The following is a 55,177-nucleotide window of genomic DNA, read 5'->3' on the forward strand; positions in this document are numbered from 1 at the left end:
CGGGATCAGGGGGCGGCGGGACTTGGGGCTGGGGAGAGCCGTGGAGGTCGGGTCAGCGCCCGGCGGTGATGGAGTCGACGTACGGAGTCAGCAGTAGTGCAAAATCATCTGCTGCGGAGGCGATATCGGGTGGCGGCTCGGGGATGTAGCTCAATGCCAGACGCACGATTGCCCGACTGATGACGTCTGCCTGACGCGGGCTCGCGCCCACCCACCCGCGTTGGAACGTCTCGGCCAGACGGTCTCCCGCACGCTCGATGAGTACGGCACTGTCGGTGGTGATCAGCCGGAGCAGATCTTCGGGTGCGTCGCCACCGTGCAGCGATCGCACCAGGGGATCGAGCGCACTCAACTGGAAGAACGACGAGAAGCCTTGGCGCAGAGCAGCCGATGCGTCGTTCTCGTGTTGATACAGCGCCGTTTCGCACATCGCGACGAAGAGGTCGGTCAATCTGATGGCGTACCCCTGCGCGACGCCGCGTCGTGAACCGAACTCGTTGTACAGGCTCTGTCTGCTCAGCCCTGCTGCCTTGGCGATGTGGCTCATCGTGACGTTGCGCCAGTTGCGCTCGTTCAACAACTCACGCAACGCATCGAGCGCGGTATCGCGCGCAAGACTGGACGCGGCTTCACGGTATCGACCGGGGGTCGACGTCTGTTCGGCTGCGGGCATGAACACGACTCTATCGAACGACCGCATGTGGTCGATCCAGCCAATCCGCTCCGAGGCGATCCCGATCGATGGGATCTCCGCTGGCGATGAAGGATCTGATCTGCCTGATGTCCTTCGGGAACCCCACACCGATGGCCCCGACGAGCCGGCCGTCACGCAGCGCGCATGCGGTGAAGCGGCGGTCGGCAACAGAGCCGCGAGCCATCACGTACTCGTCGGTCGCACCGGTCCACCCCGCGAACTGAAGGTTGACGCCGTGTTGGGTGGACCAGCCCCACGGGACGTCGAGACTGCCGGGATCCACGCCGATCATCGAGCGGGCAGCCCGGGTGGCCTGATCCAGTGCGCCGTTCCAGTGCTCACTCCGATACGTCCCGCCGAGGATCGTGTTGGGTACCTCTGCCACATCGCCCGCGGCGTAGATGTTCGGTATCGAGGTCCGCATCCCGGCGTCGACCAGAATCCCCGATCCGATCTCGAGGCCCATATCTGCTCCGAGTTCGACGTTGGGCACCGAGCCGACGGAGACCAGCACGGTACCGGCGGACCACGAACGACCGTCCGCTGCGGTCACGAGAAGTGTTCCGTCACGTTGCTCGGCGAGGTCGGTGACGGCGACGTCGGTGTGGAACGCGATGCCGTTGTCTGCGTGCAGGTCGACGTACATCTGCGAGATCGCGGCCGGAGCGATCCGGTTGAGCGGTGCCGCTGCGGCCTCGAGCACCGTCACCTCGGCTCCCAGGGACCGAGCAGCCGCGGCCGCCTCGCATCCGATCAGTCCGCCGCCGATCACCAACAGTGATCGGGTGCGCAGAATGTCGGCGTGCAAGGGCTCGACATCGGCGACACCTCGGAGGGTGAACACGTGGCCCGGAAGATCGAGTTGCCGGGCCCGAGAGCCGGTTGCCAGGAGCAGCGCGTCGTACGGAACCGGGTCGCCGTCGTCGAGCAGCACAGTCGAATCGGTGAGGCCGACAGCCGTGACACCCGAGCGCACGTCGACACCGTCGATCGCCGAGCCGAGCTGCACTTGCTCGATCGACTTGCTTCCGGTCAGCAACTCCTTGGACACCGTCGGTCGGCGGTACGGCGCAGCCCGTTCACTCCCGACCATCGTGATGGACCCGGTGAAACCCTCGGCGCGTAGGGCTTTGGCCGCGGTGTACCCGGTTGCACCCGAACCGATGATCGCGATCGCGTGCGGAACGGACGCACTCACCCGCGCTCGACCTCGACCATCTCGAAATCGACCTTGGCAGCGCCACAATCGGGGCACGACCAGTCGTCGGGAATGTCGTCCCAGCGAGTGCCGGGTTCGATCCCGTCCTCGGGCCACCCCAGTTCCTCGTCGTACTCGAATCCACACTGAACGCAGCGGTAGAGCTTCATGCCTTACTCCTGAAGTCGATTTTCTCGCGGACACCGCAATCGGGGCAGGGCCAGTCGTCGGGTACGTCGGACCATGCTGTGCCGGCCGGAAAGCCCTCGCGCGGAGCGCCGTTGGTCTCGTCGTAGACGAACTCGCACACCGGGCACTCGAAGGCGGCCATCACTTGGCTCCGTGCGCGGCGAGGATCTTCTCCCGCTTGGACGGCTGGATGTTGACCTTCGTGATGTCGCCGTCGTAGTGGTCGAGAACGCGGTGGTCCATCACCTTGCGCCACACGGGCGGGAAGTACGCCAGCGAGATCATGCTCGCGTATCCGCTCGGCAGGTTCGGGGCCCCGTCCATGCTGCGCAGAGTCTGGTAGCGGCGGGTGGGGTTGGCATGGTGATCACTGTGTCGCTGAAGGTGATACAAAAAGATGTTGGTCACGATGTGATCGGAGTTCCAGCTGTGCTCGGGGGTGCATCGCTCGTAGCGGCCGTTCTCCTTCTTCTGCCGCTGCAGGCCGTAGTGCTCGAGGTAGTTGACCGTTTCCAGCAACGAAAAGCCGTAGATCGCCTGAATCACCAGGAACGGCAGCACGATCGGACCGAACACCGCGACGAGCACCGCGTAGAGAACAACGGACATCAGCCACGCGTTCAGTACGTCGTTCCGAATGCTCCACGTGCTCTTGCCCAATCGCTCCATGCGCGTCTTCTCGAGCTCCCAGGACGACTTCAGGCTGCCCCAGACGCTACGAGGGAGGAAGGCCCAGAAGCTCTCACCGAACTTCGAGCTCGCCGGATCCTCGGGAGTGGCGACGCGAACATGGTGGCCGCGGTTGTGTTCGATGTAGAAGTGGCCGTAGAACGTCTGTGCCAGCGTGATTTTCGACAGCCAGCGCTCCAGACTGTCCTTCTTGTGGCCGAGCTCGTGCGCAGTGTTGATACCGACGCCGCCCATCACACCGATGCTGATGGCCAGACCGATCTTCGAGGCCAGTCCCAGTCCACCGTCGATTCCGAGCCAGGACAGGTTGTCGGCCGACCAGAGGTAGCAGGCGAACACCAAGCTCGCCAACTGGAACGGAATGTAGGCGTACGTGCAGTAGCGGTAGTACTTGTCTTCTTCGAGCGCCTTCATCACCTCGTCGGGTGGGTTGTCGCCGTCGGGACCGAAGAACCGGTCGAGGATCGGGAGCAACCCGTAGACGAGCAGCGCGCCGATCCACCACCAGACCGGGGACACGGCGTTCCAGCCGAGCTGGTTGAAGGCCCAGACCAGGCCGGTGGCCACGAACACCGCTGTGGGCGGGATCAACCCCATCAGCCAGAGGTAACGCTTTCGGTCGTGCCATTCGGCAACCGGCGTCTGCGCCTGGTTGTCGACATTCGATGCGGTCATCGTCACTCCTCGTGTAAGGCCGATCACTATGGATTGGACAATACACCGAATTTGTCATTCCGGTAGACAAATTTCGAGATTTGTACAAATGTTCCGGCTCTGTGGCCGCGACCACAGAGCCACCGTTCGGACAGATTCAGCTGCTACCTTCCGATTCGTTGTGGCCGGTAACAAACGGTCGCAGCGCACGCAGGTCCGTCTGTATCCCGTCGGGGGTACTTCACAACAGGAGTAGCTATGGACGCATTCATCGCCAAGATCATCGTCGACGTCATCCTCGGGCTCATCGGCAGCGGAAGCGCCGAGAGCGGCAGCACCGCAGTGAGCGCAATTCTGGGTTCCTGACCTCGAACGGCTGCGCCGGTGCGATATCGGCGCAGCCGACCCGAGCGTCGTGTCGCGGTGGGAGGACGTCGTTTGTAGTCTTAGCCGCGACGAAAGGGCACCCATCCAGCCATGAGCTACGACAACGACTACCCGTACGGCGACCATCGCAGCTCTCGTAGTCGCCGCAGGCGTCGTCGTTCCAAGAAGAGGACCGGCCGACGCATCCTGCTCGGTTTCGGGGTCTTCGTCGTCGTTGCGCTCGGACTCGGTGCCTGGCTCGCCTACACGGCCAATACCGCTTATACGTACCTCGATCAGGCTCGGGGCTACGCTCAGGCAGCGAAAACTGCTCTGCTGGCAGGGGATACGCAGAAGGCCGAGACCTCCGTGGACGACGCGGTGCGCACCTCGACCCAGGCGAAGGACGCCACCGATTCGGTGATCTGGCAGGCGGCTGCCGCGATTCCGTACGTGGGTCAACCGCTGGACGTCGTCTCGCAGATCACGGACGTCGTCAACGGGCTGACCGTGGATGTGCTGACGCCGTCGGTCGAGGTGGGGGCCACACTCGATCCGAGTCAGCTGCGCGGGCCCGACGGTGCCATCGACATCGCTGCTCTGCGCGCCGCCTCGCCCGCGCTGTCACAGGCCGCGGCCGCAGCGGACGTACTGAACTCGCAGTCCCAGGCCATCGCGGAACCGGAGTTCGTCGCTCAGGTCGGCGACGCTCGAACTCAGCTGCAGGATCAGACGCACGAACTGACGACCCTGTTGACCAACACCGACATCGCCGCCAAGGTGCTCCCCGCGATGCTCGGTGCCGACGGTCCACGCAACTACTTCATGGCCTTTCAGACTCTCTCGGAATCTCGTGGAACCGGTGGACTGATAGGCGGATTCGGCATCGTGCGTGCCGTCGACGGCAAAGTCGCGGTCGACTCGCTCGCCAGCAACGCCGAGCTCCGAATTCCGTACGACCCCATCGATCTCGGTCCGGACTTCTTCAACACCTACGAGAGTCGGTTCCAGCCCACGCAGAATTGGCAGAACAGCAACGTCAGCCCGCACTTCCCGTATGCCGGGCAGATCTGGCAGTCGATGTGGGAGCAGGAAACCGGCGAACGTGTCGACGGCGCTCTGGCCACCGACCCTGTTGCCCTCGGCTACATCCTCGATGTCGTCGGTCCCATCACGATGGGTGACGGTGAGGTGATCGACGGATCGAACGTCGTTCGGATCACGCAGTCCGACGCATACTTCCGCTTCGAGGACGACAACACCGCGCGCAAGGCCTATCTCCAGGACATCGCCGCCCGAGTGGTCGCGAAGATGCAGGGCAACATCGGATCTCCCAGCGCGCTACTCGAGGCACTCGGCAAGGCCACCAGTGAAGGCCACATCGCCGTGTGGAGCGCGGACCCGGCACTGCAAGCGATCCTGGGACCGACCAGGATCGGTCACGAAGTTCCCGACAGCCCCGACCCGTACGCCGCGGTGGTGGTGAACAACGGTGCAGGCGGCAAGCTCGACTACTACCTGCAGCGCAAGGTCACCTACTCCGCACAGTCCTGCGACGGCCCGACGCGGACCACCCGCGTGGTCGCCGAGATCACCAACAACGCTGCGCTGCAGGACTACACCACGTACATCGCCGGCAGACAGAACGACTCCACCCGATACGACGGACCCCCGGGAACGAACCGATCGGTGGTGGCGCTGTACGCAACTCAGGGCGCGACCTTGACGAACGCCACCATCAACGGAACTCCCCTGTTTCTGCTGACCGCTGCCGAGCGCGGCCACCCCGTGTTCTACGTGCCGGTCGTCATCGAGCCGGGGCAGACCAAGACCATCGAGTACAACCTCGTCGAACCGACCGTCGCCGGCGAGGCCCAGGCACCGGTTCAGCCGCAATCGGTCCCGGCACCCACCGAAGTGGACTTCCCCGACTGCAACTGATTCCCCGCGTCACCCCTAGGGCAGAATCCCCGGCGTGCGAAGAACTCGACTGTGGATCGCCGGCGCACTCGGGTTGGCGCTCGCCGCCGCGCTCGTGGCAGGACCACTGAGGACGCCGGCGCTGACGATCCACAACGCGCACTGCTTCGGGTGGAGCGTCAACGACACCGGACCACGGTTGGTGACGCTGGGAGACTCGATGGCCCAGGGCAATTCACGTGTCGACTGGGGAATTCACGGCAACACGTCGTGGTATTCGTACCTCGTGTGCGGAGACGATGCTCCCGCCGCCGACGGTGCCAACTTGGGAATCAACGGCGCGACCACGACGCAGATCCTTGCCCGAACCGACGAAGCGCTGGCCGCGAACCCGGACATCCTCGTCGTCAACGGCGGCACCAACGACCTCGCCCGATCGGTACCGCTGCCCATGATCATCGAGAACCTACGCGCCATCCTGGACCGGGCACACGACATCGACACGGCTGTGATCGCCACGGTGCCGTCGTCGCGGAAGGTCAGCGCAGACGACCTGAACGACGATATTCGCGCACTGGCCGCCGAGCGCGGCATACCCGTCGCAGAATTCGCGCCACTGCTCGACCGACCCGGAGCCACGTTCGACGGCGTCCACCCCACTGCGAGGACGGCTGCCCGGATGGCAGCGGAGGTAGCCGCGGTGGTCGGAGTTCGGGCGACGTAACAGTCGTCGTGCCGGATGTCGGATGAGCTGCTAAATTCGCCCGATATGCACCGAATGTCGGGGAGGTATTCGGTGGAATCGTAGAAAGCTGGCAGTGGATGATCACACGTCGTCAAGACGCGTGCATCGAAATCTCGTCGACGATGGCCGTTGCGGATCTCGCCCGAACGGTCGTCGACACCGCCGAACGTAGCTTCGGCCGATGGGGTATCGAGTATCTGGGACCGGACGGCACCCGCCTCTGGTTCGGAGTGCACCGTCTCGGGTTGGGGAGAAAACGCGAAACGGTGATGCGGTTCATCGTCACCGTCGACGCCGATTTCGATGGTGCACAAGCCCGTTCGCAGATCGAGCAATTCGTCTGCAACCCGGCATCGGGCACATTCGTGCCCATCGGCCCGCGACAACTGCGGGGGTACCCGACCTATCTCGCGTATCTGCGCGCGATACGGACCGCGGTACTCGATGCGGATCCGGGCGCGCACGTGACGATGGTGCCCGAAGTACGGACCTGACCGTTCGTGAAGCGGCGACCGACGCGGAATGCCGCGAAATCCAGTCGACGATGAACGCCGAGGTGCGTGATCAGAGGCGGCCCTGTTGGATCGCAACGACGACGAGAGCGATCATCGCAATCGTGAGGATTGCTAAGAGCGCCATATGAATTGGATCGGTCGAACCCGGCGGTCGAACCTCGTTCGGACCCCTTTTCTGGAGCATGTCACAGACTGTAGGTCACATTCTCGGATTGTGCACAGGATGACTGGTACAAAGCGAGGTCCGGTCGCAATTGGTTCGCACATGTGTTCGACAAAGAGTAGAGTCCAGATCGGCGGAGCCGGGAGGGAAGCCCGGCTCCGCCGCCCGAATGTGGACGGTCCGTAGAAGGCCCAGTGAAGTGGACGGTGATCCGATGGACGACGTACTGCGCAAGGTCGAGGAACTGAAGGCGTTGGTCGTCGAGCTCGAGGCCCTGGATCGACAACGCGTCGGGCTGGGGGATCGACTGGTGGATCTGGAGCACTTCTTTCGCCGAGCCGGATGCCCCGAACTGTCTCAGCAGGCCCTCGATGCGTTCGTGGTGACCTACGCAGGTCGCGTGTTCGAATTGGCCGACGGCATGCGCGGATAAGGCCGTGTGAGCAAGTTCCCGACTTCTCGGACCGGGTGGTTTCGTCTGTGGTTGACTTGTTCATCCTCGTCGGGACACTAGGAAAGCTGCTCGATCTGTGAACAGTCTTCGCCAATGGTGGTCGCTTCCGGTCGACTACGGGTGGAACGTTGCGTACGCACGGTCCCAACAAGCACTGCACGTCACCAGAATTCTCATCGGAATCTTCTGCTGGTTCTACGCGGCCGCTGCGGCGATCGCCCTGACCATCCCGGGTCTCGGAGACAGCGGTGCTGCGCGATGGGCACTGTGGTTCACCGTCGCGACGACGCTGCCCCTCGGGTTGGCCTGGCTGATCGGAGGCTGGCCGTCCTGGCCGATGTCGGTCACCTTCGTGCTCTACGCCGACATCGTGCTCGCCGCAGTTCTTCTGACCGTCGACAAGCCGTCCGAGATGTTGCCGATGGCTGCGCTGTTCACCGTGATGGGCAGCTACGTCGTTGGCTTTCACGGCCCCAAGCTGTTCACCGCTCACCATCTCTTCGCGTTTGTCACCGTCGCCGCGCTCTACACCTCGGCCATGGTGAACGACCCCGAACGTCGCTTGCAGACCAATCTCTATCTCGTGATGCTGATCCTGGTGATGTTCTCGGCACCGCTGATCTGCCATTCCTTCCTGATGCTGCTGCGCCGCGATGCCACCGGCGCGTTCTACGACCCGCTCACCGGAATGCAGAACCGACGGGGCTTCGACGCGGCGATCGGCAACCTCGACCTTCGCTCCGGTGCGGATGCGGAACTGGCCGCCGTGGTGATCGACATCGACAACTTCAAAGCAGTGAACGATCGATTCGGTCACGAGCACGGAGACACCGTCATTCGTCTGGCCGCGAGCCGAATCCTCGAACTCTTCCCGACACCGGCAGTGACGGTGCGACTCGGCGGCGAAGAATTCGCGATCGTGTGCCTCGCCGAAGTCGACACGGTGATCGACAGATCCGAGGAATTGCGCAGCCGTTTGAGCGAGTCGACCGACCGTTCCCCGCTCACGGCGTCGATAGGCGTCGCGCATGCGGTTGTCGACGCGCGGGGTGTCGCGGAGGACGTCGATGTGTTGCTCAGCCGGGCCGATCGAGCCATGTACCGGGCCAAACGGATCGGCGGCAACCGCGTCGCGGTGTACGACGACGGGGAGCCGTCCGTCCATCCGGTCGACGAACGGCACTGAACGACGGCGTCGACCGCGTTCCGCGATGGAACCGGTCGACGCCGCCGATCGAGGTGTGAACCGCTACGCCACCTCTGCCGCAATCGCGGACCGGGTGCCGACATCGAAGACCGGATCGGTCAGATGCACGTCGAGAGTGTTGCCGGGACCGGCGATGATCGCATTCAGCACCGACGTGAACGCGCCACAGTTCTGGAACTGCGGAATCGTGTACGTCCCCTTGACGTGTGCATCGGCCTGGTTGTTCTGGATCAGATCGATAGCATCGAGCGAACCGGACAGGTTGGCGGTGGTCTCGGCGGTGACGCAGTTGCTACCCGCCGGGATCAGGTCGACCGCGGCAGATCCGGCCGACCCGGTGTCGATGCCCAACGGCTTCACCGAATCGATGCGAATCTTGAAGCTCTGCGCGACGTCGAGATCCAACGTCGGTGCCTCGTCCGGTCCGCCGCGGACGATGGTGCCGGACACCGGGGTCGCATCGACGATCGAGATCGTGAAGTTCGCCAGCGTCGCGGGACCGAGTTTCAGATCGGCCGATGCCTGCGGCAATTCGAGCGACCCGGTCACCGTGCCACCGACCAGATCGACGTCCGTGGCGAGATCGGTGGTGGGAAACACCACCGGTTGGCCGGTCTTGGCGATGACCGTCGTCGTATCTGCCTGAAACGTGATGGGAAGGGTGTCGGCGGCATTGGCCGGGGCGGCGACGAGCGTGCCCAGGGCGATGCTCGATGCCAATGCCGTCATGGTGACGACAGTCTTGTTGCGGATCTTCACGTGTTCTCCTTCTCGGGAACGGTCGATGTGGAACGAGGTAGGACGGGAATCAGGACAGGGTGAAGGCCGGGTCGGGCTGGACCGACAGGCTGTTGACGGTGCAGTTGCCGGACATCGGCTGGTTCGTCGCGGTGAGCGTGTTCGTCATGTTGTCGAAGGACCCGGCCAACGTGGCGGGCCCGCAGTTGTATCCGACCAGCGAGAAGGCCACGTTGGACACCTCCCCGGTGGTGGCGCTGGTGGGAGTGAGGGTCCAGGGCAGGTTCTTCAGCTGGGGTAGGCCGCACAGTCGGTTGGAGCCGCTGATCTGGGCATCGGTGATCGTCGCCGACGAGCCGTCTGCGCTGGTGGTGCCGCTCAGGTTGATGGAGCAGCTCACCGGCAGACCGAACGACGCCGGAGTGCTCACGACGATCGTGCCGGGTGCCGTGAACGCGGTACCAGCAGGGGAAATGGTGGCGGCGCCGGCGCTGGCGGCACCGACTGTCGCACCGGTGATGGCAAGAGCGGCGACTGCGGTGACGAGTGTGCGAGAGCGGGTCGGCGGGTTGAGCGTCATCGATCGATCCTCCAGTCCAAGACGGATCCGGACCCGGTCGTGGCATCCGGTGGCACCGTTGGTTCGGCAGCCGGGAGGGACGTTAGGTTGACGAAACATATGTCGGAAATGGTTTGTTTCAACTCTGTGAGAAGTCACAATCCGGTCGGTATGTTTGTTGTACGCAGTAGTAACTGAATCCGGCTGCTACCCGGAAAGTTCAGCGCAACAGCGGCATTCGTCCCCTTTTCGCGCCTCGGTCGGGCCTGGCGTTCCTTCGATCTTCACCCCGTGCGTCGTTATCTTTCCGTTATACAAAGTTATCAAAACGAGACAGTCGTGACCGTCTCGGTGACATCTCCGTCGTCGAGCATGGTCGAAGCGAAAGAAAACACCTCGACCAGGTTTGGAATTACAGTTCACCCCCGCGTGACGGGGGTCGTTTTTTCGTGTCAAACTGAGGTGTGACGTTCGCGCTGGCCGAAGCAGGATCTGCAGTCGACACGGACACGGGAGAGTTGACGGTGCAGCCGTATTTCGCCCCGGTCTGTCGGCTGGACAACGGTGCGCTCGCAGCCATCGAAGTGCAGCTGCGCGGCCCGGAGAACGGTCCCCTCGCATCGGCAGATGCGCTCAAGCGCGCAGCCAGGGCCATGGACGCCAAGCGCGAGCTCGACGCGCTCGCGTGGGGTGTGGCCCGGCTCAACCAATCGGTGCGACTGCCGATGCTCGTGTCCATGGACGTCGACTCGCTCGCTGCCCTGGATGCAGCCACCGAAGAACAGTTGCGCCGCGACATCGTGGTCGTCACCGAGGCTGCTCTCGTCGACAGCCCGGCGCGCACTCTCGCCGCAATCGACAAAGCTCGACGCGAAGGCAAAGTGGTGGCCGTCGACGACGTCGGTCGCCGGCCGCAGTCGATGACCCTTCTCCCTCTCATCGAGCCGGACGTGATCATCCTCGCCGAATCGATGGTCTCCCGCCGCCCGGATCTGTCGACTGCGCGTACCGCTCACGCCGTCTCGGCTCAGGTCGAACGAACCGGAGCCGTGGTCGTGGCGAGCGGGGTCGACAGTGCGCTGCATCGGACCCGCGCACTCGGACTCGGTGCCACCTACGGGGTGGGAGAGCTGTATCCGGCCGCGCAATCGACGGAAGAGCTACCTTCCGACGCGGCCGAGGTCATGCCTCCGTTCCCGACCTGGAGCACGCCGACCGTCGCCGCCGAATCGCCGTACGCCATTGCCTCCGCAGGCAAGACGGCAACGCGCAGCACCAAGCGACTGCTGGTGGCTATGAGCACTTCGCTCGAGATGCAGGCCGCGGCTGCTGGGCCGGAGACATTGGTACTCGGTACTTTTCAGCGCGCCGAACACTTCACCCCGACCACCCGCAGCCGCTGGGTGTCGATGACCGAGCAGATCTCCTACGCCGGCGTCTACGGCGTAGGCATGGGATACGTGCAAGAGGGCGGCATCGTGCATGCGCCCCTCGACCCGATGGATCCGCTCGTCGAGGAGTGGAACGTCGTGGTTCTCGGCCCGCACTTCTGCGGTGTGCTGGCAGCAATCGACCTACATCGCGGTGAGGTGGACGCCGACCGTGAGTTCGATTACGTGATGTCCTACGACCGCGCGACCGTAGTTCGTTGTGCCCGAGCAATTCTGGCGCGCTTCTGAGTCCTTCTGTCGAGCTCCCGACCGGCTATGTTTCGGGTGGCCGCGTCAGGGCATACGGCACACAAGCGATTGTGTAGTCCGGACTACTCCATCGCCCAGGCCTCGCACGTTGAAAACACAGCGTGCGAGGCCATCTTCTTTCTTCACCGGGCTGTGGCCCACCGAATATGGTCGAGTGCTACTTCGCGCAGCTTGCGATTGGAGCGCTGAGACTGCTCGATGAGCATGTCGAACGCAGCCTCCGGGCCGATGCGATGCATGGCCATCAGGATGCCCTTGGCCTGTTCGATGGGTGCGCGCTTGTCGAGAGCCTTCTGCACACCACTCGGCTCGCCGACGTGAGAAGACTCCCCTGCATCCATGCGCACTATTGTCACCCGAGTTGGAACGCCGCAGGTCAGACACTGGGTGACGCGCCGAAAACGCGTCGAAGAGAGTTGTCGCCGTGACCTGGTTCGTAGCGTTCCGTTACCGCGCCGTGATCAGGCTGCAGGGTTGGAAAGTGGCCGCCCGATGAGGAATTCGAGCGTCCGGTACGCGTCGGTACGACGACCGTTGCTCGCGTTGTCGTGATACGCGGCACCGGCGACGACCACTCCCACCGGAATGCGACCCGACTCGATGTCGCGAGCCGTCTGCTCGGCGCACTCACGCAGCACCGGGCAGTCGGCGCACAGACGCCACGCCCGCTCTGCTCGCTTACGTCCGTGGCGGGGAAGTTGCTGCGAGTCGTATGCATCCATGTCGTCGATGCACGCACCCTTGAGGCGCCAGACCTGGTCATCCGTCATCGTCGTGATCCGTTTCGCGTCGTGCCGATCGTTCCACGACCTTTGTTCCCCGTCCTGATCAACTCGAAACACCCAAATGCCTTGCGCCGCCGCAGGCCCGCCGGGGTCAGGCCGGACGACGAGCGGCGACCCGCGATGCGGCGGCCGCCGCCGCGATGGTCATCAGTGCACCGAGCACGATGGCAGGGCCCTCCCCGGGAGCCAGCACGCCGCTCTGCGTGCCGAGTGTCACGGCCGAGACCGGAACTCCCATCTGGGCTGCCGCGAGTATCCCGAGCCCGGCGGGCTGGCCCGTCAGACGCATCGCACCGTGCGCGGCGATGGCTCCCAATCCCAACACGAGCCCCAGCGCGATCATGTTCGGGTGACTGCCGAGGGCGCGCAGATCGAGGGATGCACCGAGCCAGACGAAATACAGTGGCCCCAGAAAACCTTCGGTGATGGCAAACAGTTGTTTCGCAAGTCGTCGCGGTTCTCCGATGGCAGCGACGGCCAGCTCGAAGCCGAAGCCGGCCAGCATCACCGATGCGTGGGTGTGGACCGCGAGGGCCGCGAGGCCGAACAGCAGAATCAGGTTGAGGCGCAGTTCGAGCGCGAGTTTGCGTTGGGCAGACACATGATGCACGCGACGGCGCAGTCCCGAGGCGTCGAAGTGGCGCAGGACGACAAAGATCACGGCGGCGGCGATCAGGACCGTCGCCGATCCGAGTGCGGCGGGACCGGCCTGCCGTGGATCGATCACGAGAGGCAGCGCGACGATACAGACCGCGTCCGCCAGCGCGATCTGCGGCAGGAGGGCCATCAGACCGGGTGCGGTCATCGTGGTGGACTCGACGATCGGCATGATGACAGCGGCCGAGGACGATGCCATCAACACCGCGTACAGGCCGAGGTGAGGTGGATCGAACGCGGCGGAGACGGCCCAGCCGAGCACGGTTGCCAGCAGCCCGACGTCACCGCCCGCGCAGTACCGACCCCGAGACCGATGCGCAGTCGCGGGTCGCGAATCGGTATCTGACTGCCGGCCACGAACATGACGAGCGCAAACCCCACCTGTGCCAGGAAGCTCAGCGTCTGCTCGCTGGGGTCGACGATGCCGAAGCCTGTGTGGCCGAGAGCAATTCCGGCGACGAGTTCGCCGACGACGACGGGTATCCGAAGCCCGCGCGGAAGCGCCAGCAGTGGGCCGAGCAATCCCACTGCGGCACACAGGGCGAGCGTCTCGAAGGTCATACGCCCGCTCCGACCTCAAGCAGAGTTCAGAAGGGGTCGTCGACTCGACGGCAGCGCCGACGCCACGAGGTCGCGAGGGTGCAGCGCGCCCTGCTCGTCCATTATCACCTGTATTCGAAGATCGACCACGCGTAATTGTGCAGCCAACGGGCTGCACATGAGCGCACGCTCGTAGTCCGCACTCGCGGAACAGAATTCGGTGCCGGCACCGATCATGTCATCGCCTCCTCGAACGTGGGAGCTTCGTGTCGACGAGTTCAAGGACGACGGTCCTGAGCGTACGACTACACACGCGATGTGCCATCGGCACAAAGGCCTTTTTTTCGAGGACGCGCGGCCCTCCTCGTGGTGACCGGCCGCGTCGCCGGGCTTCGACGGCGCTACCGCGAGCGATGGTCGCGGGCCTGTAGAAAGTGTTGCCAATCTCTGTCCCACTGCCGCATTCGTGAACGTTCGCCGGCTTTGGTGGTGAGATAGACCAGACCGCCGATGACGAGGGCACCGAGGAACCATACGAACACGGCCGTGGCAGCTCCGTTGACGACGGCACCGGCAGCAGTGTCGGGAGCGCGCACCAGATTCCCGTCCGCATCACGCCAGATCGGAGTCGTGTCACCGACTCGCAATGCCGACGGTACGTCGGTTGCCCCGGAGCGCAGCGAGCCGTCCGGCGCGCTCCACTGCACGGTCGCGGTACCGGCCACGGTCGTCACACCGTCGGTATCGGACCGAGCGGATTTCGTGGCGTCGATGACACGGGCGTCGACTCGAACATATTCTGCGCGTTGCTGTTGCGAGCGCAGCGACAGGTCGCTGTAGGTCACCGAACCGATCGTCGCTGCCACAGGGATGAGCAACAGAAGCACCGCGATCCCGACGGCGACTGCCGCTCGTTCGATCCTGCCCGGCAGCCGCATCAGTGGATTGGAAATCCATGGACTGTGTCGCCACGATCGGTGCGCGAGTTTCGAGAACATGGCCGCCACCTACTCCCACCCGAAGTGCATTCGTCTCCTACGAGTGTCCGGCGTCGAGCAGTGGATCCGTAAGGGCACAAGGTCCCGATGAGGCGGGGGTCGTCGGCTGATCGAGGGCTCAACGCACCACGAGAATCGGACAGCACGATGCGTGCACGAGAGACTGTCCGACCGACCCGGTACGCGGACCCGTCCGTGGTCCGTGGGTGCGGCTGCCGATCACGAGAAGGTGTGCGGTAGCCGATGCGCGTCGTAGCTCGTGCTGCGCCGATGCGTCGAGCAGGTGCAGATGCACGTCTACGGTGGAATGCGCGGACGCAGCAGCATCGACGCGACCTTCCAGCCACTCCAGCCCTCGGATCTGTTGCAGCTCGATGTCGTTCGTGACGGGCCTACTGTGGGGCGATCCGACGTGCAGCGCGGTGAGGGGGACTTCGAGCGCATCGGCGAACCAGAAGGCCGCCTCGATCGCCCGGGTGCAGGAGTCCGAGTGATCCACGCCGACGACAACCGGAGAGGTCGGCGTGAGGTCTGCGTGCTGGGGGCGCCACACCAGGACGGGGCACGTCGATTCTGCAACGATACGAGTTGCGTTGCGGCCGAACAGCACATCGCGGATCGGACCCGATTCACGGCCTCCGATGACAATCAGGTCGGCGGTGTGCGACAGCGCGCCGAGAACGGGGGCGATCGGGTCGTCCGTCAGAATCGAATCGATTGCGATGCGGGGATCGAGACCGACGAGTTCACGGCGAGCCGATCGAAGAAGGCGTCGACCGTGCAGTCGCTCCAACGACCGGGTCGATTCGCGGGGTGTGAGTGCGTGCACGAGCCGAATGCGTGCCCCGGTGACCGAGGCCAGACCCGCTGCCCAGGACAGTGCGTCGCGGGACGTCGGGGTGCCGTCGAGCGCGACGACGATGTCACCCCAGTCTTTCTTCGCCCAGAAGCCGGGAGCGACCGGGGTTCGGGTGGGCTGGGGTCGCGGCTCCGCGCTCACCATGATCGCTCTGCCATGGGCGGCAGGGTGCGGCGAATCTCGGCCGCGACGACTGTGGGGGTCAGATCGGGGAACCTCGCGGCGAGCATCGAGGCAAGCGACGTCGATTCGTCGTTCACCAGCCGAGTGGTCGGTCCTGCGTCGGTGATGGTCATGAAGATCGGCTACCTGGCGGTCCCGGAGACGGAGTGCTCCTGCCTCGAGGGTGCCCGGCGCGGCTCGTGCGGTATAGGGCCTTTCGACCCACGGTTCCGGCCCGACATGGGGCCGGACAATAGCGAGATCAGCTCAGGAAGGCCGCGTCGGCGACGACGTACCCGGCCACTGCGAACACCAGGTAGGCGAACAGGCGTTGCAGCCGTGCGGTATCGACCCGCATTCCGAAGTGCGCGGCCAGGAGGGAGCCGACAATTGCGGTGCCTGCGAACGCAAGGGTGATCGACCAGTCGATGGTCGTGCCGCTCAGATGTGAGAACAGACCGGCGACGGAGTTGGCGACGATGATGACCAACGAGGTGCCGACCGCGACCGACATCTCTATCCCGAGCATCAGCACCAGCACCGGAATGATGAGGAAGCCGCCTCCGACGCCGAACAGCCCGGTCATGAATCCGACAGCAAGGCCTGCCGGAATCGAACGTGGAGCGCAGTGTCTCCAGTTGATGCCCGATGCCGATGTCTTGCAGGCTGTTCCTGTATCTCCTCGCTCGGCGAGCATCCGGGCTCCTGCGGCAACCATCACGGCGGCGAAGCCGAGCAGCAGGATCCTCTCGGGAAGCAACCGGCCGAGTGCGCTGCCGGCGAAGGTCGCTGGAATGCCGGTCGCAGCGAACACCGCCGCCAGTCGCCGTTCGACGCGGCGTGCTCGCAGCTTCGGTATCACTCCCACCGCCGAGGCGGTGCCGACGACGATCAGCGAGACGGGGATCGCTTCCTCCACGCCGAGGCCAAGGGCGAACACCAACACCGGGACCGCAAGAATGGATCCGCCTCCACCGAGTAGGCCGAGGAGAATTCCGATCACAGCGCCGAATCCGAGCGCCAGCCCCAATGTCATCGTGTGTTCACTCCAATCCTTGGTGCCAGGTATACCCCAGGGGGTACTTGACATACCCTAGGGGGTATTACACACTGTGTCTACCACCTCGCGAAACTCGCCCGGAGACGTCTCAGACGGAGGAATCCATGATCCTCGAGCAGTACTACCTCGAATGTCTTTCCCACGCTTCGTATCTGATCGGAGATCAGAGGACGGGGCGCGCGATCGTCTTCGATCCGCGTCGCGACATCGCGGAGTATCTCGACGACGCCGAGAAGTACGGACTCGTCATCGAAGGGGTCGTCAACACTCACTTCCACGCGGATTTCGTCTCGGGCCACCTCGAACTGGTCGACGCGACCGGTGCCTGGATCGGCTTCGGCGAGGCTGCCGAGACCGACTATCCGATCCGGCGACTGCGAGACGGGGAGCGGTTGTCCCTCGGCGACGTCGAACTCGAGATCCTGTCCACTCCCGGTCACACGTGGGAGTCGATCTCGGTGCTGGTTCGCGAGCATCCCGGGGCCACCCCTACGGCCGTGCTCACCGGTGACTCCCTCTTCATCGGCGATGTCGGACGACCGGACCTGGTGAATCTCGGGGACGGCTCGACCACGGACCTGGCCCGTGCGATGTATTCGACGATCCACGACAAGCTGCTGACGCTGCCCGACGACGTCGTCGTCATGCCCGCTCACGGTGCCGGCTCGTCGTGTGGAAAGAACCTCTCCACCGAGCTCACCTCCACCATCGGTGAGCAGCGCGCGAGCAACCCGTCGGTGCAGCCGATGACCGAAAACGCCTTCGTTGCGCTCGTCACCGACGGCCAACCGGCGGCACCGTCGTACTTCTCCGCCGACGCAGCCATGAACAAGCAGGTGCACCCACTGCTGTCTCCTGGCCGCATCATCCCTGCGCTGACACCCGAGGCCGTGAGGGCCGAGCTGGTTTCCGGCACACGAGTGCTCGACGCACGAAGTGTGGACGATTTCGCTGCCGGTCATCTGCGCGGATCGATCAACGTGGGGTTCGACGGTCGCTTCGCCGAGACCGGCGGCATGGTCGCGGAGGTCGGTGGTCGCATCGTGCTGATCGCCTATCCGGGCGAAGAGCAGGAGGCAGCACTGCGGTTGGCCCGAATCGGATCCGACAACGTGACCGGATACCTCGGAATCGGCAGTGACGGTGCGTTTCCAGCCGAGCTGGCGACATTGGTCGAGACGGCACCGCGCACCACGGTCGAGCAGCTCGATGTGATGCTCGCCGCGGACGAGGTGACGCTCATCGACATTCGCAACCCGGGTGAGCGCGACTTCGGCACGATACCGGGAGCGATCCCGATCCCGCTGGCGCAGTTGCGAACTCGCCTCGACCAGGTGCCGACCGGTAAACCTATCGTGATGCACTGCGCCGGAGGATGGCGCTCGAGCGTGGCGGCGTCGCTGCTGCGCGCTCAGGGATTCGAGAACGTCTCGGATCTGCTGGGCGGTTACAACGCCTGGGCCGACGCCCACGTCCCGGCCTGACTTTCGACCGACTCGTACCAGGAGGATTCTCATGTGTTATCCCGTCACCTGCAAGAAATGCCACAAGACCGGCTGGGGCGGTTGCGGCAGACATGTCGACTCCGTCATGCGTACGGTTGCCGCAGCCGACCGCTGCGCCTGCAACGAGGATTCGAGCCCGCCCGTGAAGGAGCGTCGAAGCATGCGGTCGTGGTTCGGACGCTGAGACCTGATTCAGGTAGTCGAGCGGCAAGTACTTTGTGCTCTAGCGCAATTGATCTCTTGCCGCACAGACTGGAACGATGACATCGACAACGCGAGTGGCAACCGAGCGCAACCGGCGATCGCCGTGGCTCGGCGCAGTCTGCGGAGGGGTATCGATCAACGCGTTCGGTGCTGCGATCGGATTGGCCTCGGGTGCAATCGATCCGAGTTCCTACGTCGAGGCGAAAGTGTCTGTGACACTGACAGCACTGTCGCTGGTGTTGGTCGTCGGCGTTCCCATGGGGCTCGCTGCGGCGTCTGCCTTCGCAGGCGGCGGACGGTCGGGTCCGATGGCTCATATCGCCGGCGTGCTCCTGGTTGCCTGGATCATCGTGCACTCGGCGGTGACCGGTGAGACGAGTTGGCTGCTGGGATCGTTCGGAGTACTGGGGTTCGTCATTGCGGTCCACGGATGGCGGATGACGGTGGCGGCGGGCAAATCCGCATACCTCCTGTCGGACGAGACATGAAAATACTTGTCTCCACCGCAGGTCGGCATGGAGCGACCCACAGTCTGGGCCAGGAAATGGGTCGAGTCTTCGAGCACTGTGGTGTCGACGTCGATGTGCGGGCACCGGAATCCGTGGTCCGCGTGGACGGCTACGACGCTCTGGTCATCGGGAGCGCTGTCTACTCGGATCGCTGGGTTCCAGCCGCGAAGGCTCTGGTCGACAGGTTGTCGAGGTCCGAACATCCACCTGTGTGGCTGTTCTCCTGTGGGCCGCTGCACTCGAGCGACAGGCCGGTCAACGTCACTTCCGACGCGGCACACGCAGTATCACTGATGCATGCGACCGCACACCGAACGTTTCCCGGGAAGCTGGTGCCAGAGCGACTTTCGGCGGGGGAGCGTCAGATTTTCGAGAACTCCGGGGCAGTCGCAGGAGACTTCCGCGACTGGGTACTCGTGTGCAATTGGGCCCGAGAGATACTCGCGTGGCTCAATGCAGAGAAGCGTGGTTCGTGACCTGTTTCGCCGGTGATGTCTCTGCACTCGTGCGGTGCGCCGACGGACAGACGTGCGTGTGAATCTCGGCCGCCAGCTGCGCCACCGATTCCGTCAGGACGGTATTGGCCTCGATCATGTCCTGGAGTAGGGCGGTGTTCGAAAGTGTGTGTACGGCAACCTCACTGCTCACCGAGTCCGCGCGTTTCGCCGAGATCAGCAGAATCGCTCCCTGGAGTCCCGCGATCATCGACAGGAACAGGTTGAGCAGGATGAACGGGTACGGGTCGAATCCGTCGCTCTGGTTGTAGGCGGCCCACAGCGCCATGGTGCCCAGAAACAGGAACACGAACGGCCAGGAGCCCATCCCGTTTCGGACGTAGTCCGCCGCTCGCTCACCGGCGGTCAGGGCATCACCGGTCCGGACGCCCGGGTGTCTTCGCCACAGGTTCATCGCTCGCAGGTCTTCGATCGGGAGTGTGCAGCAGAATCCATGCTGCCGAGTGTGGTCCAACTCGTCGATGAGCGTCAGGGGCGAAATCCCCTGCTTCTCGGGCCTTTCTGCTCCCGAGCTGCCGGTTCGGTATACGTCCCCAACCGGCGGTGACTTCCGGCCCTACATGCCGAGTGCCGCAGCGCCGACCATCGACAGTGTGCATTGCTCGATGGTCGAGAACGGCACTGGTTTCGATAGTTGGAGGAAATCCACGATGAAAGCTGCTGTTGTCACCGAGTTCGGCGGACCCCTGGTCGTCAAGGACATCCCTATCCCGACACCCGCACCGGAGCAGGTGCTGGTGAAGATGGAGACGTGCGGAGTCTGTCACACCGATATTCATGCAGCGCAGGGGGATTGGCCGGCCAAGCCGACCCTGCCGTTCGTTCCCGGGCACGAGGGAATCGGCGTGATCGAGGCCGTGGGATCGCAGGTCGACACGAGTCGAATCGGCGAACGCGTGGCGATCGCGTGGCTCGGTTCGGCGTGCGGCGAATGCGATCACTGCGTGTCCGGATGGGAGACGCTGTGCGAGACACAGCAGAACAGTGGCTACTCGATCGACGGGGCCTACGCCGAATACGCTGTGGCCCATGCGAAATACGTCGTCCGCGTTCCCGACGGCATCTCCTCGTTCGACGCCGCTCCGCTGACCTGCGCTGGCGTGACCACGTACAAGGCAGTCAAGGTCGGCGGTGTCACACCGGCTCAGCGCGTGGCCATCTTCGGCGTCGGCGGACTGGGCCACATGGCGGTGCAGTACGCCAAGATCGCGGGCGGATTCGTCACCGCAGTCGACATCGAGGAAGAGAAGCTCGAACTTGCACGTGAACTCGGTGCCGATCACACGGTCGACTCGTCGAAGGTCGACCCCGTCGAGGAGATCAAGGCGCTCGGCGGAGCCGATGTGGCCATCGTGTTGGCCGTCATCCCGAGCGTGTTCGATCAGGCCTTCCGTTCGCTTCGCCGCGGCGGTCGACTGGTGTGTGTCTCGATGCCCGCTCACGGTGTGTTCCCGGTCCCGATCTTCGAGACGGTCGTCGGCGGAATCTCCGTCCTCGGTTCGATCGTCGGTACGCGAAAGGACCTACGTGAAGTATTCGCACTGCACGAGGCCGGGCGGACCACGGTATCGGCCGTATCGCGCAAGTTGGACGAAGTGAACGAGTGCTTCGACGACCTCATGGGTGGCCGCGTCACCGCTCGCCAGGTGTTCGAGTTCTGACGTGGACCTCGTCGGTCGCAGTGGACCGATCCCGGTGCTCCTTCGTCCGAGCGACTCGGCTGTCGGTGAAGCCGTAAGGTCGGGGTGGGCAGGCGCATACCCGAAAGGCATGTGTGCCCACAACGGAGTGAGCAGTGATGAACGCAGGGGAACACGAAGACGACCTCCGGTCGAGCCTGGTCGACCTCAGCAAACTGCCGATGACCGATCTGTCTCTGTCCGACACCCTCTCTCACGTGGCGCAACTTGCAGTTCGGGCCGTTCCCGGCGCGGACGGTGCCGGATTGACGCTCCTGCATCCCGACCGCCCCGACACGATTGTCGCGAGCGCGGAATTCGTCCGTGCCGTCGACGACATCCAGTACGGACTCGGCCAAGGCCCCTCCATCACCGCAGCTGCCGAGGGCATCACCGTTCGATCCGGTTCACTCGAAACCGACCCTCAGTGGCCGGAATTCGGTCCGAAGGTCGGTCGAATGGGAGTGCACAGCGTGTTGTCTCTTCCGCTGATCACCGCAGGCGGTGTGCTCGGCGCGATGAATGTCTACGCGCGCCGGCCCGACGCGTTCGATGCTCGCGCTGCAGAGTTGGGCGACCTGTTCGCGGTACCGGCTGCGGTCTCGGTGCAGAACGCGCGGGCGCTGTCGAGTGCCGCCCGGCTCACCGAGCAGCTCGAGATGGCACTGAGCAATCGCTCCGTTATCGACCAGGCGATCGGGGTGCTGATCAGCCGAAGCGGATGCACCGGAGCCCAGGGGTACGACAAGCTCCGATCGTTGAGCCAGAGCGAGCACAAGAAAGTCGCAGTGGTCGCTGAGGCCATGGTGGGCGAGGCGATGAAGACGGCCCGCTCCCGTTCCCGCACGTAAGGGCGTAGCGTTCGAGCCGCGAGCGCATTCCGAGGCATCGAGTCCGACTTTTCCTCGCGCTCGCATACCCGCCCGGCAGGATGCCGCGGGTATATCGGACGAATCGAATCGGCGATCGGGCCGCACCTGGATTCTCGATGAAACTTCCGCCTCGATTGCTGGACGATCTTGCGACGCTGACCGAATCACTGGACAACTCGTCCGTCGATCTCGCGCGCTTGGCCGGGCAGTTGGCGGCCGACATCGATGTGGCCGTCTCGGATGTCGGCTCGATCACCCTGACGTCGATCGTCGACGGTGAACGGTTCGACGTGGTGATAGGGACCAGAGATCCGGTCCGCGGCGGAACCGATTCCGGGGCTTCCGAGCCGCGATCTCTTGCCGATGTGAGTGAGGTGAACCAGGCAATCGGTGTTCTTGTTGCCAGTGGCCGCACGGTTGCCGAAGCGCGTGCAGAATTACGCAGAGTCGCCGAGCGCTGGAACCGATCGACAGTCGACGAGGCCGGCCGCACCCTGCGTGACGCTCGGGGTTGGTTTCCACCCGTCCGGCCGTAGGTCCCGGAGCCGAGCACCCAGGTGGACGAGGGAGTCCGCGGTCACCCGTCTTCGGCGTTCAATTGAGCCGAGAGGCCTCATCGGCCCGGAGCACAAAAGGTGTGGGATGGGAGGCGATGACCACCGCCCACGACATGACCTCTGCTCGGGATCTGCTGTCACCATCGGAGGCACCGATCAGTCGCACGACGGCACGCTCGAACAGTGACAACCGCGAGTTCGTCAGCTTGCCACCGAACACGCGATGCTCGATCACCCAGTCGGCCTCGGTCTCTTTCGGCCGAGCTTTCGGCGGAGTGCTGTCGTCCACCGGGCCACTCGAGAAGAGCCACACAGGAATTGCCTCCAGTTCGGCCTGTTCCCTGGTGACCAGCGCGCGTGCGTCTCGTAGCCATCGGCCCATGTACACGCCACTGCCGATTATCGCGGCGTCGTACTCGGCAATGCTGTCCACGTCGCGGGCATCACGAACATCGACTGTCGTCGTGCTGTCGATGCTGGACAGTTCCCGCAGAATCGACGAGCCCAGCCACTGTCCGATTTCTCGGGTGGCGCCGTGGCGGCTTGCTGTTGCGATCAGTATGCGCATGTGGATGTCCTGTCGGTTCGGCTTCGGTTCAATTGCAGTGCAAAATGATTTATGTCCGTCAGGTGCTGCAGTCGATCCGGATCGGCGCACGCATGTCGCGGGTCGAACAGTTCTTCCCCAGTTTTCACAGGTACTCCTTCGTCGCAGGCGTTCTGTTGCGCGCGGCGCTGGGCACAACGGTGACCGGACACGATGCGCGCGCCATCACCGAGCGGCTGGTCGAGCCGAGCATCATTCCGGCGAATCCTCCGCGACCGTGACTGCCCAGCACCACCAGTTGGGCGCTCTGCGCGTGGTCCAGCAGTGCGTGGACCGGTCGGTCTCTGACCGCCACCTGTCGTAGTGCCACCGTCGGATGCCGACGCGCGCAATCATCGACGGCCCTTGCCAACACGCCGTCGGCTTCGGGTCGATGGTCCGCCCAATCGAGGCCGGGAACCGACATCCCTATCGACAGATCCGAATCGGCCCACGCGTGCAGTGCGGTGAGTGGAGCGCTTCGGACTTCTGCCTCCTCGAACGCCCGCTCCACCGCGGCCATCGCGGCCGAGGTTCCATCGACGCCGACCACGACCGCCTCGAACCCCGTGTAGCCGCTCATCGGCCATGCATGTACGACCGTGACCGGGCAGTGTGCATGCGTACTCAGCGCGACGCTGACCGAACCCAACGACGTGCGTTGTGCCGCACCGAGTCCGCGTGTCCCGATGACAACCATCCGAGACGTCTCGGACATCTCGAGTAGAGCGGCAGCGGCGGGGCGGTCCGACAGAACCACGTCGACGGCGATGGTGGACACGGCCGACCCCGTCGGCCGGGCTATCGACATCGCCTCGTCCAGAATGCGGTTCGTCTCGAACCTCAGATGCGCGGATGTGCGTTCGGGTAGGGCGTCGAGGCCCGTGAGAACCGTCGGGACGGCCGAGACGATAGTCAGGTCGGAGCCGTGCAGTTCGGCATCGAGCACGGCCCACCGGACAGCGTCCAGAGACGCGGCTGAACCGTCGACTCCGACGACGGTGTGGGATCTGCCCATCTGATGAGTCCCTTCGAGGTGGTGCCAGAGCTCCATCAGACTCTTCGGCTCGGCATCCGCGCGCCAGGACAACTACACCGAGATCAGGGACTTTCGACCCCACTTTCGATGACCAAAGGTCGAGCTCTCCCGTGTGCGGGTCCGTAGTGTTGGGAAAGGATGCGCCCACCGAGGACGCGGGTGAGGGGTTGGACGTGGTCACAGTGTTCTTGGTCGACGACCACGAGATCGTGCGTCGAGGTCTGATCGATCTCATCGATTCCGATCCCGATCTTTCCGTGATCGGTGAAGCCGGAAGTTGCGCACAGGCACTCGCTCGTATTCCCGCGTTGAGGCCGGACGTCGCCGTTCTCGACGTTCGACTGCCCGACGGCAACGGCATCGAGCTCTGCCGCGAATTGCTCGACCGACTGCCCGATCTCAAGACCATGATGCTGACCTCGTTCACCGAGGACCAGGCCATGCTCGACGCGATCCTCGCCGGCGCGAGCGGCTACGTCGTCAAGGACATCACCGGTATGGAGCTGACTCGCGCGATCAAGGATGTCGGCTCCGGTCGGTCGCTGTTGGACAATCGCGCAGCGGCCGCGCTGATGGACAAGCTGCGGGCGGGCACGGCCGCTCCCGGACCGATCGATCACCTCACCGGGCAGGAACGGACATTGCTCGACCTCCTGGGGGAGGGGCTGACGAATCGGCAGATCGCCGCTCGAATGTTCCTGGCGGAGAAGACCGTCAAGAACTACGTCTCCCGGCTGCTCGCCAAGCTCGGGATGGAGCGCCGCACCCAGGCAGCGGTGTACGCGTCGAGGCTGGCCGAAACGCATCCGCGAACGCAATCCGGGCCGTCGGATGGATGATCACCGCGGACCGGGTCTTCCGCAGCTCCGCCTCGGTGAACTGCTGGCCGAGGTGCAGGACCGAATCGGTCGCATCGCGGATGCACGAGTACAGGCGGACGGTCTGCTCGATGCGATGTTCGTCATCACCTCGGGCCTCGACCTGGAGGTGACGTTGCGGTCGATCGTGGAGTCGGCCGTCAACCTCGTCGGTGCCCGGTACGGTGCACTCGGCGTGCGCGGCGAGGGTCACGAGCTGAAGGCGTTCATCCATCACGGCATGGAAGAGCAGGTGCGCGAGGCGATCGGCCCACTTCCCACCGGACGAGGTGTGCTGGGTCTGCTCATCGACCAACCTCATGTGCTCAGACTCGACGACTTGTCGTCGCATCCGGAGGCAGTGGGCTTCCCTCCCAACCATCCGCCGATGAAATCGTTTCTCGGCGTGCCCATTCGGGTGCGTGACGAGGTGTTCGGAAACCTGTACCTCACCGAGAAGGAGGACGGAGCCCAGTTCACCGAGGACGACGAGGTGGTCACCCGGGCTCTCGCCTCGGCGGCCGGAATCGCGATCGAGAACGCACACCTGTACGAGGAGTCGCGGATCCGGCAATCGTGGATGGAAGCGATGCGGGACATCGGTACCGAACTGTTGGCCGGGAGCGACATCGACGAAGTGCTGCACATGGTGTCGAGGCGGGCATTGCATCTGACCGGGGCCGACAGTGCGTTCATCGCTGTTCCCGCCGACGCGGCTCCGAACTCGGACACGGTCTCCCGGTTGGTCATCTCGGTCGCCGAGGGGCACGACGCAGACGCTCTGGTGGGTTCGCTCATCCCGATCGAGGGATCGAGTTCCGGTGCGGCATATCGCCTTCGGACCGCTACCCGCAAGGAGGAGCTGGACTACCGACCCAACGCGCATGTGGCGAACACCTTCGGCCCGGCCCTGATCTCGCCGCTTCGGGTAGCCGACGGCGTGCGAGGCGTCCTGGTGACGCTGCGCCGAAAGGGCGGACCGGTCTTCAGCGACTCTCAACTCGATCTCATTTCCAGCTTCGCCGACCAGGCCGCACTCGTGATGGAGATGGCCGACACCACGCGGCGCATGCACGAGCTCGACGTTCTCGCGGACCGTGATCGGATCGCCCGAGACCTTCACGATCACGTCATCCAACGGATCTTCGCGGCCGGATTGTCGCTGCAGAGCACGTTGCAGAAGACCGAGCTCGACGACATTCGTCAACGTCTGACTCGCACCATCGACGACCTGCAGGACACCGTGCAGGACATTCGTACGACGATCTTCGACCTGCAGAGCTCGACACACTCGACCACTCGTCTACGGCAGCGCGTCAACGGAGCCGTCCTCGAACTCACCGAAAGCGTTCCCATTCGCGCCGTGGTTCGCATGTTCGGGCCCCTGTCGGTCATCGACAGTACCCTCGCCGACCACGCCGTTGCCGTCATTCGCGAAGCGGTGAGCAACGTCGTCCACCATGCTCGGGCCCAGACCGTCAACGTCACCCTGGCGGTCGGGGACGATCTCCGCATCGAGGTCTCCGACGACGGAATCGGACTGGACGAGAACATCACTCGCAGTGGACTGGCGAACCTCGAGGCGCGGGCAGTCGACTGCGGCGGCACGATGACCTTCGGGTCGTCCGCGGCCGACGCAGGTGGCACCGAGCTGATCTGGTCGGTACCGCTGCCCTGACGGCGGACGACCTAGGTCACTTGTTCCGATGACCTCGGACTGCTGTGCCAGGTGTGCCTGCGCTCGTAGCGTTCTCGTCGTAGACGCGCACCATCGAGAGGCATCTGATGAACACTTCACATTCCACCGGACCGGTCGTGGTCGGAATCGACGGATCGGAGACCGCACTCGATGCGGTTCGGTTCGCCGTGCAGGAGGCACGCGGGCGGGGCACGTCACTTCGCTTGATCCACGTGATCGACAGACATGCGGTGCCCGAAACCGTCTACGGCGCTCCGGATGTCGACGGTGACTATGCCCGCGCGGCATTGAGTCGCGCAGAGGATGCGGCCGCAGCGATCGATCCGGCGGTTCTCGTGGAATCGGTCGTTCTGCAGGGTCGGCCCGAATCGGTGATGTCGACCGAGGCCGGATCTGCGTCTCTGCTGGTACTGGGGACCACCACCGGCAGTGCGGTGGCCGCCTGGGTACTCGGATCGATGGTCGGTGCCGTGGTCGAAGCATCGCCCCACCCCGTCGCGATCGTCCGTCATTTCGACGCCGAACGCCGCGGCCCGGTCGTTGCAGCCCTGGGTGACGCCGACGTCTCGCAAGCCGATGTCGTGGTGGCTCAGGCATTTCACGAGGCATCGATCAGGGCGGCCAGCGTCTTGGCGGTGCACACTCAGGCTGTCTCCTCCATTCTCGCGTCCGCTCTCAGCGGCCCGGGCGACGGGCTACACCCCGAATCGGCAATGGACGTTCGGCTCGAACCCTTCGGCGCGGACTATCCCGACATTCGTGTGGCGTCGGTGTATGCCGAGGCCGACTCGGGATCGGAACTGGTGGCGGTCTCCGAGACAGCCCAGCTGATGGTGGTCGGTCACGAGCGAGACCGAGTGCCCGGACGAACACTGACCGCCGTACTGCGGCAAGCCCATTGCCCCGTCCTCGTCGTCCCGCACGCATGAGTACCTCGAGGCAGTCTCCGATCGTTGTCGGTGTCGACGGTTCCGGCTCGTCGCTCGACGCAGTCGGATGGGCCGCGCATGCGGCCGAGTTGCGTGGGGTACCGGTGAAGCTGGTGTCCGCATACCAAGTCAAGGCTCTGTACACCAGCTTCGTCGCGTTGCCGTCGCACATCGGCTCCGAGGAGCACACGGCCGCAGAGTCGATCCTCGCCTGGGCGTCGCTGGTCGCTCGACGTTCGGTGAACAACCCGGACGCGCTCGTCATCACGAGTGAATCGATTGTGGGACCGACGATTCAGGCCATGCTGGAGCAGTCATCGAGTGCCTCGATGATGGTGGTCGGTTCGCGTGGCAACGGCGAATACTTCGCCGAACTGCTCGGCTCGGTGAGCACCGCGGTGGCCGTTCAAGCGCACTGCCCTGTGGTCATCGTGCCGGGAAGCGTGGAGCTGCACTCGTCGGGAGGCCCTGTTGTCCTCGGAATCGACGGGTCGCCGCACAACCAGAACGCTGTTCGGTTGGCCTTCGACGAAGCCTCACTCCGGGGAGCGGAACTGGTTGCAGTCCACGTGTCGACGGACGAACTGATCTCGGCGCCCGACGCGTCCGCCACCGACAGGTCCGATGCGATCCTTTCGAACGGTCGAACCGTGTTGGCAGAGAGCCTGTCCGGCTGGAGCGATCAGTACCCGGACGTCGTGGTACAGCAGAAGATATTGCGCGGCAACGTGGTCGAGAAGATCCTCGAGGTATCACCGCGGGCGCAGGCCGTCGTCGTCGGTTCGAGCGGCCGCAACGGTTTCAGCGACCGACTTCTCGGATCCACCGTCCGGTCGCTGGCCCACCGCGTCGACTGTCCGCTGATCATCGCCCGCGGGTAGTCACCTCGCGGTCACGACCACCGCCATTGTCGAATCTCGGGAAGATCCTCGAAATGTTCCCGGATGTAGGCATCGTGCCGAACGAGTTGGTCCTGGCAGTGCTGCCGCAGTCGTTCGGCACCGGCCGGCGCAGTGCCCGCTCGGTCGAGTGCTGCGAGCGCGAGGTGATAGCGACTGATCTTGTTGAGCACCACCATGTCGAACGGTGTTGTGGTGGTGCCTTGTTCGATGAATCCGCGAACATGGAACCGCTGGGCGTCGGGTCGGCCGTGCATCAGTTGGTGCACCGCGCGGGGATAGCCGTGGAACGCGAAGACCACATCGACAGAGGCGGTGAACAGATCGACGAACTGCTCGTCGGAGAATCCGTGCGGATGATCGACGACGGGGAGCAATGCCATCAGATCGATGACGTTGACCACGCGGACCCTGAGCTCGGGAGTCCACGTGCGCAACAACTGTGCGGCCGCCAGGGTTTCCTCGGTCGGCACGTCGCCGGCACACGCCAGAACGATCTCGGGATCTTCCTCGGTACCGGTCTCCTCGGTGCCGGCCCAGTCCCAGCGGGACGCACCCGCCGCTGCATGCGCCCGTGCCTCGGGAAGCGTCAGATACTGCGGGTGACTCTGCTTGTCCACCACCAGAACGTTGACGTGACCTCGACTGCGGAAGCAATGATCGGCAACGGCGAGGAGGGTATTGGAATCCGGTGGTAGCCATACGCGCACGACGTCCGGTGCCAGGGGAATCACCGCGTCGATCAGTCCGGGACCCTGATGGCTGAATCCGTTGTGGTCGTTGCGCCAACACGTGCTGGTGAGCAGCACGTTGAGCGACGCGACCGGTGCTCGCCATGCGAGTGTGGCGGCGTGCTGCAGCCACTTGGTGTGCTGAATCAGCATCGACACACTCACCATGGCGAAGGCCTCGTAGCTCGCGAACAGGCCGTGTCGACCCGACAGCAGATACGCCTCGAGCCAGCCCTCGCACAGATGCTCGCTGAGCACCTCCATCACGCGGCCGTCGGGACCGAGATCGTCGTCGAACTCGGTGGTCGGCAGCTGCCAGCACCGGTCGGTGGCCTCGAACACGGCCTGCAGGCGGTTGCTCGCGGTCTCGTCGGGACAGAACAGGCGAAAGTTGCCGCCGCCGTTGGGCTGGGCGTTGTCGAGGTAGATATCGCGCATCATCTCCCCGAGTACGGTGGTCGTCTCGTGCGACGTGCGACCAGGGGACTCGACGGTGAGCGCGTAGTTCTCGAGGTCTCGAATGACCAAGGGCTGCAGCAGCACACCGCCGTTTGCGTACGGGGTGGCACCGAGACGTTCGGTGCCCGACGGTGCGAGCTCCCGAATCGACGCCACCGGGGCACCGTTGTCGTCGAACAACGATCGGGGATCGTAGGACAGCAGCCACTTCTCGAGCAGTTCCAGGTGTGCAGGATTCTCTCGGACACCCGACAACGGCACCTGGTGCGCCCAGTGGGTGCCCTCGATGCGCTTGCCGTCCACCTCGTGCGGACCGGTCCAGCCCTTGGGCGTACGCAGAACGATGGCGGGCCAGGCGATGTCGCCTCGTGGGTTGCCGCCTCGTGCGGCGTGCCGAACTCTCCCGATCGCATCGTGGGCGCGGGTGAGGGCAGATTCGAGGGCCGGGAAAACCTCTCGCGGGTCGGTGCCCTCGACGAAGATCGGTGTCCACCCCTGGCTCCGTAGGAAGCGTTCGACTGCAAGGTCGGCGCTACGACCGAGAACCGTCGGGCCGGAGATCTTTCCATCGTTGAGATGCAGGATCGGCAACACTGCGCCGTCACGGACCGGGTTGAGAAAGGCGGGGATCTTCCACGAACCGGACAGGGGACCGGTTTCGGCCTCACCGTCCCCGACTACACAGGCGACGATCAGATCGGGATTGTCGAACGCTGCGCCGGCGGCGTGGACGAGGGCGTAGCCCAGCTCGCCGCCCTCGTGAATGCTGCCCGGGGTCTGGACGCTCACGTGGCTCGGAATGCCTCCGGGAGTGGAGAATTGACGGCACAGCCGTCGGACTCCGTCGCTGTCGAGCGAGATGTCCGGGTAGATCTCGCTGTACGTGCCTTCGAGGTAGGTGTTCGCCACCATCGCCGGGCCGCCGTGTCCCGGCCCGGTGACGTACAGCCAGTCCGAATGGGTTCGGCGAATCACGCGGTTGAGGAGGGTGTAGATCATCGACAGGCCGGGACTGGTGCCCCAATGCCCGAGCAGCCTCGGCTTGATGTGCTCCGATTCCAGTGGCCGACGCAGCAATACATTGTCCTGCAGGTAGATCTGAGCCACCGTCAGATAGTTCGCCGCAGCCCAATAACGCAGGTCTGCGTCCAATTTCTCGGAATCGTATGTGGTGTCGACGGTCGGCGTCGTCATCGGTTCGTGGGAACGACGACGACGGGAACGTCCACCGAATGCAGCACCGCACGTGAGGTGGAACCGAGAAGCATCGACGCGAATCCGCCCCGACCACGGCTCCCCACGACGATCAACTGCGCAGTATCGGACGCACGGACCAGTTCACGAACCGGCCTGTCCCGAACCACCACCCGGTGGATGGTGACGTCCGGATAGTCCTCCGACCATCCGGCCAGGCTCTCCGCCAACGACGTCTTCTCGGCGAGTTCGGAGTCGACCCACGGTCCCTCGTCGTCGCGCGTCAACACGCTGCCCAGTTCGAGGTCACTCCAGGCGTGCACCGCAACGAGGTCGACCCCCCGCAGCGATGCTTCCTGGAGGGCGAACCCGATGGCCGGTTGGCTGTTGGACGTGCAATCCACACCGACGACGACCGGTCCGTCGCCGACGATGGTCGATTTGATCACTGCGACAGGGCATTTGGCGTGCGATACCACCGCGGTGCTGACCGACCCGATCAGTCCACCGGTGAACTCGCCGAGACCCCTCGACCCGACGACGATCATGGCGGGTGCGACGTCGAAATGCGTCAGGTTTCTTGCAGCGGAGCCGTGCTCGAGGCGAGTGTCGAGAATCAGTGAATTACCGGCCGCCGTCTTGTGCGCAACATCGACCGCTGCGGTCAGCACACGCTTGGCCTCGATATCGGGGTCCGTGAACGCGCCCATCCGAAGGCTGATGGCGTCACCGTAGGTTCCCGGTGCAAACAGCGACGACGTGACCAGCTCGAGCGGGGCGTGGCGTCGAACAGCCTCGCGCGTCGCCCAGCGGACCGCGCCGAGGGATGTGGCGGATCCGTCGACTCCGACGACTATCCGGTTCGATGCAGTCATGACCTTGTCCCGTCCATTGACCTTCGCGTGTGGAACACCTCGAGCATTACCGAGTGGGGCCGATGCGGACAGAGGCGGAAGTCCTTCGGTGTGGGGCGGAAGTCCCTACCAGTTACCCCTAGGGGGTATCTCTTGCTATCGTCGATGTCATGCATTCAGTGATCCGACGCAGTCGCCCGGGCTTCGCCTCGGCGACCGGATTGCTGATCGCGCTGACGATCTTCGGGGTGCTGCTGATGCACTCGGTGACACCGACCATGTCGGTGAGCAGCGAACACGCTGCCATGGCGTCGACGACCCACCACGAGGATCCGGTACAGGTGGCGGACGGCGAACACGACTGCCCGTCGACGCATCAGATGATGCATCCGTGCGCGGGAACCACGGTGGCGTGGGCTGCGTTGTCGGTCCCGGCGACGAGCGTCGATGTCGTCCACGCCCCGATGTCGGACGACGGTATCGGTGGGCGCACCGACTCCATCTCGGAGCGTGCGCCGCCGTGGACCCTCTGGGAGCTGGACAGATCGGTGACCTTACGAGTGTGACATGCAGTCCGGTGGAGGCACACCACCGGCGGATCGGCATACCCAGATCCATGTATTTCGCACTTGTTCAAGGAGATTCACATGCGTACAACACTCGTCTCTTTGCTGGCTGCCGCCACCGTGAGCGTATTCCTCGTCGCCGGCTGCAGCAGCGACACTTCCGACATGCCGATGGGCGCGTCGAACTCGTCGTCGGTGCCATCTACCCAGGCCGACGCATCCGCTCAGTTCGATGATGCGGACGTGATGTTCGCTCGGATGATGTACCCGCATCATGCACAGGCAATCGAGATGGCGGCAATGGTCGAGGGCCGCACCGACAATCCGGACGTCGTGGCATTGGCGTCGGCGATCGAAGCCGCGCAGCAACCGGAAATGGAGCGGATGACCGCCTGGCTCGCCGAATGGGGTCAGCCCGCACCCTCGTCCGACATGGGCGAGATGGACCACGGCTCGGGCACAGGCATGATGACCCAGCAGGACATGGACGCGTTGACTGCGGCCGCCGGTCCCGAGTTCGACCGCCGATGGCTGACGATGATGATCGAGCACCACGAAGGTGCGATCGAGATGGCGAACATCGAGATCGCCGACGGCTCGAACCCCGACGCGCAGGAGATGGCTCGCACGATCGTGGCCTCACAGCAGCAGGAAATCGACACCATGCGGACGTTGCTCGGCTGAGCTGCACCGAAGCGAGGGCCGCATCCCCGTATCGGGGGTGCGGCCCTCGAGTAGGCTGAAAAATCGGAGAATCCTTCTCCGCACATCGGTCCGAGGGAGACAGTTCGCAATGGCACGTCGACGGGTTGTGGTCATCGGTGGAGGATTCGGCGGACTCCACGCGGCACGGCGTTTGCGCAACGAAGACGTCGATGTCACCGTGCTCGAGCGCGGTACCTCGCACGTCTTCCAGCCGCTGCTCTACCAATGCGCCACCGGTCTGGTGTCGGAGGGCTCGATCGCCAGTCCGCTGCGACACCTGCTGCGCAAGCAGAAGAACGTGTATGTGGCATTGGGTGAAGCGACCTCGGTGACCCCCAGTGTGGACGGCTCAGCGGGTGACGGCGGAGTGGTGACGGCGAGTCGGTTCGACGGCTCGACGTTCGAGCTGCCCTACGACTACCTCGTCGTTGCCGTCGGAATGCAGCAGGCGTACCACGGCCACGACGAATACGTGCAGTGGGCACCGGGGATGAAGACCCTCGACGACGCCCTTGCGATCAGGCGAAAGTTGATCTCCGCCTTCGAGATGGCCGAGTCTCTCCCCACCCCCGAGGAGCGCAGGCCGTGGCTCACCTTCGCGGTGGCCGGTGGAGGCCCGACCGGAGTCGAATTGGCCGGCCAGATAAGAGAACTCGCCACCAGAGCGTTGGCAAAGGAGTTCGATTCGATTCACCCGTCGGAAGCGCGAGTTCTGCTGTTCCACGGCGGCGACCGCGTACTCGAATCGTTCCCCGACTCGTTGACGAAGAAGGCGCAGCGCACCCTCGATGCCGTGGGTGTGGAGACGCATCTCGGGGTGCACGTCACCGATGTCACGGCCACCGACGTCGAGGTCACGGCCAAGGCCGAACCCAAGACCGTCACACGCTACGACACCCACACCGTGCTGTGGACCGCAGGCGTGGAAGCTGTCCCGTTCGTGAAGCAACTCGCCGACGCCATGGGAGTGGAGCAGGACCGATCGGGACGCATCGCCGTGCAACCGGATCTCTCGATCCCCGGACACTCCAACGTCTTCGTCGTCGGAGACATCATGTCGCTGAACAAGCTTGCGGGAGTCGCCGAGGTGGCCATGCAGGGCGGCCGAGCGGCGGGCGCGGCGATCGCAGCAGACCTGTCCGGTTCTGCGCGAAAGGATTTCAGGTACCGAGACCTCGGCACCGCTGCCTACATCGCCCGCGGTCACGCCCTGGTGCAGGCCGGGCCGCTGAAGATGTCCGGATTCCTCGGCTGGGTCTCGTGGGGCGTCATCCACATCGCGTTCCTGGCCGGCAACCGCAATCGCGTCGGGACACTGATCAACTGGGCCGCAACCTTGGCCACCGGCACCCGACGCGAACGGGCCATCACGTACGGCGACCCCGAAACGGCGCGGAAGCCGTACAACTGATCTCCTTGTCACGTCAGTTGCTGCAGGCGTCGACGGAGTCAGCTTGTGCGGTTGTCGTGTCCCCGGCTCCGAGGCATCACCTCTAAGTTCGAGACATGATCGCAGATCGGTACGGGTCCGTTCTGGCAACGGTATGCGGTGGATTCGTTGCCGGATACTCGATTCGGGAATCGCTCGGCTGGGATGTGTTCCACATCGAGTCGTCGGGCAAGTGGTACGGGGCGTTCGTCTCCGCGCAGTGGGCAGGCTTCCTGGCCGTGTCGGTGGCCGTGCTCGTGCTGGCCGTCGTACATTCTCGGCGCTCCTCGGTAGCGGCTGCAGTGGCCGCGGCGGTCGGGGCAACGGTGATTGCACTGCCGTCGTTCGTGCCGATCGCCGCCAATCAAGCGGTGACCACCAACGCCCTCGGCGCGGGCGCTCTGGTGGGCGTATGCGGTGTCATCGCCGGCGGACGCAGAGTTCCGTCTGCCGGCATCGCAACAGGGCTGCTGGGCTCGATGCTGTTCTACGACGCGATCTCTGCGCTACGCGGACCGCGTGAGGGGCGGTGGATGGATGGTCTGGCACCGTTTTACGTCGAATCGACCGTCCCATTGCTCGTTCTCCTCGTGACCGCAGCGCTGCTGGTCGCGACGGCCCGGCGAGCACTCGTGATCGGATTCGAGGCGTCCGATGCTGCAGTCGTCGGCGTACTCGCCCTCGTGTACCTGATCGTCTACACCTACCTCGGCAACACGGCGTCGACGATGAGGATGTGGATCTTCGCCGTCGCGATCGCCGTCGCGCTGACCTACGCCGCCGCGCTGAAGCTCGACGGTCGCGACGGCCGATACCTCATGCTGGGCTTGGCGATCGCGGCGTCCGGGGTGAACTCGCTGGCATGGTCGGACGCGTCGTGGTGGGTATTCGCCGTCGCCGCTGTGCTGTTCGTCGGCGCGATACGGGTGGGTCTGCACCGAGACCTGTCGACCCTCGCGCTCGTGGTCCTCGCCGTGGTCACGGCCACCGGTCTGATCGCGATGGACAACAGTGCGGTCAATGTCGTTGGAACCGTTGCGTATTGCACTCTGTATCCGGTCGCCCTCGGCCTGGCCGTCGGATCGATGCAACCGGTGCGCGCGGTGGCGTCGAGCATCACGCCCCTGATTCCGTTCGCGCTGACGCTGTTCTGGGTGTCTGCTCCGGTGCCGCCGCGAGAATTCTTCTGGACGGACGGCACATCCGACGACCACGAGCGGCCCATCGTCTCGCTGTATTCGCCGCTACCCGTGGGTGTGGTGACTGCGGTGATCGTCGTCGCGGCCTGCATTTTCGCCACCCGCGGCGACCGCCCGGAGCATCACGATCGAGTCTCGGAATCGTCCGGTCCGTGACGCTTCGGACGGTTGCTCGAGGTAACGTCACCTCATCTTCGGCCGATGTAGAGACTCGACCGGTGTAACTCGACGAAAAGGTGAAACAGCGTGCCACGATCTCGACGACACGGCTTCCGGCGAATCGGTTCGGCTACGGCCGTCGCCCTCGCAGTGGCGATTCTTCCGACCGCGCTGATGACGCCCGTCGCGTCCGCAGACGAACTGCCTGCGGCCACGACGCAGTCGAGCAACGGATCGCGAATCGAGTCGGTGAACACCCTCGACAACCGCCAGGTTCAGCTCCAGGTGTTCTCGGCGTCGATGAACCGCACCATTCCCGTGACGGTGCAGCGCCCCGCCGACGAGAGCGTGTCCCGCCCGGTGCTGTACCTGCTCAACGGCGCAGGCGGCGGCGAGGATGCAGCATCGTGGCAGTCGCAGACCGACGCCGAGGCCTTCTTCTCGGACAAGAACGCGTACATCGTGACCCCGCAGAAGGGCAAGTGGTCGTACTACACCGACTGGCTGCAGGACGATCCGAAGCTCGGTAGCAACAAGTGGAGCACCTTCCTCGGCGAAGAACTGCCCCCGCTGATCGACGCCCAGTTCGACACCAACGGCCGCCAGTCGCTCGCAGCGCTGTCGATGACGGGCACCTCGGTTCTCAACATCGCGATCAAGTACCCGGGCAAGTTCGCCGGCGTCGCTGCCTACAGTGGCTGCGCTCAGACCTCCGACCCCATCGGTCAGCAGTTCGTCAAGCTCGTCGTCGAGACCTACGGCGGCGGCAATGTCGAGAACATGTGGGGCCCGCTCGACGGCCCAGTGTGGCGCGAGAACGATCCGCTGCTCAACGCCGAGAAGCTCCGCGGAACGCAGATCTACATGAGCACCGGTAGCGGCCTGCCGGGTGCACCGAACGACACCTTCGCCAACCCGCGCCTGAAGAACGATCCGGCGACGCTCGCCAACCAGGTCATCGTCGGCGGCGGCATCGAAGTTGCCACCAACTTCTGCACCTCGAACCTGGCCAAGCGCCTCGACCAGCTCGGCATCCCGGCCACCGTGGACTTCCGCCCGATCGGAAACCACTCGTGGGGCTACTGGCAGGACGACCTGCACAAGTCCTGGCCCTTCCTGGCGGGATCGCTCGGCATCTGATCCTCGGAACACCGAACAACGGCCACCTGCACCCCGCGTGCAGGTGGCCGTTCTTCGTTTCCCGAGGCGGTGGATCGGTGCAGAAATCGAACGTATGATCGAACGATGGCACGGCGCGCACAACCTCGACCGGCGTCCGCCGTGCGCCCCTTCAAGTTGCTCCGCCCGCCGCTGAAGGTCTGGATCGACCTGAACATCCTCTATCCACTACCGCCACACCACGCGTCGAAGTTCAACCCCGAGGGATTCGACGTACGACGCGTTGTACCGGGCGACCTGGTCGAATGGTCCATCACCGTGGACGGGGATTGGCTCGGTCGCGTCACGTACGAGTTGATGTCGCGAGACCGAAGCGAAACCGTCACGCACTGGGTGCCGAGCCGGGCACTCAAGCCCCTGTAGGGACGACAGAAGCTGTAGGGACGACAAAAGCTGTAGGGACGAGAAAAGCCCCGCCTCGAACGGGAGGCGGGGCTTTTCTGTGCACTTACCTTCAGAAGCTGTGCTTGCGTGCCTTCTTGGCGAGCTTGCGGGTGGTGCGCTTCGACGGAACGAACAGGTGCGCGGCGCTGCGGCGACGGTTGCGTCGACGGATCAGCACGAACGCGACGGCACCGGCTGCGGCTGCGATGGCGGCGATGACCGGAGTGCCGACCTTCGCGGCCTGGGCGACATCGTCGCTGTCGATGTTGCGAACCGTGTTCTTGACGTCGTCGGCGACGGCGGAGGCTCTGTCGGCTGCCTTGTCGGCGACCTGGGAAGCCTTCTCCTTCACATCGTCGACGTCGACGTTCTGGACCTTGTCCTTGACCGTGTCCTTGACATCCTCTGCCACGTCGGCGGCCTTGTCGGCAACGTCGGAGGCTGCGTGCTTGGCTTCCTTGGCGGCATCGGTTGCGGTGTCGGCCACGTTCTCGGCCGCGTCGGACACGGAGTCTGCAGCCTGGTGGGTGTTGGCCTTGGCCTGATCCGTCGCACCCTCGGCGCGGAGGCTGTCGTCACCGGTTGCCTCGCCTGCCTTCTCCTTCGCAGTCCCGGCCAGTTCCTCTGCCTTGTGCTGAGCCTTGTCGATGAAGTCGGCCATATCGGTGCGTACCTCTTTCGTGTAGGTCGTCTCCGGTCATCCGGAGCTGGGGGCGTCGCGGAGGACGCCGATAAGTATGAGTCGATCCGGCTGCTCCGAAACATACGTCCTACAGGAGTGTGATGGGTCACTATCGACGGTCGGGGCTTCCGGGTTCATCGTTGGCGTAGACGGCTCCGCAGTCGCTTCGGCCAGGTCGACCGCGTCGGCTTGTACGCGCCGGCGAGGGCGCGTCGGTCGAAGTCCATGCCTGCGCCGCGCGAGGTGAACAGAAGGAGAGCGATGACTCCTGCGGCCCCGACCACCACGGGAGTCATCGGGTACTGGTCCCGGTCGAGATGGGGCTGCATCCGGTGAGCTCAAGGGTCGTTCCGTGGGCTCCACTCCCAACGGAGGGTGTGAGGTTCATGATGGATTCCTCTCATCGGTATGCGTCGAGGCTGCCATTGACATCGCCACTCGTCAATGGCACATTGTGTGATGTAGGTCGCGATTGCCTGCTCGATCGGTCGAAATCGCGGTGGTGTTCGGCAAACAGTGAGGCGCGGCGTGACGAAAAGCCAAGGTCGGTGGCCCGAGTTCGACGGTTCCGACGACAACGTCGAGGACGTTCTCATCATCGGTGCCGGTATATCGGGCATCGGAGCCGCATATCGCTTGCAGCAGATGGCGCCGGAACTCAGCTACGCAATCCTCGAAGGTCGCGAGCGAGCAGGCGGTACCTGGGATCTGTTCCGATACCCCGGTATTCGCTCCGACAGTGACATCTTCACGTTCTCGTTCCCGCACACGCCGTGGCAGGGCGACACACTGCTCGCTCACGGAGAAGACATCCGCAACTACATCGTCGATACCGCCTACGCCAACGGAATCGACGAGCGCACGCGTTTCTCGACCATGGTCACCGCAGCGAACTGGGACTCGTCGACGGACATGTGGACGGTCGACGCCCTGACGAACGGTGTTCCCACGACCTACCGCAGTCGATTCCTGTTCCTGTGCACCGGCTACTTCGACTATTCGGGCGGGTACACCCCCGACCTTCCCGGGCTGGACGAGTTCACCGGTCAGGTGGTGCATCCGCAGCAGTGGCCCGAGGACCTCGATCACTCCGGCAAGAAGGTCGTCGTGATCGGAAGTGGAGCAACCGCAATCACCTTGGTGCCCACGCTTGCGGCCGAGGCCGCGTCGGTGACGATGCTGCAGCGCTCACCGACCTACATAGCGTCGCTGCCGATGACCGATCCGTTCACCACGATCACCAAACGCCTGCTTCCGGACACGCTCGCGCACAGCGCACTTCGCTGGCGCAACGCCCTGTTGATGGTCGGTTCCTACCAGCTCTGCCGCCGTGCACCGAAGACGGCCCGCAAGGTCTTTCGCGCGATGACGAAAGCCCAACTGCCGCGAGGGTACGACGTCGACAAGCACTTCAAGCCGACGTATGCCCCGTGGGACCAGCGGCTGTGCGTCGTACCCGACGGCGATCTGTTCGAGGCCATCCGCTCCGGTCGAGCGAGTGTGGTGACCGACCGAATCGCCGAGATCACCGCCGACGGCATCCTGCTGGAATCGGGTGACGAAATCCCGGCCGACATCATCGTCACCGCAACGGGATTGAAGCTGCAGGCGTTCGGCGGTATCGAGTTGTCGCTGGACGGCGAGCGGCTCGAAGCGCACGACAAGTTCGTCTACAAGGGCCACATGCTCGAGGACGTACCCAACGTCGCATGGTCCATCGGGTACACGAACGCATCGTGGACGCTCAAGGCGGACATGACAGCGCAGGCTGTGGCGAAACTCCTGGTGTACATGCGATCTCACGGATACACCCATGCGATCCCGGACCGGCAGGGCAAGGCTGTCGACTCTCGTCCGGTCGTCGATCTGGCCGCCGGTTACGTCACGCGGTCTCTGAACGAGCTACCGAAATCGGGGACCGAACGTCCCTGGTCGGTGCGCCAGAACTACATTCTGGACAGAATCGACGCACGGTTCGACGATCTGACGGAATCGATGACCTTCGGCCGTGCGGCGAAGTCGAGCGCGGCTGGGACGGCCTCGTCGGGAACGGCGAACGTGTACCGGATCCAGCCCAGAAAGATCGGTATGCAGTGACGTCGGACATCGATGGACTCACCCTGGCTCACACGATCCGGGGCGAGGGCCCTACTTTGGTGCTCATTCACGGCATCGTGCACCGGCAACATGCGTGGGACAGCGTCGTCGAGACATTGGCACGGCATCGACGAGTGGTGACGGTGGACCTGCCGGGTCACGGCGCGTCACCGGACTTACCCACCGATGAATTCGATCTGGGGCCGTGGATCGTGGCAGAGCTCGAGCGCTTCCTCGAGCACGTGGCCGTGGACGGTGAGAAGCCACACGTGGCCGGAAATTCGCTGGGTGGGTACTTCGCACTCGAGCTCGCGGCCCGTGGCTCGGTCGCCTCGGCCACCGCACTCTCACCGGCGGGCTTCTTCCGCGGCCACAGGGATCAGACACGAGCACTGCTCGTCTTTCGCTTTCTCAGGGCCGCGTCCCGGATCATCGGTCCGATCGCACCGGCCGTCATGAGGAACGTCGTCGGTCGCACGATCGCCAACGGCGTGTTCTACGCCAAGCCGTGGCGAGTTCCGGCGGCGACGGCCACGATCGACGCGCTGAGCATCACCACCAACCGTGCGATCGACGCAGCGGGTAACGCGGTGCCGCGCTTCAGCGTTCCGGTCGACGAGACCGTTCCCGTCACCGTCGCGTGGGGGCGTCGCGACTGGGTTCTGCCGGTGTACCAGGCACCGCTGGTGCGTCGAATCTTTCCGCAGGCCGACGTGACGACGTACCCGGGGCTCGGACACGTGCCGATGTCGGACGATCCGGAGTTGGTGGCGTCGATTCTGCTGAGGGGATCACGAGCGGTATCGCAATCGGCATGAGCGTGGCGGTGAAGGTGGACGGTCGTAGCGACCGGTGGCGCGAGCACAGAATCACCCGGCGACGTGAACTGCTCGATCGCACACTGGCAGCAATTCGCGAGCACGGACACGACGTGGGTATGGATGCCATCGCCTCCGCGAACGGTGTCTCGAAAACCGTTCTGTACAAACATTTCACCGACAAGAAGGGTCTCGCCGACGCCGCGATGGCTCGATACGTCGAGACTGCACTGATGCCTCGGATCCAGGACGCGATGTCCGAGGACCTCGACGAGTACCGGCTCACCCGCGCAGTGATCGGTGCCTACGTCACGACGGTCGCCACCGATCCCGATATCTACATCTACGTCCACGCCAACAATGCAGTCAGCGGCAATCAGGAGATCATCACCGCGGCGGAGGGGCTGATCGCCGACTTGCTGGCCACGGTCATCATCGACAGATTCGGAGAGCGCGAGTTCTCGACGGCCGGCTCGATGCCCATCGCATTCGCCATGATCGGTGCGGTCCGGCTGGCATCGCACTGGTGGATCTTCGATCGAACCATGACGGCCGACGAACTCGTCGACTACCTCACCATGATGGTCTGGGGCGGAATCGCAGGCATAGCTCGCGCCGCGGGATCGGCTGCGACCTTCACGTCGGAGCCTCACTCGCTGACGCTCGAGGGCTGAGCGCCCCACTCCGGCATCAGCGGTCGAACACCGCGCGAACCGTCGTCGAATCGGGCACGGACTGGCACGCCAATCGGACGCCGTACTGGAGTTCGTACTCGTCGAGAGTCTCGTTCGCGAGCATGGTCACGGTGCCCTCGGTGAGCGTGTAGGCACACCCGCCGCAGGTTCCTTCGCGGCACACGTACGGCGGATCGAGACCTAGTTCGAGCAGGCGGTCGAGCAGCTTCGTGTCCGCATTCCAGGTGAACTCGGTGTCCATTCCGTCGATCTCGACCCGAGCGGTGACGGAGTTCGCATCGGTTCGGTGCGGCAACTCGGTGTCGGCGGTCCGAAACGGATTGGACTCGAAGGAGGAGAACACCTCTCGATGGGTTCTGTGCGCGGTCGTGCCGGTGCGGGTGAGCCAATCCTCGGCGACGTTCATGTATTGCGCAGGCCCGCACAGGAACGCCTCGCATTCGTCGGGAACTGTCGCGTCCATCGACGCCAGTCCGACAGCGGTGGGTAGCCCCGAATCCGAGGTGTACCAATGGTGAATGTCGAGACGATCGGGAAAGCGAGACCGTAGTTCGGTCAGCTGCTCCCCGAAGATCACCGAGTCACGGTTCTGGTTGGCGTAGACGAGGGTGATCCGATTGTCGTGCTCGAACAGGGCGGTCTTGACGATCGACATGATCGGGGTGATCCCGCTGCCTGCGGCCATGAGGACGAAATCCATGTCCCAGCTCTTGGGTCCGAACATACCCGACGGTTTCAGCGCCCTCAGTCGCATCCCGCGAACGGCGTTGTCGTGCAACCAGTGTGACGCCACTCCGCCCTGGATGCGCTTCACTGTCACGGTGGGGAGCGGGTCACGGACGGGGGAGCTCGAGAAGGAGTAGCAGCGGGCCACCGAACCGCCGTCGGTGCACGGAATCTCGAGGGTGAGAAATTGACCCGGCTCGTACCGAAACCGGTCTTCGTGGTCCTCGGGGACCCTGAAACCGAGAGAGATCGCATCGTCGATTTCGTAGGTCACCTCGGCGATCTCCACCTCGAAGATCCTGTCCTCGGGACCGATGGCAGAGGTATCGAGATCCGCCGATGGTGAGCTCTCGAAAATCGTCACGTGTGCTCGCTCTCCTTGCGTACATGGTGTCGGCCGTCACTGTTCCACACTTCACCACCAATTAATAGGCCATTGACAAATGGCGAATAGAGGGTGACAGTGATCACGTGACCTCGACCATCGTTGACGATCATCTGCCGCACGGCGTATCGCGATCAGGCTGCAGGCGAACACGTCTCGCTGCCGTGACGACTCGGCTGCTTCTGCGTCCGGTGACGAACCTGCTTCCGACCTCCCGCGGCGGCATCGAGTTCTCTCGACGCCTCGTCGCCACCTCGATGAACCTGTTCGGCCCTGTGCCGAAGGGAACGACGGTGGACCTGGTGGCCGACGGCTCGGTGCGCGGCGAATGGGTACGAGCGCCCGGCTTGTCGCCCGGGCCCAGGGTGATCCTCTACATCCACGGCAGTGCCTACGTCATCTGCTCGGCGCGGACGCATCGTGGCCTGACCGCGAGGCTGTCCAGGTCCACCGGCCTGCCGGTGTTCACGGTGGACTATCGGCTCGCCCCGGAACACCCGTTTCCCGCGGCGGCCGACGACCTCGAATCCGCGTACCGCTGGCTGCTGAGTCAGGGGTACGACGCTGCGAACATCGTCATCGCCGGGGACTCGGCCGGTGGCCACCTGGCCGCAGACCTGCTGATCGAGAACGACCGGACCGGCACGCCGCAACCGGGAGCGATGGTGCTGTTCTCGCCGCTGATCGATCTCGATTTCGAGCTCTCGGCCCGGATGGAGCGCGTACGGAAGGACCCGATGATCTCGGCGAAGGCGGCGCGAGGACTGGTCTCGCTCTACACGGACGGCCACGACGCGAGCCTCCCGCGACTACGGCTCGATCTCGGCCGTGTGCGAGAGCTGCCACCGACGCTGATCCAAGTGGGCGGAGCCGAGATGCTGCGGGGCGATGCGTGGCATCTGCACTCGATGATCGACCAGGCAGGAGGCTGCAGCGAACTCGAAATCTGGCCCGATCAGATGCACGTGTTCCAGGCCCTCCCACGGTTGATACCCGAGGCCGAACATGCGCTCGAGCGTGCAGCCCAGTTCGTCACCAGGGCACTCGACAGTCAAGTCGAACAACACGATTCGAAGGAACAGGTGGGCAGATGAGGACCAAGACCGGGAAACCCTCGTACGGATCGAGAGCGGTGGTGACCGGCGCGGGCAGCGGCATCGGCCGTGCGTTCGCGCTCGAACTGGCTCGTCGCGGAGGAGCCGTCATGTGCGCCGACATCTCGCTACCGCGAGCGCAGGAGACCGTCGCGATGGTGAACGCTCTCGGCGGCACCGGATACGCCGTCGAATGCGATGTGTCGATTCGCGAGAACGTCGAGGAGCTGGCGCTGCGGGCCGGCATCGAATTCGACGGGCCCACCACGGTGGTCATCAACAACGCAGGCGTCGGAATCGGCGGAAAGCCGGTCGGCAGCATCGGTTTCGAGGACTGGAACTGGGCTCTGGGAATCAACCTCTGGGGTGTGATCCACGGCTGCGAGGTGTTCACCCCTGGACTGCGTGCCGCCGGTGAGGGCGGGATCATCAACGTCGCGTCCGCGGCAGGCTTTGCCGCTGCGCCGCTGATGGGTCCGTACAACGTCGGCAAGGCCGCAGTGATGAGCCTGTCGGAAACGATGGCGGCGGAGCTGTCGGGTACCGGTGTACGGGTGTCGGTTCTGTGCCCGACGTTCGTCAAGACCAACGTGGCCGTCGACGGCCGGATCACCGCCAGCTCGTCGCGGCTGGCCGAGTTCGCGATGCGCTGGACCGGACGGTCTCCCGACAAGATCGCTGCCCGAACCCTCGACGCCTTCGACCGGGGTCGGCTCTACGTCGTGCCCCAGTTCGACGCCAAGGCAGTCTGGCGATTCAAGAGACTGCTGCCCGCGGTCTACGTGCGTTTTCTCGGGTTGCTCAATCGTGTGATGCCCGCCGAGCAGCAGCAGGCGAAGAACGAATCTTTCACCTCGACGACCACAGGAGCCTGACATGGCAATGGATTTCGAAGACATGTTGACCAAGATCAAGGACCGTCAGTGGGCCTTGGCGGACATCGACTGGGACGGCCCCGGCGCCGAGACCATCGGTCCCGAGCTGCACGCCAAACTCAAGCCCTTCATGTCGGATCTGATGTGGATCGAGAACGTGGGCGCTCGTGGTTTCGCGGCGATGGCGCTCAAGGCTCCGAACGAGACGCTGGCGGAGATCTATCGCTACTTCCACGCCGAGGAGCAGAAGCACGCCAACGCCGAGCTCGCTCTCATGCGTCGTTGGGGCATGCTCGACGGCGACGAGATGCCCGAGCCCAACATCAACGTCAAGCTCGTGATCGACTGGCTCGACAAGCATTCCGACGGATTGTCGCTGGCCGTGCTGGGCACCGTCATACCGATGCTCGAGGTGGCGCTGGACGGCGCGCTGGTGAAATTCATCATGGACGAGATCGAGGATCCGGTCTGTCAGGCGGTCTTCAAGAAGATCAACTCCGACGAATCACGCCACCTGGCAGTCGATTTCGCGGTCATCGAACTGCTCGGACATTCGCGGATGCGCAAGATCTTGGTCGACACCGTCGGGGCTTGGATGAACCCCGCCCTCATCGTGGGCACACTGCGGTACATCCCGCTGCTGAACAAGATGCGCGACAACATCGTCGAGATGGGCGTCGACGAGGAGCGGCTGTACACCGCGATGAAGCGATTCAAGAGTGTCGGGGAACGCAGCCCGGTGGCCTTGCGGGTACCGATGTATCGCATCGTGCAGTGGCACGGCAGCATCGTGATCAACCGCAAGCACCCGTACCACGTCCTGGCGGACGGGCTGGTGAAGCTCACTCGCCGATACCCGAGCAGGACACTCAATTCCGAGCCGACCTGGGCCAAGGAACTGACCTACGAGCCCGTCGCATGAGCGAGTTCGACGTGCGCGAAGCCGTACTCGACGCGGTGATCGTCGGTGCAGGTTTCGCCGGAATCGGCTCCGCCATCCGACTGCGCAACAGGGGTATCGAGAACTTCGTCATCCTCGAACGCGGCAGCGCCGTCGGCGGAACCTGGCGCGACAACACCTATCCGGGCGCGGCGTGCGACATCCCGTCCCGGTTGTACTCGTACAGTTTTGCGCCCAATCCGAACTGGTCGCACACCTACTCCGGTAGTAGCGAGATTCTCGACTACATCCACACGATGGTCGACGAGTTCGACATAGAGTCGCGTATTCGATTCGGGCACAACGTCGTCGACATCATCTGGAACGAGGCGTCCGGGCATTGGCACCTGAGCATCGACGGGCACGCCGATGTTCGGGCACGCACTGTGGTCATGGCGTCGGGGCCGCTCGCCAACGCCAGCCTGCCGAACATCCGCGGAATCGACACCTACGAGGGGCGCAAGATTCACAGTGCTCGGTGGGATCACGACTACGACTTCGCGGGCAAGAAGATCGCCGTCGTCGGAACCGGAGCGAGCGCCGTGCAGATCGTTCCCGAACTGGTGAAGATCGCCGATACGGTCAAGGTGTTCCAACGCACCCCCGGGTGGACGCTGCCCCGAGTCAATCGCAGAACGCGGAACAGCACACAGCGTCTGTACGCGCGGTTCCCGCAGGCCCAGACCCTGGCCCGGTCGCTGTGGTTCTGGGGTCACGAATCCGTCGCACTCGGTGTCGTGTGGAAGACCCCGTTGACACGCATCGTCGAAACGGTCGGACGAGCCCATCTGCGCCGTCAGGTTCGCGATCCCTGGCTGAGGCGGCAGCTGACACCTCGCTTCAGGGCCGGCTGCAAGCGACTGCTGATGACCAGCGACTACTACCCGGCGCTGCAGAAGCCGAACTGCACGCTGGTGACCTGGCCGATCGCGACGCTCTCGCCCAAGGGAATTCGGACCGTGGAAGGCGTCGAGCACCGATTCGATGCGATCGTGTTCGCCACCGGATTCGACGTCTCGAATACCGGGACTCCCATACCGATCACCGGACGCGACGGTCGGGTGCTGGCCGACGAGTGGAGCGCAGGGGCCAAGGCGTACAAGAGTATTGCGGTATCGGGCTATCCGAACATGTACTTCACGTTCGGTCCCAACTCCGGCCCGGGGCACAGTTCGGCGCTGGTGTACATGGAGGCGCAGATCGATTACCTCGTCGAGGCGATCTCTCTCGTGCTCGAGGGAAATCTGCACAGCGCCGATGTACGCCAGGACGTCCAGGATGCGTACAACGAGGACATGCAGCGCAAACTCGCCAAGACGACCTGGAATTCCGGTTGCAGCAGTTGGTATCTCACAGAGGACGGCTTCAACGCCACCATGTTCCCCGGCTTCGCCACCCAGTACGTCGATCAACTCCGCCACGTCGAGCAGGACGACTTCACCATCGTTCCGCGCCGCGTCGACGTGCCGCTCGAACCGGCACGGGCCGACGCCCTGTCGTGAATTGCTCCGGAGCAAGCCCGTCGCCGTGCTGACGTTCGGACTGCGATCCTCCTTCCGCCGCGTTGTCGACGTATATCCTGTTGGTCGACGCGCGGCGGAGGTAGGGAGCTCGGTGGAGTATCGAATCGACGACTTGGCCCGAGAGGCCAAGACGACCACTCGCAACGTGCGGGCGTACCAGGAACGCGGTCTGCTGCCGCCGCCCACGCTCCGAGGACGAGTCGGCATCTACAACGACGATCACCTGACGCGATTGAAAGTGATCGACTCGCTGCTCCAGCGGGGTTTCACCTCGGCGCACATCGCGGATTTCCTCTCGGGCTGGGAGCAGGGCAAGGACCTGGAAGAGATACTGGGCCTGCAGGAAATCGTGACTCGCAAGTGGTCGTCGGCCGAGACCACGATCATTCCCGTCGAACTGATCGCGCAATTTCTCGGCGAGGACAACGACGACATCGTTGCCCGACTGATCGAAGCGAAACTGATCAGAATCGACGGGGACCAATGCGAGATTCTCGACCCCACCCTCCTCGAGGTGTTCGTCGATCTGAGCCAGTACGGCTTCACCCTGGAACAACTGCTCGACCAGCACGAACGAACCGCCTCGAAGATGAACGCCATCGCCGAGTCGATGGTGGGCAGCGTGACCGACCACCTGATCGCGCAGCACGGTCCCGGCTGGCTCCCCAAATCGGGGGAGGTGGCCGAGACGACCGAGATGTTCGAGAAGATGCGCGCACTGGCGATGAAATCGGCACAGGCAGAACTCGCCCGCGCCCTCGATCGCGTCCAGGAACAGGCACTGAGCGACTACCTGTCGCAGACGTTGGCCAGGCAGAACGACTAGACACAGTTTGAAGACTGCGACAATCGGACATACCTGGCTCCCGACAGCCGAACGGCGGCTGACCGCCTAAGGGGGCACCATGAGGTTCGTAACACTGATCGTTCTCGTCTGGTTGATCATCGGCGCATTCGCGTCGTACCAGCGCGGAGATTTCGAGAGCGCACCCGAGAACTGCGCAGGCGCAGGCACCATCGCCCTGACCGTCGTCGCAGGCCCGCTCAACTACTTCGGTATCAACCCCGAGGTGACCGACTGCAACGTCACGGTTCCGCAGCCGAGTGAGTGATGTGAGTCGCTGACCGCGCGCCCGCGGAGCGCCTTCCCTAACCTGGGGAGGTGTTCCGCGGACGCCTGCTGCTGTTTCTCGCCTTCGCGATCCCTGTTGTCCTGGTGTCCGCGATCGGTGTCGGCGGATACGTCACGTTCACCAAGGCTCGCGTCGATCCGCTGACCACGGCCGACGCGATTGTCGTACTGGGCGGTGAACACGACGGACGCGAGGCCTACGGAATCTCGCTCGCCGAGCAGGGTCTGGCGAAGACGGTTGTGCTCTCCGATCCCTACGGATCCGGTGACTCGACGATGAAGAAGGCGTGTGCCACATCGTCACAGAAGTTCGAGGTGCTCTGTATCCCGCCGGTGCCGTCGACCACGCGCGGAGAGGCCATCTTCACCCAGGAGCTCGCCCGCGAACGCGGGTGGAACCACGTCATCGTCGTCACCTGGCGGTATCACCTACCGCGCGCCCGCTACATCTTCGATCGATGCTTCGACGGCACCGTCACCATGCGTCCGACGCCACGCTCCTACGACTTCTCCCTTGTCGAATGGGAATTCACCTACCTCTATCAGATCGCCGGATTCGTCAAGGCCGGATTGCAGGGGTCGTGCGAGGACTCGACGAGCGACTGACGGATCCGAGTCAGACGATCTTGTGATAGAGCGTGATCCCGGACTTCCACGCCAGGAACCCGAACATCACCGCGGCGATACCGCCCACCACATTCGCCGCGAAGAACGTTGCAGCGCTGCGATACTGCTGATCCTGAGTGAGCCGAAGCGTGGCCAGCACCACGGTGGCCATCGGAGCCACCGAGGCCAGAAATCCGACGCCAACGAGCGAACGAAACCGGTCCGGTGGATCGAGCGCGAACACCAGTCCCAAGGCCGCGCACGCCACCAGATTCAGTGCGGACAACCGTCGCCGAGACCTGATCGCGTGCGAGAACACGAACTGCCCGAGCGCAGCGAGTCCGCCTCCGGCGGCCACCAGGAGCATCGTCGTCATCGAGCGCTGCCCGTCCTCGGCCTCGTGATCGCCGCGCCGAATGCCATCGCGACGAGCGCCACCACCGGTGTGGCCAGCAGATAGACAACCGAATTCCATGCACCACGATGCGTCACGGCGTGGAATGCGTACAGACCGAACGTGGTGAACCCGCACGCCAGCCCGAACACTGTTGCACGGGCAATCGGAGCCGGTCGGCCCCACAGATACCCCAACGCCGCACCGACGACGAGGCATCCGAACACGTTCACTCCGAACGTGCTCACCAGCAGCCACCTCGGCGATGCCCGCCAGGTCCAGACCTCGTACCGCAACGCCGCACCGACCGCGCCGCCGACCGTGACCGCGACGTATTCGCCGGCCGAACGACGGTGAGATTCGCGACGGTTCGCGCTGTGCAGTCCCTCGATCACCGAAGCGAGCCTAACGGGAGTCGGGTCGGTCGGCCGATCGGGAGAAAGTCCGCCAGGGGGAGGCGAGGTAAAGTCTTCGTGTGACTGCGGACGACATGGGCCTCGGGCCCCAGCACTTCGATGTGATCGTGGAATGGCGTGACCAGGACGTCGTTCTGGCGGTGTCCGGTGAACTGGATCTGGTGACTGCCCCCGATCTGTCCGAGTCGGTCGCTCTCGTGCTCGAGAAATCGCCGACGGCTGTGGTGATCGATCTCAGTGATGTGGGATTTCTCGCCTCCGCGGGCATGTCTCTGCTGGCGTCGACGCATCAGCAGCTCGGCGGCGAGGCCGGGTTTGCAGTGGTCGCGGACGGTCCGGCGACCGGACGGCCTCTCACTCTCGTCGGTTTGGACGAGGTGTTCGGAATCTATGCAACGGTCGACGAAGCATTCGTTGCAATTCATGCGGGTAGATCCTGAACTTTTGGGTAGACGGGATTCATGATGGCGACTCTCTTCGGAGGTGACGACTCACGTACCGACAGCTCGATCTCGACGGCAGGTGCGCGAATGGAAGAACTGCTGTTCACTGGTGAACCTGCCGATGCGGATCGAGCGTCGGAGCTTCGTCGTGAGCTCGGTGACTGGTTGGGCAATGTGGGCGTCGACCCCGATCGTGCGTACGACGTGGTGCTGGCCACGTACGAGGCGATAGCGAACAGCGTCGAGCACGCATATCGAGACCACACCGATCGCGGGACACTCGACATTCGGGTCACATGTGCCGCGGAGGGTCGGATAGAAGTGCGGGTGACCGATCGCGGGGACTGGGCATCGCACAACTCCGATCCCAACCGCGGGCGTGGTGTGCCGCTGATGCGGGCGCTGGCCGACAGCGCCGCCGTCACCTCGGACCAGGACGGTACGACCGTGCACATGATCTGGAACGCGCCCTAGACCCCACCGCCCGATCCGGCACACTGGTGCCATGGTCGACGTGCAGATCGCTACGGCAGAGAAGAAGAAGATCACGGTCCCGAATCTGCGCGTGCTGTGGCAGTTCGTTCGCCCGCACCGCCGGACTCTCTCGCTCGGCCTGACACTCGGTCTGATCGGCACCGGGGCAGCACTGGCGACGCCAATGGTCGCCAAAGGAGTGCTCGACGGTCTCGGCACCGACTCGTCCCTGATAATGCCGGTGCTGATCCTGGTCGGTCTGCTCGTGGTGGGCTCACTGGTTCTGTATCTGCAATGGATCGTGCTGGGGGTCCTGGCCGAACGCGTGGTTCTGGACGCCCGTAAATCCATCGTGCGCAAGTACTTCGGTGCCACCGTCGGTAGTCTGGGCACCCGGCCCACCGGAGAACTCGTCACCCGGGTCACCTCCGACACCGTTCTGCTGCGCGAGGCCACCTCGAATGCGTTGGTGGCCATAGTCAACAGTGTGGTGGGCCTCGTCGGCGCACTGATTCTCATGGCCGTGCTGGATCTGGTGCTGCTCGGCGCGATCGCCGTGGCCATCATTGCGATCGCGGTGCTGTTCGCTCGCCTGATGCCTCCGATCGCCGTCGCACAGCGGCAATCCCAGGAGGCAGTGGGCCGCCTCGGCGGAATTCTCGACGGCACGCTGCGGGCGATTCGGACCGTCAAGTCCAGTAGGGCCGAGGCCCGCGAATCGGAGCGAGTCATCTCCGAGGCGCGAATCTCCGCGCAGCACAGCGTCAGGGCGGTCAAGATCTCCGCGTTGGCATGGACGTTCGCCGGAGGCGGAGTGCAGTTGGCGATCATCGGAATCCTCGGCCTCGGCGGCTATCGCGTCAGTACCGGAACGCTGGCCGTGTCCAGCCTGATCGCGTTTCTGCTGTACGCATTCCAGGTGATGGGCCCGGTGTCCACACTGGCCACGAACATCACCGCACTGCAGGCCGGTATGGCCGCGGCGGCCCGAATTCGCCAGATCGACGACCTGGTCACCGAGAAAGGGGAGACGGGTTCGATCCGGTCTGAGAAGACCCGTGCGCCCGCTCCGGCCCTCGAATTCCGCAGCGTCACAGCACGATACGCACCGGGTAGGGAGCCGGCCGTGCGCGGGATGGACCTCGAGGTGCCCGCGCGTGGACACACCGCGATCGTCGGACCGTCGGGGGCGGGCAAGACCAGCGTCTTCTCGTTGATCCTGCGCTTCCTGACGCCCGAGGCCGGCGAGATCAGGCTCGGCGGAACCCCGTACGACGAGCTGACCATCGACGAGGTACGAGCCCGGTTGTCGTACGTGGAACAGGAGACGCCGGTTCTTCCCGGCTCGATTCGAGAGAACCTGCTGTTCAGCCATCCCGAGGCCAGCGAGGCCGACATCTGGGCGGCGCTCGAATCGGTGCATCTGGACTCGGCGATCCGTGCGTTGGACGAAGGGCTGGACACCGACCTGATCGGATCGACCGTCTCCGGTGGACAGCGTCAACGAATTGCGTTGGCCAGGGCCATCGTTCGGCGTCCGGAAATTCTTCTGCTCGACGAGGCAACCGCTCAGGTCGACGGCCGCACCGAGGCGGCGATCCACGAGGTGATCCGATCGATCGCGACCGACTCGGCCGTCGTGACCATCGCGCACAGGTTGTCCACCGTGCTCGACGCCGACACGATCCTCGTGATGGAGGACGGAGTTGTCCGCGCCAGAGGCACGCACTCCGAGCTCATGAACACCGACTCGCTCTACCGAGAACTGGTGGCCGCGTTGCGAATCGGTGACAACACGGCGTTGACGAAGCCCGGCTCAGCGCATTCTGCCGGTGTCTAGGGGCCGGCGTCGGACTCGGGTTCCGTGGTGCTGCTCTCGTCGTCCGAATCCTCCGTCGAGGTGGTGGTCGTCGTGCGGTCCGAGGACGGGGTTCGGCGCGGACTACGCGTCGTGGTCTCGGGCCGATCCGGAGTCGTCGTCGTGGGGCGAGCGGTGGTGGGTACCGCGACCTGCCATGTGGGCGACGGCGGGACGATGACGATCGTCGAGGTCGGTGTCGTCTCGACCGAACTCAGGCTGTCCGACTTCAGAGCCGGCGGACGAACGGTCTCGCTCGAGTCGTCGAACGCACCACCGAGAGCGCCGATGGTCAAACCCACCGCGACGGCCACGCCGGCGCTCGCCACTGCTGCCGACGCGATGACCTTGTCGCGCATGCACAGACCCTAACGCCGTGGCCGGACCCGGATGGTCGGCAATGATGCGAGAACGTTACCTCAGCGAGCGGAGTGGTGAGAGGTGGACGGTCACTGGGTCGCCAACCGCAGAACATGAGGCAGCGTCTCCGCGATCAACTCCCCGGCCTGCTCGTACACCGAGTGATCACGCCGATACGGATCGCCGATGTCGAGTGTGTCGACACGGTGCACCGCCCGTGCGTCGGCCAGAGTGGCAACGGTGCTCGCGCCCGACGCGGCAGCGAGACCGGCCGCCTCGAGCAGCGTGAAGGTGCGACGCATCTGTCGCGGTGCAAGGGCGAGAACGGAGTCTCGGTGTGCCGCCGTCATCGTCAGAACGAGGTCGGCGTCGGCAGCGATCGCAGGCGTGAGGCGTCGGGCGACGAAACCGTCCGGGTCGCCGCCGAGCTGCGTCAGCACCGTCGCAGCCGTCGGGTCCATGGCATGTCCGGTCAACCCCTGCGTTCCGGCGCTGCTCGCGGTCAGCTCGAACCCGCCCTCGCGCGCGAAAGCAGCCGCAAGTCGCTCGGCTGTGGGCGATCGGCAGATGTTCCCGGTGCAGACGAACAGAACGCGCATGCCCGCAACTGTAGTGCTGTGGTCGGGTGCTGCACTGTGCACTGCGGGACGCGCTACAGTGAGCCATTGGCAGGGGGATCGAGACTCGTTCGTGACATCGAGTCTCGGCGTGTGTTCACGGGGAAGTCGACCGAAGGCGGGTAATGACCGAAGTTCTCGGCGTGTCGGTGGGAGCCAGTGCCGTGCGCATGGCTCGCCCCGACGCGCGCCCTCAGGATTCGGGTCGGCTCGACTTCCACCACGACACCGTCGACGCCTACTGGGACCGCGCGGAGGAATTGGCCGCCGAATCGATCGGCGTCGTGCTCTCGCAGCCGGGAGACGGCGGACCGGTTCAAGCGACGGGCGTCGCGTATCGAGACCAGCAGCAGTTCGGCGAGATCCAGCAGGCGATGGCGAGTCAGCGGCTCTACAACTACCGACTGGTTCCCGAGGCGCGAGCAGCGTTGCAGTACCTCGAGGCGTCGGGCGAACTGGGACACTTCGGCACCATCGCTCTCTACGATCTCGGCAGCTCCGGACTGACGATCAGTGTCATCGACCGCGGCACCGGGCAGGTCCTGCTCGCCGAGCGCACCATCGACATCAGCGGCGACGATTTCGATCGGCTCATCTCGGACAACCAGCTCGCCAAGCAGGGCGTCGACATTGCCGACAACCAGGAACTGAGCGAGTTCACCGCGCGGTGCCGAGTGGCCAAGGAGCAGCTCTCGACCAGCGGCGCGGTCTGCCTGCCCGGTGACGGCGGCGTGATCCTGATCTCGCGCGAGTCGTTCGAGTCTCTGGTGACCGTTCCGATCGAGTACTCGGCACGGTTGGTCCGTGACGTGATCAGTCGGTCACCCAAGCACGTCGACGCGCTGTTCCTCATCGGCGGTGGAGCACGCATTCCGCTGGTCGAATCGATTCTCACGGCGTGGATCGGCCTCCCCGTCGTAACCCCGGCGAACCCGGAATCGGTGGCCGCACGCGGCGCGGCGCTGCTCGCGACTCCGGTGGCCGACGCACCGCGCCGACCGGGCCCGCAGCCGGGCGTTCGGCAGTCTCCGTCCGATCCCGCATCGTTGACCGGGGCTCCGGACTGGTTGAGCCCGGAGCCCGCTGCCGACAAGCCCGCCGACTCCAAGCGCAAGGTGCGCGGCGCAGTACTGGTCGCAGGCGGTCTCGTCGCAGTCGCCGCACTCGGGTTGTCCCTGGGGTACGGCGGCAGCTCCACGGAGCCGACGAGTGCACCGACCGAGACGACCGCACCCGCCACTGCGGAGCCCACGACGCCGAGGACCACCGTGCCGCCCACCACCGCAGCACCCACCACCACCGTGCCGCCGACCACCGAGGCAGCTCAGGCTCCGGCCCGCACGTACTCCGAGCCGGAATACGTGCCGCCCGCCGCGCCTGCTCCTGCGCCGGCCCCGGCTCCGCTGATCCCCGGCCTGCCGCAGATCCAGTTGCCGCAGATCCAGCTTCCGCCCGCACCGGTGATCGAGTTGCCCCGCTT

General features: G+C 64.4%; 62 protein-coding genes and 1 pseudogene (1 of these 63 cut by a window edge). 36 read left to right on the plus strand and 27 right to left on the minus strand.

Annotated elements, in window-relative coordinates; all coding sequences use genetic code 11:
• Window positions 1–52: 52 nt before the first annotated feature.
• From CH249_RS19405 to CH249_RS19425, 5 genes are read right to left on the minus strand one after another with little or no spacing between them, the layout of a single operon-like run.
• Entirely contained in the window at window positions 53–673 is a 621-nt protein-coding gene (locus tag CH249_RS19405) for a TetR family transcriptional regulator (RefSeq protein ID WP_045200423.1), read from the minus strand.
• 10 nt (window positions 674–683) lie between these two features.
• Complete coding sequence (locus CH249_RS19410) at window positions 684–1,892, minus strand: NAD(P)/FAD-dependent oxidoreductase (protein WP_179273039.1); 1,209 nt, start codon at window positions 1,890–1,892, stop codon at window positions 684–686.
• Window positions 1,889–2,062 (minus strand): rubredoxin, encoded by a 174-nt coding sequence (locus CH249_RS19415; protein WP_032396132.1) that lies wholly within the window; start codon window positions 2,060–2,062, stop codon window positions 1,889–1,891. Before CH249_RS19415 ends, CH249_RS19410 begins: the two co-directional genes overlap by 4 nt.
• Window positions 2,059–2,223, minus strand: a complete 165-nt coding sequence (locus CH249_RS19420; protein ID WP_032396131.1) for a rubredoxin — start codon at window positions 2,221–2,223, stop codon at window positions 2,059–2,061. Before CH249_RS19420 ends, CH249_RS19415 begins: the two co-directional genes overlap by 4 nt.
• Window positions 2,223–3,446 (minus strand): alkane 1-monooxygenase, encoded by a 1,224-nt coding sequence (locus CH249_RS19425; RefSeq protein WP_045200419.1) that lies wholly within the window; start codon window positions 3,444–3,446, stop codon window positions 2,223–2,225. The genes CH249_RS19420 and CH249_RS19425 overlap by 1 nt, the downstream gene beginning before the upstream one ends.
• 456 nt (window positions 3,447–3,902) lie before the next feature.
• Between CH249_RS19425 and CH249_RS19430 the strand changes: the two genes are divergently transcribed.
• The 5 genes from CH249_RS19430 to CH249_RS19450 all read left to right on the plus strand — a co-directional run bounded on the left by CH249_RS19430 (window position 3,903) and on the right by CH249_RS19450 (window position 8,774).
• Window positions 3,903–5,732, plus strand: coding sequence for a DUF4012 domain-containing protein (locus CH249_RS19430; protein ID WP_254924156.1), 1,830 nt, complete (start codon window positions 3,903–3,905; stop codon window positions 5,730–5,732).
• Window positions 5,733–5,766: 34 nt separating this feature from the next.
• A complete protein-coding gene (locus CH249_RS19435) occupies window positions 5,767–6,435 on the plus strand; it encodes a GDSL-type esterase/lipase family protein (RefSeq protein ID WP_179273040.1) in 669 nt (222 codons plus the stop codon).
• A 98-nt stretch (window positions 6,436–6,533) separates the two neighbouring features.
• Window positions 6,534–6,950, plus strand: a complete 417-nt coding sequence (locus tag CH249_RS19440) for a hypothetical protein (RefSeq protein ID WP_094645892.1) — start codon at window positions 6,534–6,536, stop codon at window positions 6,948–6,950.
• Window positions 6,951–7,348: 398 nt separating this feature from the next.
• Window positions 7,349–7,567, plus strand: coding sequence for a hypothetical protein (locus CH249_RS19445; protein ID WP_032396392.1), 219 nt, complete (start codon window positions 7,349–7,351; stop codon window positions 7,565–7,567).
• A gap of 97 nt (window positions 7,568–7,664) precedes the next feature.
• Window positions 7,665–8,774, plus strand: coding sequence for a GGDEF domain-containing protein (locus CH249_RS19450; RefSeq protein WP_094630236.1), 1,110 nt, complete (start codon window positions 7,665–7,667; stop codon window positions 8,772–8,774).
• 63 nt (window positions 8,775–8,837) lie between these two features.
• Here CH249_RS19450 and CH249_RS19455 read toward each other — a convergent pair whose 3' ends face one another.
• Both CH249_RS19455 and praA read right to left on the minus strand, forming a co-directional pair.
• Window positions 8,838–9,554, minus strand: coding sequence for a hypothetical protein (locus CH249_RS19455; RefSeq protein WP_032396128.1), 717 nt, complete (start codon window positions 9,552–9,554; stop codon window positions 8,838–8,840).
• A gap of 49 nt (window positions 9,555–9,603) precedes the next feature.
• Complete coding sequence (gene praA, locus CH249_RS19460) at window positions 9,604–10,113, minus strand: alkane oxidation protein activator PraA (protein WP_032396127.1); 510 nt, start codon at window positions 10,111–10,113, stop codon at window positions 9,604–9,606.
• Window positions 10,114–10,556: 443 nt separating this feature from the next.
• On the opposite strand from praA, the gene CH249_RS19465 reads away from it, so the two are divergent.
• Window positions 10,557–11,771, plus strand: a complete 1,215-nt coding sequence (locus CH249_RS19465) for an EAL domain-containing protein (protein WP_094683545.1) — start codon at window positions 10,557–10,559, stop codon at window positions 11,769–11,771.
• 143 nt (window positions 11,772–11,914) lie between these two features.
• On the opposite strand, the gene CH249_RS19470 is transcribed toward CH249_RS19465, so the two are convergent.
• From CH249_RS19470 to CH249_RS19500, 8 genes and pseudogenes are all read right to left on the minus strand, one after another.
• Complete coding sequence (locus CH249_RS19470; RefSeq protein WP_094683546.1) at window positions 11,915–12,133, minus strand: ANTAR domain-containing protein; 219 nt, start codon at window positions 12,131–12,133, stop codon at window positions 11,915–11,917.
• A gap of 120 nt (window positions 12,134–12,253) precedes the next feature.
• Window positions 12,254–12,562: a WhiB family transcriptional regulator gene (locus tag CH249_RS19475; protein ID WP_094630240.1), complete on the minus strand. Its 309-nt coding sequence runs from the start codon at window positions 12,560–12,562 to the stop codon at window positions 12,254–12,256.
• 106 nt (window positions 12,563–12,668) lie between these two features.
• A pseudogene (locus CH249_RS19480) lies at window positions 12,669–13,795 on the minus strand (cation:proton antiporter).
• A gap of 15 nt (window positions 13,796–13,810) precedes the next feature.
• Complete coding sequence (locus CH249_RS19485) at window positions 13,811–14,011, minus strand: hypothetical protein (RefSeq protein ID WP_094683547.1); 201 nt, start codon at window positions 14,009–14,011, stop codon at window positions 13,811–13,813.
• 164 nt (window positions 14,012–14,175) lie between these two features.
• Window positions 14,176–14,772 (minus strand): hypothetical protein, encoded by a 597-nt coding sequence (locus CH249_RS19490; protein WP_094684282.1) that lies wholly within the window; start codon window positions 14,770–14,772, stop codon window positions 14,176–14,178.
• A gap of 118 nt (window positions 14,773–14,890) precedes the next feature.
• On the minus strand, window positions 14,891–15,775 hold the full coding sequence (locus CH249_RS19495) for a universal stress protein (RefSeq protein WP_094630244.1): 885 nt from the start codon (window positions 15,773–15,775) through the stop codon (window positions 14,891–14,893).
• The gene (locus CH249_RS28040) at window positions 15,769–15,927 is read right to left on the minus strand and encodes a hypothetical protein (protein WP_176459108.1); all 159 of its coding nucleotides are present in this window, start codon (window positions 15,925–15,927) and stop codon (window positions 15,769–15,771) included. The genes CH249_RS19495 and CH249_RS28040 overlap by 7 nt, the downstream gene beginning before the upstream one ends.
• A gap of 128 nt (window positions 15,928–16,055) precedes the next feature.
• Window positions 16,056–16,829 (minus strand): sulfite exporter TauE/SafE family protein, encoded by a 774-nt coding sequence (locus tag CH249_RS19500; RefSeq protein WP_094683549.1) that lies wholly within the window; start codon window positions 16,827–16,829, stop codon window positions 16,056–16,058.
• Window positions 16,830–16,957: 128 nt separating this feature from the next.
• Between CH249_RS19500 and CH249_RS19505 the strand changes: the two genes are divergently transcribed.
• The 3 genes from CH249_RS19505 to CH249_RS19515 all read left to right on the plus strand — a co-directional run bounded on the left by CH249_RS19505 (window position 16,958) and on the right by CH249_RS19515 (window position 19,547).
• A complete protein-coding gene (locus tag CH249_RS19505) occupies window positions 16,958–18,337 on the plus strand; it encodes a rhodanese-like domain-containing protein (protein ID WP_094683550.1) in 1,380 nt (459 codons plus the stop codon).
• A 281-nt stretch (window positions 18,338–18,618) separates the two neighbouring features.
• Window positions 18,619–19,050, plus strand: coding sequence for a hypothetical protein (locus tag CH249_RS19510; protein ID WP_141214667.1), 432 nt, complete (start codon window positions 18,619–18,621; stop codon window positions 19,048–19,050).
• Window positions 19,047–19,547, plus strand: coding sequence for a flavodoxin domain-containing protein (locus CH249_RS19515; RefSeq protein WP_179273041.1), 501 nt, complete (start codon window positions 19,047–19,049; stop codon window positions 19,545–19,547). Before CH249_RS19510 ends, CH249_RS19515 begins: the two co-directional genes overlap by 4 nt.
• Here the strand turns inward: CH249_RS19515 and CH249_RS19520 are convergent.
• Window positions 19,522–19,980, minus strand: a complete 459-nt coding sequence (locus CH249_RS19520; RefSeq protein ID WP_094630249.1) for a DUF1003 domain-containing protein — start codon at window positions 19,978–19,980, stop codon at window positions 19,522–19,524. The two genes, CH249_RS19515 and CH249_RS19520, sit on opposite strands and share 26 nt — an antisense overlap.
• A 256-nt stretch (window positions 19,981–20,236) precedes the next feature.
• Here CH249_RS19520 and adhP point away from each other — a divergent pair, with 256 nt between their 5' ends.
• The 3 genes from adhP (at window position 20,237) to CH249_RS19535 (ending at window position 22,673) form a co-directional block, all read left to right on the plus strand.
• Entirely contained in the window at window positions 20,237–21,247 is a 1,011-nt protein-coding gene (gene adhP / locus CH249_RS19525) for an alcohol dehydrogenase AdhP (protein WP_037193942.1), read from the plus strand.
• Window positions 21,248–21,384: 137 nt separating this feature from the next.
• Window positions 21,385–22,116, plus strand: coding sequence for a GAF and ANTAR domain-containing protein (locus CH249_RS19530; RefSeq protein WP_094630250.1), 732 nt, complete (start codon window positions 21,385–21,387; stop codon window positions 22,114–22,116).
• 137 nt (window positions 22,117–22,253) lie between these two features.
• The gene (locus CH249_RS19535; RefSeq protein WP_094683552.1) at window positions 22,254–22,673 is read left to right on the plus strand and encodes a hypothetical protein; all 420 of its coding nucleotides are present in this window, start codon (window positions 22,254–22,256) and stop codon (window positions 22,671–22,673) included.
• A gap of 58 nt (window positions 22,674–22,731) precedes the next feature.
• On the opposite strand, the gene CH249_RS19540 is transcribed toward CH249_RS19535, so the two are convergent.
• Both CH249_RS19540 and CH249_RS19545 read right to left on the minus strand, forming a co-directional pair.
• The gene (locus CH249_RS19540) at window positions 22,732–23,262 is read right to left on the minus strand and encodes a flavodoxin domain-containing protein (RefSeq protein WP_094683553.1); all 531 of its coding nucleotides are present in this window, start codon (window positions 23,260–23,262) and stop codon (window positions 22,732–22,734) included.
• A gap of 124 nt (window positions 23,263–23,386) precedes the next feature.
• A complete protein-coding gene (locus tag CH249_RS19545) occupies window positions 23,387–24,298 on the minus strand; it encodes a universal stress protein (protein ID WP_176460626.1) in 912 nt (303 codons plus the stop codon).
• A 194-nt stretch (window positions 24,299–24,492) separates the two neighbouring features.
• Here CH249_RS19545 and CH249_RS19550 point away from each other — a divergent pair, with 194 nt between their 5' ends.
• The 4 genes from CH249_RS19550 to CH249_RS19565 all read left to right on the plus strand — a co-directional run bounded on the left by CH249_RS19550 (window position 24,493) and on the right by CH249_RS19565 (window position 28,685).
• Entirely contained in the window at window positions 24,493–25,158 is a 666-nt protein-coding gene (locus CH249_RS19550) for a response regulator transcription factor (RefSeq protein WP_037193950.1), read from the plus strand.
• Window positions 25,151–26,854: a GAF domain-containing protein gene (locus CH249_RS19555; protein WP_094683554.1), complete on the plus strand. Its 1,704-nt coding sequence runs from the start codon at window positions 25,151–25,153 to the stop codon at window positions 26,852–26,854. Before CH249_RS19550 ends, CH249_RS19555 begins: the two co-directional genes overlap by 8 nt.
• A 107-nt stretch (window positions 26,855–26,961) precedes the next feature.
• Window positions 26,962–27,804 (plus strand): universal stress protein, encoded by an 843-nt coding sequence (locus CH249_RS19560; protein WP_094683555.1) that lies wholly within the window; start codon window positions 26,962–26,964, stop codon window positions 27,802–27,804.
• Window positions 27,801–28,685 carry a universal stress protein gene (locus CH249_RS19565; protein ID WP_094645882.1) on the plus strand — a complete coding sequence of 295 codons (885 nt, stop codon included), beginning with the start codon at window positions 27,801–27,803 and terminating at the stop codon, window positions 28,683–28,685. The genes CH249_RS19560 and CH249_RS19565 overlap by 4 nt, the downstream gene beginning before the upstream one ends.
• 11 nt (window positions 28,686–28,696) lie before the next feature.
• Here CH249_RS19565 and CH249_RS19570 read toward each other — a convergent pair whose 3' ends face one another.
• Together CH249_RS19570 and CH249_RS19575 are read right to left on the minus strand one after the other, a co-directional pair.
• Complete coding sequence (locus tag CH249_RS19570; RefSeq protein WP_094645881.1) at window positions 28,697–31,087, minus strand: phosphoketolase; 2,391 nt, start codon at window positions 31,085–31,087, stop codon at window positions 28,697–28,699.
• Entirely contained in the window at window positions 31,084–31,962 is an 879-nt protein-coding gene (locus CH249_RS19575; RefSeq protein ID WP_094630258.1) for a universal stress protein, read from the minus strand. The genes CH249_RS19570 and CH249_RS19575 overlap by 4 nt, the downstream gene beginning before the upstream one ends.
• A gap of 149 nt (window positions 31,963–32,111) precedes the next feature.
• On the opposite strand from CH249_RS19575, the gene CH249_RS19580 reads away from it, so the two are divergent.
• The 6 genes from CH249_RS19580 (at window position 32,112) to CH249_RS19605 (ending at window position 37,541) form a co-directional block, all read left to right on the plus strand.
• The gene (locus tag CH249_RS19580; RefSeq protein ID WP_094630259.1) at window positions 32,112–32,507 is read left to right on the plus strand and encodes a DUF6153 family protein; all 396 of its coding nucleotides are present in this window, start codon (window positions 32,112–32,114) and stop codon (window positions 32,505–32,507) included.
• Window positions 32,508–32,588: 81 nt separating this feature from the next.
• Complete coding sequence (locus CH249_RS19585; protein WP_094683619.1) at window positions 32,589–33,191, plus strand: DUF305 domain-containing protein; 603 nt, start codon at window positions 32,589–32,591, stop codon at window positions 33,189–33,191.
• 109 nt (window positions 33,192–33,300) lie between these two features.
• Window positions 33,301–34,623, plus strand: a complete 1,323-nt coding sequence (locus CH249_RS19590) for an NAD(P)/FAD-dependent oxidoreductase (protein ID WP_094683556.1) — start codon at window positions 33,301–33,303, stop codon at window positions 34,621–34,623.
• Between the two features lie 95 nt (window positions 34,624–34,718).
• Window positions 34,719–35,996 carry a hypothetical protein gene (locus CH249_RS19595; protein ID WP_094683557.1) on the plus strand — a complete coding sequence of 426 codons (1,278 nt, stop codon included), beginning with the start codon at window positions 34,719–34,721 and terminating at the stop codon, window positions 35,994–35,996.
• A gap of 177 nt (window positions 35,997–36,173) precedes the next feature.
• Window positions 36,174–37,139 (plus strand): alpha/beta hydrolase, encoded by a 966-nt coding sequence (locus CH249_RS19600; protein ID WP_373453486.1) that lies wholly within the window; start codon window positions 36,174–36,176, stop codon window positions 37,137–37,139.
• 105 nt (window positions 37,140–37,244) lie between these two features.
• Window positions 37,245–37,541, plus strand: a complete 297-nt coding sequence (locus CH249_RS19605) for a hypothetical protein (RefSeq protein ID WP_032376174.1) — start codon at window positions 37,245–37,247, stop codon at window positions 37,539–37,541.
• Window positions 37,542–37,632: 91 nt separating this feature from the next.
• Here the strand turns inward: CH249_RS19605 and CH249_RS28635 are convergent, their stop codons facing one another.
• Together CH249_RS28635 and CH249_RS19615 are read right to left on the minus strand one after the other, a co-directional pair.
• The gene (locus tag CH249_RS28635) at window positions 37,633–38,223 is read right to left on the minus strand and encodes a CsbD family protein (protein ID WP_094683559.1); all 591 of its coding nucleotides are present in this window, start codon (window positions 38,221–38,223) and stop codon (window positions 37,633–37,635) included.
• 155 nt (window positions 38,224–38,378) lie between these two features.
• Window positions 38,379–38,573, minus strand: a complete 195-nt coding sequence (locus CH249_RS19615; protein WP_094645878.1) for a hypothetical protein — start codon at window positions 38,571–38,573, stop codon at window positions 38,379–38,381.
• Between the two features lie 199 nt (window positions 38,574–38,772).
• On the opposite strand from CH249_RS19615, the gene CH249_RS19620 reads away from it, so the two are divergent.
• Genes CH249_RS19620 through CH249_RS19630 form a run of 3 tightly spaced genes read left to right on the plus strand, consistent with a single transcriptional unit; the run spans window position 38,773 to window position 41,833 of the window.
• Entirely contained in the window at window positions 38,773–40,341 is a 1,569-nt protein-coding gene (locus CH249_RS19620; RefSeq protein ID WP_045200410.1) for an NAD(P)/FAD-dependent oxidoreductase, read from the plus strand.
• Entirely contained in the window at window positions 40,338–41,159 is an 822-nt protein-coding gene (locus CH249_RS19625) for an alpha/beta fold hydrolase (protein ID WP_094683560.1), read from the plus strand. Before CH249_RS19620 ends, CH249_RS19625 begins: the two co-directional genes overlap by 4 nt.
• Window positions 41,156–41,833, plus strand: coding sequence for a TetR/AcrR family transcriptional regulator (locus CH249_RS19630; protein ID WP_045196924.1), 678 nt, complete (start codon window positions 41,156–41,158; stop codon window positions 41,831–41,833). Before CH249_RS19625 ends, CH249_RS19630 begins: the two co-directional genes overlap by 4 nt.
• Before the next feature lie 16 nt (window positions 41,834–41,849).
• Here the strand turns inward: CH249_RS19630 and CH249_RS19635 are convergent, their stop codons facing one another.
• Window positions 41,850–42,944 (minus strand): 2Fe-2S iron-sulfur cluster-binding protein, encoded by a 1,095-nt coding sequence (locus tag CH249_RS19635; RefSeq protein ID WP_373453485.1) that lies wholly within the window; start codon window positions 42,942–42,944, stop codon window positions 41,850–41,852.
• A gap of 107 nt (window positions 42,945–43,051) precedes the next feature.
• Between CH249_RS19635 and CH249_RS19640 the strand changes: the two genes are divergently transcribed.
• The 7 genes from CH249_RS19640 to CH249_RS19670 all read left to right on the plus strand — a co-directional run bounded on the left by CH249_RS19640 (window position 43,052) and on the right by CH249_RS19670 (window position 49,135).
• Window positions 43,052–44,059, plus strand: a complete 1,008-nt coding sequence (locus CH249_RS19640; RefSeq protein WP_306436619.1) for an alpha/beta hydrolase — start codon at window positions 43,052–43,054, stop codon at window positions 44,057–44,059.
• Window positions 44,056–44,934, plus strand: a complete 879-nt coding sequence (locus CH249_RS19645) for an SDR family NAD(P)-dependent oxidoreductase (RefSeq protein ID WP_094657330.1) — start codon at window positions 44,056–44,058, stop codon at window positions 44,932–44,934. Before CH249_RS19640 ends, CH249_RS19645 begins: the two co-directional genes overlap by 4 nt.
• A gap of 1 nt (window position 44,935) precedes the next feature.
• The gene (locus CH249_RS19650) at window positions 44,936–45,856 is read left to right on the plus strand and encodes a hypothetical protein (protein WP_032396109.1); all 921 of its coding nucleotides are present in this window, start codon (window positions 44,936–44,938) and stop codon (window positions 45,854–45,856) included.
• On the plus strand, window positions 45,853–47,376 hold the full coding sequence (locus tag CH249_RS19655; RefSeq protein ID WP_094683561.1) for an NAD(P)/FAD-dependent oxidoreductase: 1,524 nt from the start codon (window positions 45,853–45,855) through the stop codon (window positions 47,374–47,376). The genes CH249_RS19650 and CH249_RS19655 overlap by 4 nt, the downstream gene beginning before the upstream one ends.
• A gap of 112 nt (window positions 47,377–47,488) precedes the next feature.
• On the plus strand, window positions 47,489–48,223 hold the full coding sequence (locus CH249_RS19660) for a MerR family transcriptional regulator (protein ID WP_032396378.1): 735 nt from the start codon (window positions 47,489–47,491) through the stop codon (window positions 48,221–48,223).
• Window positions 48,224–48,302: 79 nt separating this feature from the next.
• Window positions 48,303–48,509, plus strand: a complete 207-nt coding sequence (locus CH249_RS19665) for a hypothetical protein (RefSeq protein WP_032396107.1) — start codon at window positions 48,303–48,305, stop codon at window positions 48,507–48,509.
• Window positions 48,510–48,559: 50 nt separating this feature from the next.
• Window positions 48,560–49,135, plus strand: coding sequence for a YdcF family protein (locus tag CH249_RS19670; RefSeq protein ID WP_032396106.1), 576 nt, complete (start codon window positions 48,560–48,562; stop codon window positions 49,133–49,135).
• Between the two features lie 10 nt (window positions 49,136–49,145).
• Here CH249_RS19670 and CH249_RS19675 read toward each other — a convergent pair whose 3' ends face one another.
• Window positions 49,146–49,511, minus strand: a complete 366-nt coding sequence (locus CH249_RS19675) for a CrcB family protein (RefSeq protein WP_179273042.1) — start codon at window positions 49,509–49,511, stop codon at window positions 49,146–49,148.
• The gene (locus CH249_RS19680) at window positions 49,508–49,924 is read right to left on the minus strand and encodes a CrcB family protein (RefSeq protein ID WP_094683563.1); all 417 of its coding nucleotides are present in this window, start codon (window positions 49,922–49,924) and stop codon (window positions 49,508–49,510) included. Before CH249_RS19680 ends, CH249_RS19675 begins: the two co-directional genes overlap by 4 nt.
• Window positions 49,925–50,004: 80 nt before the next feature.
• Here CH249_RS19680 and CH249_RS19685 point away from each other — a divergent pair, with 80 nt between their 5' ends.
• Genes CH249_RS19685 through CH249_RS19695 form a run of 3 tightly spaced genes read left to right on the plus strand, consistent with a single transcriptional unit; the run spans window position 50,005 to window position 52,702 of the window.
• On the plus strand, window positions 50,005–50,385 hold the full coding sequence (locus tag CH249_RS19685; RefSeq protein WP_371828371.1) for an STAS domain-containing protein: 381 nt from the start codon (window positions 50,005–50,007) through the stop codon (window positions 50,383–50,385).
• A gap of 21 nt (window positions 50,386–50,406) precedes the next feature.
• Window positions 50,407–50,862 (plus strand): ATP-binding protein, encoded by a 456-nt coding sequence (locus CH249_RS19690; RefSeq protein ID WP_094683564.1) that lies wholly within the window; start codon window positions 50,407–50,409, stop codon window positions 50,860–50,862.
• Window positions 50,863–50,893: 31 nt separating this feature from the next.
• Window positions 50,894–52,702, plus strand: coding sequence for an ABC transporter ATP-binding protein (locus tag CH249_RS19695; protein WP_094683565.1), 1,809 nt, complete (start codon window positions 50,894–50,896; stop codon window positions 52,700–52,702).
• Here the strand turns inward: CH249_RS19695 and CH249_RS19700 are convergent.
• Together CH249_RS19700 and CH249_RS19705 are read right to left on the minus strand one after the other, a co-directional pair.
• Entirely contained in the window at window positions 52,699–53,079 is a 381-nt protein-coding gene (locus CH249_RS19700; RefSeq protein WP_032396102.1) for a hypothetical protein, read from the minus strand. The genes CH249_RS19695 and CH249_RS19700 overlap by 4 nt on opposite strands.
• 90 nt (window positions 53,080–53,169) lie before the next feature.
• On the minus strand, window positions 53,170–53,679 hold the full coding sequence (locus CH249_RS19705; protein WP_094683566.1) for a low molecular weight phosphatase family protein: 510 nt from the start codon (window positions 53,677–53,679) through the stop codon (window positions 53,170–53,172).
• 143 nt (window positions 53,680–53,822) lie between these two features.
• On the opposite strand from CH249_RS19705, the gene CH249_RS19710 reads away from it, so the two are divergent.
• Window positions 53,823–55,177, plus strand: partial view of an Hsp70 family protein gene (locus tag CH249_RS19710; RefSeq protein ID WP_094683567.1) — the 5' portion only. It continues 4 nt past the right edge of the window; only the first 1,355 of its 1,359 coding nucleotides appear in the window; its start codon is at window positions 53,823–53,825; its stop codon lies off the right edge, out of view.

This window comes from Rhodococcus sp. 05-2255-3B1 (genome assembly GCF_002258545.1).
Lineage (GTDB): Bacteria > Actinomycetota > Actinomycetes > Mycobacteriales > Mycobacteriaceae > Rhodococcoides.

Excerpts from the sequence above, each read along its gene's own strand:
- CH249_RS19405 (WP_045200423.1), bottom strand. The coding sequence starts at position 673 with ATGCCCGCAGCCGAACAGACGTCGACCCCCGGTCGATACCGTGAAGCC.
- CH249_RS19415 (WP_032396132.1), bottom strand. The coding sequence starts at position 2,062 with ATGAAGCTCTACCGCTGCGTTCAGTGTGGATTCGAGTACGACGAGGAA.
- CH249_RS19420 (WP_032396131.1), bottom strand. The coding sequence starts at position 2,223 with ATGGCCGCCTTCGAGTGCCCGGTGTGCGAGTTCGTCTACGACGAGACC.
- CH249_RS19425 (WP_045200419.1), bottom strand. The coding sequence starts at position 3,446 with ATGACCGCATCGAATGTCGACAACCAGGCGCAGACGCCGGTTGCCGAA.
- CH249_RS19430 (WP_254924156.1), top strand. The coding sequence starts at position 3,903 with ATGAGCTACGACAACGACTACCCGTACGGCGACCATCGCAGCTCTCGT.
- CH249_RS19440 (WP_094645892.1), top strand. The coding sequence starts at position 6,534 with ATGATCACACGTCGTCAAGACGCGTGCATCGAAATCTCGTCGACGATG.
- CH249_RS19445 (WP_032396392.1), top strand. The coding sequence starts at position 7,349 with ATGGACGACGTACTGCGCAAGGTCGAGGAACTGAAGGCGTTGGTCGTC.
- praA (WP_032396127.1), bottom strand. The coding sequence starts at position 10,113 with ATGACGCTCAACCCGCCGACCCGCTCTCGCACACTCGTCACCGCAGTC.
- CH249_RS19470 (WP_094683546.1), bottom strand. The coding sequence starts at position 12,133 with ATGGATGCAGGGGAGTCTTCTCACGTCGGCGAGCCGAGTGGTGTGCAG.
- CH249_RS19475 (WP_094630240.1), bottom strand. The coding sequence starts at position 12,562 with ATGACGGATGACCAGGTCTGGCGCCTCAAGGGTGCGTGCATCGACGAC.
- CH249_RS19485 (WP_094683547.1), bottom strand. The coding sequence starts at position 14,011 with ATGATCGGTGCCGGCACCGAATTCTGTTCCGCGAGTGCGGACTACGAG.
- CH249_RS19490 (WP_094684282.1), bottom strand. The coding sequence starts at position 14,772 with ATGTTCTCGAAACTCGCGCACCGATCGTGGCGACACAGTCCATGGATT.
- CH249_RS19495 (WP_094630244.1), bottom strand. The coding sequence starts at position 15,775 with ATGGTGAGCGCGGAGCCGCGACCCCAGCCCACCCGAACCCCGGTCGCT.
- CH249_RS28040 (WP_176459108.1), bottom strand. The coding sequence starts at position 15,927 with ATGACCATCACCGACGCAGGACCGACCACTCGGCTGGTGAACGACGAA.
- CH249_RS19500 (WP_094683549.1), bottom strand. The coding sequence starts at position 16,829 with ATGACATTGGGGCTGGCGCTCGGATTCGGCGCTGTGATCGGAATTCTC.
- CH249_RS19505 (WP_094683550.1), top strand. The coding sequence starts at position 16,958 with ATGATCCTCGAGCAGTACTACCTCGAATGTCTTTCCCACGCTTCGTAT.
- CH249_RS19510 (WP_141214667.1), top strand. The coding sequence starts at position 18,619 with ATGACATCGACAACGCGAGTGGCAACCGAGCGCAACCGGCGATCGCCG.
- CH249_RS19515 (WP_179273041.1), top strand. The coding sequence starts at position 19,047 with ATGAAAATACTTGTCTCCACCGCAGGTCGGCATGGAGCGACCCACAGT.
- CH249_RS19520 (WP_094630249.1), bottom strand. The coding sequence starts at position 19,980 with ATGAACCTGTGGCGAAGACACCCGGGCGTCCGGACCGGTGATGCCCTG.
- adhP (WP_037193942.1), top strand. The coding sequence starts at position 20,237 with ATGAAAGCTGCTGTTGTCACCGAGTTCGGCGGACCCCTGGTCGTCAAG.
- CH249_RS19530 (WP_094630250.1), top strand. The coding sequence starts at position 21,385 with ATGAACGCAGGGGAACACGAAGACGACCTCCGGTCGAGCCTGGTCGAC.
- CH249_RS19535 (WP_094683552.1), top strand. The coding sequence starts at position 22,254 with ATGAAACTTCCGCCTCGATTGCTGGACGATCTTGCGACGCTGACCGAA.
- CH249_RS19540 (WP_094683553.1), bottom strand. The coding sequence starts at position 23,262 with ATGCGCATACTGATCGCAACAGCAAGCCGCCACGGCGCCACCCGAGAA.
- CH249_RS19545 (WP_176460626.1), bottom strand. The coding sequence starts at position 24,298 with ATGGGCAGATCCCACACCGTCGTCGGAGTCGACGGTTCAGCCGCGTCT.
- CH249_RS19555 (WP_094683554.1), top strand. The coding sequence starts at position 25,151 with ATGGATGATCACCGCGGACCGGGTCTTCCGCAGCTCCGCCTCGGTGAA.
- CH249_RS19560 (WP_094683555.1), top strand. The coding sequence starts at position 26,962 with ATGAACACTTCACATTCCACCGGACCGGTCGTGGTCGGAATCGACGGA.
- CH249_RS19565 (WP_094645882.1), top strand. The coding sequence starts at position 27,801 with ATGAGTACCTCGAGGCAGTCTCCGATCGTTGTCGGTGTCGACGGTTCC.
- CH249_RS19570 (WP_094645881.1), bottom strand. The coding sequence starts at position 31,087 with ATGACGACGCCGACCGTCGACACCACATACGATTCCGAGAAATTGGAC.
- CH249_RS19575 (WP_094630258.1), bottom strand. The coding sequence starts at position 31,962 with ATGACTGCATCGAACCGGATAGTCGTCGGAGTCGACGGATCCGCCACA.
- CH249_RS19580 (WP_094630259.1), top strand. The coding sequence starts at position 32,112 with ATGCATTCAGTGATCCGACGCAGTCGCCCGGGCTTCGCCTCGGCGACC.
- CH249_RS19585 (WP_094683619.1), top strand. The coding sequence starts at position 32,589 with ATGCGTACAACACTCGTCTCTTTGCTGGCTGCCGCCACCGTGAGCGTA.
- CH249_RS19590 (WP_094683556.1), top strand. The coding sequence starts at position 33,301 with ATGGCACGTCGACGGGTTGTGGTCATCGGTGGAGGATTCGGCGGACTC.
- CH249_RS19595 (WP_094683557.1), top strand. The coding sequence starts at position 34,719 with ATGATCGCAGATCGGTACGGGTCCGTTCTGGCAACGGTATGCGGTGGA.
- CH249_RS19600 (WP_373453486.1), top strand. The coding sequence starts at position 36,174 with ATGACGCCCGTCGCGTCCGCAGACGAACTGCCTGCGGCCACGACGCAG.
- CH249_RS19605 (WP_032376174.1), top strand. The coding sequence starts at position 37,245 with ATGGCACGGCGCGCACAACCTCGACCGGCGTCCGCCGTGCGCCCCTTC.
- CH249_RS28635 (WP_094683559.1), bottom strand. The coding sequence starts at position 38,223 with ATGGCCGACTTCATCGACAAGGCTCAGCACAAGGCAGAGGAACTGGCC.
- CH249_RS19615 (WP_094645878.1), bottom strand. The coding sequence starts at position 38,573 with ATGCAGCCCCATCTCGACCGGGACCAGTACCCGATGACTCCCGTGGTG.
- CH249_RS19630 (WP_045196924.1), top strand. The coding sequence starts at position 41,156 with ATGAGCGTGGCGGTGAAGGTGGACGGTCGTAGCGACCGGTGGCGCGAG.
- CH249_RS19645 (WP_094657330.1), top strand. The coding sequence starts at position 44,056 with ATGAGGACCAAGACCGGGAAACCCTCGTACGGATCGAGAGCGGTGGTG.
- CH249_RS19650 (WP_032396109.1), top strand. The coding sequence starts at position 44,936 with ATGGCAATGGATTTCGAAGACATGTTGACCAAGATCAAGGACCGTCAG.
- CH249_RS19655 (WP_094683561.1), top strand. The coding sequence starts at position 45,853 with ATGAGCGAGTTCGACGTGCGCGAAGCCGTACTCGACGCGGTGATCGTC.
- CH249_RS19665 (WP_032396107.1), top strand. The coding sequence starts at position 48,303 with ATGAGGTTCGTAACACTGATCGTTCTCGTCTGGTTGATCATCGGCGCA.
- CH249_RS19675 (WP_179273042.1), bottom strand. The coding sequence starts at position 49,511 with ATGACGACGATGCTCCTGGTGGCCGCCGGAGGCGGACTCGCTGCGCTC.
- CH249_RS19690 (WP_094683564.1), top strand. The coding sequence starts at position 50,407 with ATGATGGCGACTCTCTTCGGAGGTGACGACTCACGTACCGACAGCTCG.
- CH249_RS19695 (WP_094683565.1), top strand. The coding sequence starts at position 50,894 with ATGGTCGACGTGCAGATCGCTACGGCAGAGAAGAAGAAGATCACGGTC.
- CH249_RS19700 (WP_032396102.1), bottom strand. The coding sequence starts at position 53,079 with ATGCGCGACAAGGTCATCGCGTCGGCAGCAGTGGCGAGCGCCGGCGTG.
- CH249_RS19705 (WP_094683566.1), bottom strand. The coding sequence starts at position 53,679 with ATGCGCGTTCTGTTCGTCTGCACCGGGAACATCTGCCGATCGCCCACA.